General features: G+C 67.1%; 50 protein-coding genes (1 of these 50 running past the window's edge). 22 read left to right on the top strand and 28 right to left on the bottom strand.

What is annotated here, in order from left to right; genetic code table 11:
* Positions 1-6 precede the first annotated feature (6 nt).
* The 6 genes from GD627_RS15285 (at position 7) to GD627_RS15260 (ending at position 8671) form a co-directional block, all read left to right on the top strand.
* Positions 7-462, top strand: coding sequence for a 23S rRNA (pseudouridine(1915)-N(3))-methyltransferase RlmH (locus GD627_RS15285; protein ID WP_146364069.1), 456 nt, complete (start codon positions 7-9; stop codon positions 460-462).
* 129 nt (positions 463-591) lie between these two features.
* Entirely contained in the window at positions 592-1221 is a 630-nt protein-coding gene (locus GD627_RS15280) for a hypothetical protein (protein WP_152273247.1), read from the top strand.
* A gap of 69 nt (positions 1222-1290) precedes the next feature.
* Positions 1291-2028: a YcnI family copper-binding membrane protein gene (locus tag GD627_RS15275; RefSeq protein WP_152273246.1), complete on the top strand. Its 738-nt coding sequence runs from the start codon at positions 1291-1293 to the stop codon at positions 2026-2028.
* Positions 2029-2186: 158 nt separating this feature from the next.
* Positions 2187-2879, top strand: a complete 693-nt coding sequence (locus GD627_RS15270) for a DUF4232 domain-containing protein (RefSeq protein WP_194266077.1) — start codon at positions 2187-2189, stop codon at positions 2877-2879.
* Positions 2880-2948: 69 nt separating this feature from the next.
* Positions 2949-7850 (top strand): ATP-dependent helicase, encoded by a 4902-nt coding sequence (locus tag GD627_RS15265; protein ID WP_152273244.1) that lies wholly within the window; start codon positions 2949-2951, stop codon positions 7848-7850.
* A gap of 26 nt (positions 7851-7876) precedes the next feature.
* A complete protein-coding gene (locus GD627_RS15260) occupies positions 7877-8671 on the top strand; it encodes an Fpg/Nei family DNA glycosylase (protein ID WP_152273243.1) in 795 nt (264 codons plus the stop codon).
* Between the two features lie 34 nt (positions 8672-8705).
* Here GD627_RS15260 and GD627_RS15255 read toward each other — a convergent pair whose 3' ends face one another.
* Positions 8706-9572, bottom strand: a complete 867-nt coding sequence (locus GD627_RS15255; RefSeq protein ID WP_152273242.1) for a LysR family transcriptional regulator ArgP — start codon at positions 9570-9572, stop codon at positions 8706-8708.
* Positions 9573-9641: 69 nt separating this feature from the next.
* Here GD627_RS15255 and GD627_RS15250 point away from each other — a divergent pair, with 69 nt between their 5' ends.
* The gene (locus tag GD627_RS15250) at positions 9642-10238 is read left to right on the top strand and encodes a LysE/ArgO family amino acid transporter (RefSeq protein ID WP_246165556.1); all 597 of its coding nucleotides are present in this window, start codon (positions 9642-9644) and stop codon (positions 10236-10238) included.
* Between the two features lie 36 nt (positions 10239-10274).
* On the opposite strand, the gene GD627_RS16690 is transcribed toward GD627_RS15250, so the two are convergent.
* From GD627_RS16690 to GD627_RS15220, 5 genes are all read right to left on the bottom strand, one after another.
* A complete protein-coding gene (locus GD627_RS16690) occupies positions 10275-11711 on the bottom strand; it encodes a hypothetical protein (protein WP_210250520.1) in 1437 nt (478 codons plus the stop codon).
* Positions 11708-12658: an ABC transporter ATP-binding protein gene (locus tag GD627_RS15240; protein WP_210250519.1), complete on the bottom strand. Its 951-nt coding sequence runs from the start codon at positions 12656-12658 to the stop codon at positions 11708-11710. The genes GD627_RS16690 and GD627_RS15240 overlap by 4 nt, the downstream gene beginning before the upstream one ends.
* Positions 12655-13806 carry a FecCD family ABC transporter permease gene (locus tag GD627_RS15230; protein ID WP_246165555.1) on the bottom strand — a complete coding sequence of 384 codons (1152 nt, stop codon included), beginning with the start codon at positions 13804-13806 and terminating at the stop codon, positions 12655-12657. The genes GD627_RS15240 and GD627_RS15230 overlap by 4 nt, the downstream gene beginning before the upstream one ends.
* Positions 13781-14917 (bottom strand): ABC transporter substrate-binding protein, encoded by a 1137-nt coding sequence (locus GD627_RS15225; RefSeq protein ID WP_146364055.1) that lies wholly within the window; start codon positions 14915-14917, stop codon positions 13781-13783. The genes GD627_RS15230 and GD627_RS15225 overlap by 26 nt, the downstream gene beginning before the upstream one ends.
* A 190-nt stretch (positions 14918-15107) precedes the next feature.
* Positions 15108-16562: a SulP family inorganic anion transporter gene (locus tag GD627_RS15220; protein WP_246165569.1), complete on the bottom strand. Its 1455-nt coding sequence runs from the start codon at positions 16560-16562 to the stop codon at positions 15108-15110.
* 263 nt (positions 16563-16825) lie between these two features.
* On the opposite strand from GD627_RS15220, the gene GD627_RS15215 reads away from it, so the two are divergent.
* A complete protein-coding gene (locus tag GD627_RS15215; RefSeq protein ID WP_152273335.1) occupies positions 16826-17731 on the top strand; it encodes an RluA family pseudouridine synthase in 906 nt (301 codons plus the stop codon).
* A gap of 24 nt (positions 17732-17755) precedes the next feature.
* Here the strand turns inward: GD627_RS15215 and GD627_RS15210 are convergent, their stop codons facing one another.
* The 4 genes from GD627_RS15210 to GD627_RS15195 all read right to left on the bottom strand — a co-directional run bounded on the left by GD627_RS15210 (position 17756) and on the right by GD627_RS15195 (position 21307).
* Positions 17756-18061 carry a hypothetical protein gene (locus GD627_RS15210; protein ID WP_146364052.1) on the bottom strand — a complete coding sequence of 102 codons (306 nt, stop codon included), beginning with the start codon at positions 18059-18061 and terminating at the stop codon, positions 17756-17758.
* A gap of 125 nt (positions 18062-18186) precedes the next feature.
* Positions 18187-18636, bottom strand: coding sequence for a hypothetical protein (locus tag GD627_RS15205; RefSeq protein WP_152273240.1), 450 nt, complete (start codon positions 18634-18636; stop codon positions 18187-18189).
* 653 nt (positions 18637-19289) lie between these two features.
* Positions 19290-20531, bottom strand: a complete 1242-nt coding sequence (locus GD627_RS15200) for an acyl-CoA dehydrogenase family protein (protein WP_246165554.1) — start codon at positions 20529-20531, stop codon at positions 19290-19292.
* A gap of 2 nt (positions 20532-20533) precedes the next feature.
* Positions 20534-21307 (bottom strand): 3-hydroxyacyl-CoA dehydrogenase, encoded by a 774-nt coding sequence (locus tag GD627_RS15195; RefSeq protein ID WP_146364048.1) that lies wholly within the window; start codon positions 21305-21307, stop codon positions 20534-20536.
* Positions 21308-21425: 118 nt separating this feature from the next.
* On the opposite strand from GD627_RS15195, the gene GD627_RS15190 reads away from it, so the two are divergent.
* Positions 21426-22556, top strand: a complete 1131-nt coding sequence (locus tag GD627_RS15190) for a glycoside hydrolase family 76 protein (protein ID WP_152273239.1) — start codon at positions 21426-21428, stop codon at positions 22554-22556.
* Between the two features lie 11 nt (positions 22557-22567).
* Here the strand turns inward: GD627_RS15190 and GD627_RS15185 are convergent, their stop codons facing one another.
* Both GD627_RS15185 and GD627_RS15180 read right to left on the bottom strand, forming a co-directional pair.
* Positions 22568-23440: a class II glutamine amidotransferase gene (locus tag GD627_RS15185; RefSeq protein WP_152273238.1), complete on the bottom strand. Its 873-nt coding sequence runs from the start codon at positions 23438-23440 to the stop codon at positions 22568-22570.
* A gap of 60 nt (positions 23441-23500) precedes the next feature.
* Positions 23501-24160 carry a YdeI/OmpD-associated family protein gene (locus GD627_RS15180; RefSeq protein WP_152273237.1) on the bottom strand — a complete coding sequence of 220 codons (660 nt, stop codon included), beginning with the start codon at positions 24158-24160 and terminating at the stop codon, positions 23501-23503.
* A 136-nt stretch (positions 24161-24296) separates the two neighbouring features.
* Between GD627_RS15180 and GD627_RS15175 the strand changes: the two genes are divergently transcribed.
* Both GD627_RS15175 and GD627_RS15170 read left to right on the top strand, forming a co-directional pair.
* Positions 24297-24836 (top strand): NUDIX hydrolase family protein, encoded by a 540-nt coding sequence (locus GD627_RS15175; protein WP_152273236.1) that lies wholly within the window; start codon positions 24297-24299, stop codon positions 24834-24836.
* A 69-nt stretch (positions 24837-24905) separates the two neighbouring features.
* A complete protein-coding gene (locus GD627_RS15170) occupies positions 24906-25769 on the top strand; it encodes a DUF6707 family protein (RefSeq protein ID WP_146364037.1) in 864 nt (287 codons plus the stop codon).
* Here the strand turns inward: GD627_RS15170 and GD627_RS15165 are convergent.
* A complete protein-coding gene (locus tag GD627_RS15165; RefSeq protein WP_246165552.1) occupies positions 25766-26815 on the bottom strand; it encodes an FUSC family protein in 1050 nt (349 codons plus the stop codon). The genes GD627_RS15170 and GD627_RS15165 overlap by 4 nt on opposite strands.
* A gap of 208 nt (positions 26816-27023) precedes the next feature.
* On the opposite strand from GD627_RS15165, the gene tgt reads away from it, so the two are divergent.
* Positions 27024-28298: a tRNA guanosine(34) transglycosylase Tgt gene (gene tgt, locus GD627_RS15160; protein WP_152273235.1), complete on the top strand. Its 1275-nt coding sequence runs from the start codon at positions 27024-27026 to the stop codon at positions 28296-28298.
* A 28-nt stretch (positions 28299-28326) separates the two neighbouring features.
* Here the strand turns inward: tgt and GD627_RS16530 are convergent, their stop codons facing one another.
* Complete coding sequence (locus tag GD627_RS16530; protein WP_153297135.1) at positions 28327-28464, bottom strand: hypothetical protein; 138 nt, start codon at positions 28462-28464, stop codon at positions 28327-28329.
* Positions 28465-28512: 48 nt separating this feature from the next.
* Positions 28513-28716: a hypothetical protein gene (locus GD627_RS15155; RefSeq protein ID WP_152273234.1), complete on the bottom strand. Its 204-nt coding sequence runs from the start codon at positions 28714-28716 to the stop codon at positions 28513-28515.
* Between the two features lie 178 nt (positions 28717-28894).
* Here GD627_RS15155 and GD627_RS15150 point away from each other — a divergent pair, with 178 nt between their 5' ends.
* The gene (locus GD627_RS15150; protein WP_152273233.1) at positions 28895-29101 is read left to right on the top strand and encodes a hypothetical protein; all 207 of its coding nucleotides are present in this window, start codon (positions 28895-28897) and stop codon (positions 29099-29101) included.
* Between the two features lie 57 nt (positions 29102-29158).
* On the opposite strand, the gene GD627_RS15145 is transcribed toward GD627_RS15150, so the two are convergent.
* Positions 29159-29893, bottom strand: coding sequence for a queuosine precursor transporter (locus GD627_RS15145; protein ID WP_152273232.1), 735 nt, complete (start codon positions 29891-29893; stop codon positions 29159-29161).
* Positions 29894-30085: 192 nt separating this feature from the next.
* On the opposite strand from GD627_RS15145, the gene GD627_RS15140 reads away from it, so the two are divergent.
* From GD627_RS15140 to GD627_RS15130, 3 genes are all read left to right on the top strand, one after another.
* Complete coding sequence (locus GD627_RS15140; RefSeq protein ID WP_152273231.1) at positions 30086-30736, top strand: TetR/AcrR family transcriptional regulator; 651 nt, start codon at positions 30086-30088, stop codon at positions 30734-30736.
* Between the two features lie 117 nt (positions 30737-30853).
* On the top strand, positions 30854-31699 hold the full coding sequence (gene thiD / locus GD627_RS15135) for a bifunctional hydroxymethylpyrimidine kinase/phosphomethylpyrimidine kinase (protein ID WP_152273230.1): 846 nt from the start codon (positions 30854-30856) through the stop codon (positions 31697-31699).
* Positions 31700-32100: 401 nt separating this feature from the next.
* Positions 32101-35958 carry a S8 family peptidase gene (locus GD627_RS15130; RefSeq protein WP_194266076.1) on the top strand — a complete coding sequence of 1286 codons (3858 nt, stop codon included), beginning with the start codon at positions 32101-32103 and terminating at the stop codon, positions 35956-35958.
* 118 nt (positions 35959-36076) lie between these two features.
* Here the strand turns inward: GD627_RS15130 and GD627_RS15120 are convergent, their stop codons facing one another.
* Together GD627_RS15120 and GD627_RS15115 are read right to left on the bottom strand one after the other, a co-directional pair.
* The gene (locus tag GD627_RS15120) at positions 36077-36964 is read right to left on the bottom strand and encodes an Fpg/Nei family DNA glycosylase (RefSeq protein ID WP_152273229.1); all 888 of its coding nucleotides are present in this window, start codon (positions 36962-36964) and stop codon (positions 36077-36079) included.
* A gap of 31 nt (positions 36965-36995) precedes the next feature.
* Positions 36996-38444: a helix-turn-helix transcriptional regulator gene (locus tag GD627_RS15115; protein ID WP_246165568.1), complete on the bottom strand. Its 1449-nt coding sequence runs from the start codon at positions 38442-38444 to the stop codon at positions 36996-36998.
* 198 nt (positions 38445-38642) lie between these two features.
* Between GD627_RS15115 and aceA the strand changes: the two genes are divergently transcribed.
* The 3 genes from aceA to GD627_RS15100 all read left to right on the top strand — a co-directional run bounded on the left by aceA (position 38643) and on the right by GD627_RS15100 (position 42512).
* Entirely contained in the window at positions 38643-39941 is a 1299-nt protein-coding gene (gene aceA, locus GD627_RS15110; RefSeq protein WP_186764350.1) for an isocitrate lyase, read from the top strand.
* Between the two features lie 97 nt (positions 39942-40038).
* A complete protein-coding gene (aceB, locus tag GD627_RS15105; protein WP_152273226.1) occupies positions 40039-41670 on the top strand; it encodes a malate synthase A in 1632 nt (543 codons plus the stop codon).
* 125 nt (positions 41671-41795) lie between these two features.
* Complete coding sequence (locus GD627_RS15100; RefSeq protein ID WP_152273225.1) at positions 41796-42512, top strand: DsbA family oxidoreductase; 717 nt, start codon at positions 41796-41798, stop codon at positions 42510-42512.
* On the opposite strand, the gene GD627_RS15095 is transcribed toward GD627_RS15100, so the two are convergent.
* From GD627_RS15095 to GD627_RS15075, 6 genes are all read right to left on the bottom strand, one after another.
* Positions 42509-43909 carry a M1 family metallopeptidase gene (locus GD627_RS15095; protein ID WP_152273224.1) on the bottom strand — a complete coding sequence of 467 codons (1401 nt, stop codon included), beginning with the start codon at positions 43907-43909 and terminating at the stop codon, positions 42509-42511. The genes GD627_RS15100 and GD627_RS15095 overlap by 4 nt on opposite strands.
* Positions 43910-43972: 63 nt before the next feature.
* Positions 43973-44143, bottom strand: a complete 171-nt coding sequence (locus tag GD627_RS16525; RefSeq protein ID WP_153297134.1) for a hypothetical protein — start codon at positions 44141-44143, stop codon at positions 43973-43975.
* A 65-nt stretch (positions 44144-44208) separates the two neighbouring features.
* Positions 44209-45249: a hypothetical protein gene (locus GD627_RS15090; protein ID WP_152273223.1), complete on the bottom strand. Its 1041-nt coding sequence runs from the start codon at positions 45247-45249 to the stop codon at positions 44209-44211.
* A 56-nt stretch (positions 45250-45305) separates the two neighbouring features.
* Positions 45306-46661: a heparan-alpha-glucosaminide N-acetyltransferase domain-containing protein gene (locus GD627_RS15085; protein WP_152273222.1), complete on the bottom strand. Its 1356-nt coding sequence runs from the start codon at positions 46659-46661 to the stop codon at positions 45306-45308.
* Complete coding sequence (gene dapA, locus GD627_RS15080) at positions 46655-47674, bottom strand: 4-hydroxy-tetrahydrodipicolinate synthase (protein WP_246165551.1); 1020 nt, start codon at positions 47672-47674, stop codon at positions 46655-46657. Before dapA ends, GD627_RS15085 begins: the two co-directional genes overlap by 7 nt.
* Positions 47671-51768, bottom strand: a complete 4098-nt coding sequence (locus tag GD627_RS15075; protein ID WP_246165550.1) for a Pls/PosA family non-ribosomal peptide synthetase — start codon at positions 51766-51768, stop codon at positions 47671-47673. The genes dapA and GD627_RS15075 overlap by 4 nt, the downstream gene beginning before the upstream one ends.
* A 394-nt stretch (positions 51769-52162) precedes the next feature.
* Between GD627_RS15075 and GD627_RS15070 the strand changes: the two genes are divergently transcribed.
* Complete coding sequence (locus GD627_RS15070; RefSeq protein ID WP_194266075.1) at positions 52163-53338, top strand: heparan-alpha-glucosaminide N-acetyltransferase domain-containing protein; 1176 nt, start codon at positions 52163-52165, stop codon at positions 53336-53338.
* Positions 53339-53364: 26 nt separating this feature from the next.
* Here the strand turns inward: GD627_RS15070 and GD627_RS15065 are convergent, their stop codons facing one another.
* Genes GD627_RS15065 through GD627_RS15055 form a run of 3 tightly spaced genes read right to left on the bottom strand, consistent with a single transcriptional unit; the run spans position 53365 to position 55101 of the window.
* Positions 53365-54117 carry a 4'-phosphopantetheinyl transferase family protein gene (locus GD627_RS15065; RefSeq protein ID WP_152273220.1) on the bottom strand — a complete coding sequence of 251 codons (753 nt, stop codon included), beginning with the start codon at positions 54115-54117 and terminating at the stop codon, positions 53365-53367.
* 8 nt (positions 54118-54125) lie between these two features.
* On the bottom strand, positions 54126-54809 hold the full coding sequence (locus tag GD627_RS15060; protein ID WP_152273219.1) for a LytR C-terminal domain-containing protein: 684 nt from the start codon (positions 54807-54809) through the stop codon (positions 54126-54128).
* Positions 54802-55101 (bottom strand): type II toxin-antitoxin system VapB family antitoxin, encoded by a 300-nt coding sequence (locus tag GD627_RS15055; RefSeq protein ID WP_146363995.1) that lies wholly within the window; start codon positions 55099-55101, stop codon positions 54802-54804. The genes GD627_RS15060 and GD627_RS15055 overlap by 8 nt, the downstream gene beginning before the upstream one ends.
* A 138-nt stretch (positions 55102-55239) precedes the next feature.
* On the opposite strand from GD627_RS15055, the gene GD627_RS15050 reads away from it, so the two are divergent.
* On the top strand, positions 55240-56139 hold the full coding sequence (locus GD627_RS15050) for a Cof-type HAD-IIB family hydrolase (protein WP_425481935.1): 900 nt from the start codon (positions 55240-55242) through the stop codon (positions 56137-56139).
* A 24-nt stretch (positions 56140-56163) separates the two neighbouring features.
* Here the strand turns inward: GD627_RS15050 and GD627_RS15045 are convergent, their stop codons facing one another.
* Positions 56164-56664, bottom strand: a complete 501-nt coding sequence (locus tag GD627_RS15045) for a glutathione peroxidase (RefSeq protein WP_281350021.1) — start codon at positions 56662-56664, stop codon at positions 56164-56166.
* Positions 56665-56824: 160 nt separating this feature from the next.
* Here GD627_RS15045 and GD627_RS15040 point away from each other — a divergent pair, with 160 nt between their 5' ends.
* Positions 56825-57373 carry the 5' portion of an isopenicillin N synthase family dioxygenase gene (locus GD627_RS15040; protein ID WP_152273216.1) on the top strand. 483 nt of this gene lie beyond the right edge of the window, so only the first 549 of its 1032 coding nucleotides appear in the window; the start codon lies at positions 56825-56827; its stop codon lies beyond the right edge, outside the window.

Raw genomic sequence — 57373 nt, 5'->3', positions numbered from 1 at the left:
GGTTTTATGGCATTGAGAGTTTTGATGGTGGGCCGCAAGCACGAGGACTGGGTGGTTGACGGAATCCGCCGGTATGAGAAGCGGCTGAAGAAGCCCTTTGACCTGACCTGGGTGCCCATTCCGCACTCGGCACGCGAGGGGGACGCCGCCCGCAGGGAAGAGTCCGAGCGGCTGCTGGCCAAGGTCGGTTCCGACTATGTGATCCTGCTGGATGAGCGGGGCAAGGCCATCACGTCCCCGGCCCTGGCGCAGACCCTGCGGAAGCCGCTGGATTCCTCCCGCAATGTCACCCTGATCATCGGCGGGGCGTACGGCGTGGACTCGAGCGTGCATGACCGCGCGGATTTTGTCTGGTCCCTCTCCCCGCTGGTCTTCCCGCACCAGCTGGTCCGGCTGATCCTTGCCGAGCAGGTCTACCGGGCCCAGGAAATCGCGGGCGGACGCCCCTACCACCACGAATGACGGGGAGAACGACGGCGGCCTCCCGCGGATCCTGCCCCGCCCCTGGTGCTGGAGAGCCAAGGTAAAGTGGTAGCAGTTTTTCAGCAGTCGGCAGGCTCCTCCCCCGGCCGGCGGAACCGAAAGGGAACCATGCCCCAGCGCACCGATCCCTTCCGGCTGCTGCGCGCCGGCGCCGCAACCGCGGTGATCCTGGCCCTGGCCGTCGGTGCGCACACCGCAGGCGGCGGCACCCTTCCCGCACCCATCCTGCTGTTCGCCCTGGGCGTCTTCACGCTTGCCGGGGTCACGATCACCGCCGGCCGCCGGTTCCGTCCCGTCAGCCTCCTCGCAGTGCTTGGTGCCGCGCAGTTCGGCCTCCACGGAGCGTTCCGCGTTCTGGGCTCCGGCGTCCAGTGCCTGCCCGGCGCACCCGCGCATCACGGCATGACACTGGTCTGTCCGGAGCCGGGCCCGCTGTCCGGAGCGGCGTCGGCGCATCAGCTGTCCGGCCTCCACACACTGCCGCACGACGCCGGACCCGTCCTGTTCCTCGCACATCTGGCCGCGGTGGTGCTCTCGGCGCTGGCACTGGCCCGCGGCGAGGACGCGCTGCACGCCACGGCCGGCTGGCTGCGGCCGCTGTTCACCCCGCAGGCTCCGGTTCCGGTGCGGGCCGCGCGGGCAGCTGCCGTGATTTCCGGTCCCGCCGCGGGGACCCCCCGCACCCGCTACTGCTCCGCACGCCCGCTGCGCGGACCGCCGTCGTACGCCTTGGCCTGATCCCTTTTCCTCTTCCCCTGCCGCCCAGCGGCTCCGGCGCAGCCAACTGCGCCTTCGAAAGGCTCTTCCATGCGTACCACTTCCTCCGTCCTCCTCGCCGCCGGCGGCACCGCCGCCCTGATGGCCCTCGGCCTCGGCCCGGCCGCCGCCCACGTCCACGTCACCCCGGACACCACCGCGGCCGGCGAATCCGCACTGCTGGTCTTTGACCTCTCGCACGGCTGCGAAGGCTCCCCCACCACCTCCCTGACGTTCACCCTCCCGGACGAACTGGTGGACGCCACCCCCACGGCCCACCCCGGCTGGGAGATCAAGAAGGTCACCGAGGAACTGGCTGAACCGCGGACCCTGCCCAACGGCTCCCAGGTCAGCTCGCGGACCAGCCAGATTGTCTACACGGCCAAGGAACCACTGGCCGACGGCGTGCGGGACACGATCACCCTCGGCGTCACCCTGCCTGAGGCGGAGAACACCACCCTGGCATTCCCCGTCCTGCAGAGCTGCGAGAAGGGCGCCACGGACTGGTCCCAGATTCCCGCCGCCGGCCAGGACGGCCACGAGCTGGAATCCCCGGCGCCCGCAGTCACGGTCACCGAGGCGGACGACGACGATCATGATGACCACGACGGCGGGAACAGCTCCGGCAGCGGCCACGGCACCGCACCGGAAGCTGCCACCGTGCAGGACCGGGACGACGATGATGATGCCGGCGAGGTTGCCGGTTACGTGGGACTCGGCGCCGGGGTGCTGGGTCTTGCCGCCGGGGTCACCGCGCTGCTCCGCACCCGGGGCCGCAGCCGGGCCTAAGGCTGCGGTCTGCACTACGGGGTGCACTGGCCCGTGCGCTGGCGTGGGGCGGAATGCCGCCCTGCGCCCGCCCGTAACGGTTTCGCGTCAATCCGCCCCGTCCAGCGGGGCGGATTGACGGACCCCTGCCGGCGGGACAGGGTGAGAGCATGATCACCATGGCACGAGTCTCTGCGTCCCCCAAAACCCCTCTGTCCCGCAAGGCCCTTGCCCTTGCGGCGTTGCTGGCCCTCTCCGGATCAGCCCTCGCAGGATGCGGCTCGCGGGATACCGAAGACGCTGCGGCATCATCCTCGCCGGTGTCACCCTCGGCCTCCGCGGGCGAATCCTCTGCTGCGCCGGCCAGTGCCGCCCCGACCACCTCACCGGAAGCCTCTCCGGAAGCTGCCCCGGCGACGTCGCCTGCGGCCACGGACGGCGGCGCACCTGCTCCCGCTGCCTGCACTGCCGACATGCTCTCCGGTTCCGTGGAGACCGTTCCCGGTGGTGCTGCCGCCGACGGCATCTACCGCGCACTGGTGCTGACCAACACCTCCGCCGGCGTCTCCTGCACCGTGTCCGGCTACCCCGGGGTCTCCTACCTCGACGCCGCCGGGCAGCAGGTGGGCGCGCCGGCCGTCCGCACCGGGGGCGAGGCCCTCCCCGTGACCCTGGCTCCCGGCCAGTCCGCGGCTGCCGAGCTGCAGGAATCCGTGGCGCAGAAGTACGGCGACTGCCAGGTCCAGGCCACGGCCTCCCTGCTGGTGTACCCGCCGGAGGACACCGCTTCCCTGACCGTGGACCATCCCTCCACCGGCTGCGTAAACGCGGACATCGAACTGCTGGGCATCGGGGTCCTGCAGGCCCGCTGATTTTCGGCCTGCAGCCGAACCCCCGGGTGCAGCGGGGAAACCGTCACCGGGGTGGGGAACAATAGTGCCATGACATCGGCGTCTTCGGTGCTGGACAGGTTCACCCCCGCAACCCGTGAATGGTTCGAGGGTGCCTTCGCCGCGCCTACCCCGGCACAGGTGGGTGCCTGGGACGCCATCTCGGAAGGCGCCAACGCCCTGGTGGTGGCACCCACCGGGTCCGGCAAAACCCTGGCCGCGTTCCTCTGGGCCCTGGACAGCTTCATTGCCTCCGCGACCGCGGACCCTGCCGTTCCCGCCCAGCTTCCACTGCCGGAGGTGCCGGCACCCGCGGCAAAACCTGCCGGCCGGAAGCGGAACACCGAACCCAAACGCAAAACCAAGGTCCTCTACATTTCCCCGCTGAAGGCCCTCGGCGTCGACGTGGAACGCAACCTCCGGTCACCGCTGATCGGCATCACCCAGACCGCCAAACGCCTGGGCCTGCCGGCACCGTCCATCACCGTGGGCGTCCGGTCCGGAGACACCCCGCAGAACGAACGCCGGGCCCTGCTGACCCGGCCGCCGGACATCCTCATCACCACACCGGAATCCCTGTTCCTGATGCTCACGTCGCAGGCGCGGGAAACCCTGGCCGAAGTGGAAACCGTGATTGTGGACGAGGTCCACGCCGTGGCCGGCACCAAGCGCGGCGCCCATCTGGCCGTGACCCTGGCCCGCCTGGACGCCATGCTGGACAAACCCGTGCAGCGGATCGGCCTCTCCGCCACGGTGGAACCGCACGAAACCGTGGCCCGCTTCCTCGGCGGCAACGCGCCGGTGCGGATTGTGGCGCCCACGTCCCGCAAGAACTGGAACCTCACCGTCACCGTGCCGGTGGAGGACATGACCGATCTGGGCGGTGCACCCGCGGTCGAGGACACCGTGGAGGGCGGTTACGCACCGCAGGCAAGCATTTGGCCGCATGTGGAGGAGAAGATTGTTGACCTCATTGAGGCCAACCGCTCCACCATCGTCTTCGCCAACTCCCGCCGCCTGGCCGAGCGGCTGACGGCCCGGCTCAATGAGATCCATGCCTATCGGCTGGAAGCGGCCTCCGCAGCCACCGGAACCGACGGCGCTGCACCCCTCCCGCCGCTGTCCGCGGCATCCGGGACGTCGCGCCCGCCGGCCCAGATCATGGCGCAGGCCGGAGTGTCCGTGCTGCGCCGCGAGGACCTGGCGGTTGAGGACGAGGGTCCGCTGCTGGCCCGCGCCCACCACGGCTCCGTGTCCAAGGACCAGCGCGCCCTGATCGAGGATGACCTGAAATCCGGGCGGCTGCGCTGCGTGGTGGCCACCAGCTCCCTGGAACTGGGCATCGACATGGGTGCGGTGGACCTGGTGGTGCAGGTCGAATCCCCGCCCTCGGTCGCCAGCGGACTGCAGCGGGTGGGCCGCGCCGGGCACCAGGTGGGCGAGATATCCCAGGGCGTGATGTTCCCCAAACACCGCGGAGACCTGCTGAACTCGACCGTCGTGGCCGAACGGATGCTGGCCGGGCAGATCGAACCGCTGGCCATCCCGGCCAACCCGCTGGATATCCTCGCCCAGCAGACCGTGGCCGCCGCCGCCCTGGGGTCCATTGATGTGGAGGAATGGTTCGACGTCGTCCGCCGGTCCGCACCCTTTGCCGGCCTGCCGCGCTCGGCCTTCGACGCCACCCTGGACCTGCTCTCCGGGCGTTATCCCTCGGACGAGTTCGCCGAGCTGCGGCCGCGGATTGTCTGGGACCGCGCCGAAGGCACCATCACCGGCCGGCCCGGTGCGCAGCGCCTCGCCGTCACCTCGGGCGGCACCATCCCGGACCGCGGCCTCTTCGGCGTCTATCTGGTGGGCGATTCCGAGGGCAAGAACAGCCGCCGGGTTGGTGAACTCGACGAGGAAATGGTGTACGAATCCCGGGTCGGCGACATTTTCGCCCTGGGCGCCACCAGCTGGCGGATCGAGGACATCACCCATGACCGCGTGCTGGTCTCCCCCGCCTTCGGCCAGCCCGGGAAACTGCCGTTCTGGCGCGGGGATTCCCTGGGCCGGCCCGTGGAACTCGGCCGCGCCATGGGCGCCTTCGTCCGGGAAATGGCCGGCTCCGACGACGCCGCCGCGCGCGAACGGCTGGCCGCCGTCGGCCTGGACGAGTGGGCCGCCGGCAACCTGATCACCTATCTGCGGGACCAGCAGCAGGCCACCGATGTGGTGCCCAATGACAGGTCGCTGGTGGTGGAACGCTTCCACGACGAACTCGGCGACTGGCGGGTGGTCCTGCACAGCCCCTACGGCATGCCGGTCCACGCTCCCTGGGCCCTGGCCGTCGGGGCACGCCTGCATGCCCGGTACGGGCTGGACGGATCGGCGATGGCCTCCGATGACGGCATTGTGCTGCGGGTGCCGCTGATGGAGGACGAGCCGCCGGGCGCCGAATTGTTCCTCTTCGACCCCGAGGAACTGGATTCCATCGTCACCGCCGAGGTGGGCGGATCCGCACTGTTTGCCTCCCGCTTCCGGGAATGCGCGGCGCGTGCGCTGTTGCTGCCCCGGCAGAACCCGTCCAAACGCACCCCGCTCTGGCAGCAGCGGCAGCGGTCCGCGCAGCTGCTGGATGTCGCCAAAAAATACCCCACATTCCCCATCCTGCTGGAAACGGTCCGGGAATGCCTGCAGGACGTCTACGATCTGCCGGCCCTGAAAGACATTGCGTCCGGCATCGAGCGCCGCGAAATCCGGCTGGTGGAGACCACCACGCCGTCGCCGTCGCCGTTCGCCCGCTCCCTGCTGTTCGGTTACATGGGCGCCTTCCTGTACGAGGGGGACTCGCCGCTGGCGGAACGGAAAGCCGCCGCGCTGTCCCTGGACCCCACCCTGCTCAATGAGCTGCTGGGCCGCGCCGAACTGCGCGAGCTGCTGGACGCACGCATCATTGCCCGGATTGAGAGCGAGCTGCAGCGGCTTGCTCCGGACCGCCGCGCCCGCGGGCTGGAAGGCGTCGCGGACCTGCTGCGCCTGCTCGGCCCGCTGTCCGTCCCGGAGGTCGCCGCCCGGCTGCAGGCGGCAGAACCTGCCAACGACGACGACGACGACGGCGGGGGCGCGGCGAAGCAGGCCGCTGCCGACCCTGCCGACGCTGAAGAGCTGCTGGAGCAGCTGGTCCGGGCCAACCGGGCCCTGAAGATCGGAATGGCAGGCAACACCCGGTATGCGGCCATCGAAGACGCCGCGAGGCTGCGCGATGCCCTGGGTGTTCCCCTGCCGATGGGTGTGCCGCTGGCCTTCATCGAACCGGTGGCGGATCCGCTGGGTGACCTGGTGGGCCGGTATGCCCGCACGCACGGGCCCTTTACCGCGGCGGAGGCGGCCGCGCGCCTGGGCCTGGGCGTCGCCGTCGTCACCGGAACCCTGCAGCGCCTGGCCGGCGAGGGCCGGGTGGCCGAGGGCGAGTTCCGCCCGGCGGAAACCCTGCTGCTGGACGCGGCCGACGGCGTCGACCCTACTCCCCCGGCCACCGTCACGGTTCCCGCTGTTCCGGGCGGCACCGAGTGGTGCGACGTCGAGGTGCTGCGGCGGCTGAGGCGCAGCTCGCTGGCGGCGCTGCGCTCCGAGGTGGAGCCGGTGGATCCGGCCACCTACGGGCGGTTCCTGCCGGTCTGGCAGAATGTGGGGTCCTCGCTGCGCGGGCTCGACGGCGTGGCTACCGTGATTGACCAGTTGTCCGGTGTGCCCATCCCGGCATCGGCGTGGGAACCGCTGATCCTGGGTTCCCGGGTGCGCGACTATGCGCCGGCCATGCTGGATGAGCTCACCGCCACGGGCGAGGTGGTGTGGTCCGGCAGCGGCTCGCTGCCCGGCAATGACGGCTGGATTGCCCTGCATCTGGCGGAGAACGCGCCGCTGACGCTCAACCCCTCACCGGACTTCGAACCCGGCGGCCTGCACCAGCGGCTGCTGGAGCTGCTGGGCAACGGCGGCGCGTATTTCTTCCGTCAGCTCAGCGACGGCCTCGCAGCAACCGGTCCGGCCGAGACGGACGCGAACGTCATTTCCGCGCTCTGGGAACTCGTCTGGGCCGGACGCATCAGCAATGACACCTTCACCCCGGTCCGGTCCCTGCTCTCCGGCGGGAAAACCGCCCACAAGCAGCGGGCCGCCACCCCGCGCGCCCGCACCGCGCGGATGGGGCGTCTGGGCCGGGCGCCCGGAGCCTCGCTGACGGGAAGTTCCATGCGACTCGCGGCCGGTGGTGCAGCGTCTCCTGCGCTGCGCAACGCTCCTGCGCTGGTGGCAGGGCGGTGGAGCCTGCTGCCGGAGGTGGAAACCGACACCACCCTGCATGCCCACGCCACGGCCGAGCTGATGCTGGACCGCTACGGCGTGGTCACCCGCGGCTCCGTGGCCAGCGAAGGAACTCCGGGCGGATTCGCCCTGCTCTACCGGGTGCTGGCGCGGCTGGAGGAAATGGGCCGGTGCCGGCGCGGCTACTTCATTGAACAGCTAGGGGCGGCCCAGTTCGCGGTGCCCGCCACGGTGGACCGGCTGCGTTCCTTCTCCGAAGACGCACAGCTGAAGCAGCCCGAACCCGCCGCCGTCGCGCTGGCCGCCACCGATCCGGCGAATCCCTACGGTGCCGCGCTGCCCTGGCCCACGCTGGAGGGCGGGCACCGTCCCGGCCGCAAGGCAGGTGCGCTGGTGGTGCTGGTGGACGGGGATCTGGCCCTGTACGCCGAGCGCGGCGGCAAAACGCTGCTGACCTTCACCGAGGACCCTGCCCTCCTGGAACTGTCGGCGGCCGCGCTGGTGCGGATCATCCGTCGCGGCGCGGCGGAGAAAATGGCCATCGAGAAGGTCAACGGTGCGGATATCCTCGACACCGATGCGGCGCGGGCGCTGACCGCCGCCGGTTTCTACACCACGCCGAAGGGGCTGCGCTACCGTGTTTGAGACTCGTGATCCGGGGCGGAGGAACCGTGCCTGAGGGCGATACCGTTTGGCGGGCGGCCAGGGACCTCAATGCTGCGCTGGCCGGCAAAGAGCTCACCCGGTGCGATATCCGTGTCCCCAAATTCGCCACCGTGGATTTCACCGGCGCCCCGGTGCAGGACGTGGTGTCCCGCGGCAAACACCTGCTCATCCGCGGCGGAGATCCGGTGGACGGCTGGATTCTCCACTCCCACCTGAAAATGGAAGGGCTCTGGCACGTCTACGCCCGCGGTGAGAAGTGGCGGCGTCCGGCGTTCAAGGCCCGCTGCATCCTCGAAACGGACACCCACCAGGCGGTCGGGTTTGAGCTGGGCTTCCTGCGGGTGCTGGCCCGGAAGGACGAGGACGACGCCGTAGGTTATCTCGGGCCGGATCTGCTGGGGCCGGACTGGGATGCAGGGGAAGCGCTGCGCCGGCTGCGCGCCGAACCCGACCGGCCCATCGGCCTGGCGCTGCTGGACCAGCGGATCATGGCCGGGCTGGGCAACGTATACCGGTGCGAGCTGTGTTTCCTCGCCGGCATCCATCCGAGAACTCCGGTCTCGGACGTCCCGGACCTGCCGCGGCTGGTGGACCTGTCCAAGCGGCTGCTGGAAGCCAACAAGGCCCGCTCCCGCCGGATCACCACCGGCGCCATGGGCAGGGACCAGCTCTGGGTCTATCGCCGGGAACGGCGGGGCTGCCTGCGCTGCGGCACCAAGGTGGCCCATGAGCTGCTCGGTGACACCGAGCTGGAGCTGCGGGACCTGTACTACTGCCCGCACTGCCAGCCGTTTCCCTAACCCCCCCGCTGTTCTCTGACCCGGACGGGCGCCCCTACCTCAGCTGCCGCCCGGCCCGCCGGACCGCGTCGCCGATGCGGTGCAGCCGCTCCGAGTCCAGCTTCCAGGCCTGCCAGTACAGCACGACGTCGCGGTAGGCCCCGGCGTCGAGCAGCACCAAGGTCCCGTCGTCGAGGTCCGTGCCCAGCTGCAGTTCCGGGAGCATGCCCCAGCCGAGGCCCGCGCGGACCGCGGCAAGGAACGCCTCCGAGGATGGAACGGTGTGCCGGGGCGGAAGGCCGTCAGCGCCGCGCGCCTGCAGGAACCGGCGCTGCAGATCGTCCTTGGCATTGAACTGCACCACCGGCATGGCGGCCCAGTCGACGCCGTCGTCCTTTGTGAAGCGCCGGTGCAGGCCGGGCGCCGCCACCGGGAGGTAGCGCATGGCGCCCAACGCCTCGACCCTGCAGCCGTTGACCGGTGCCGGATCGGCGGTGACCGCGCCGATGACGTCCCCTTGGCGCAGCAGCCGGGCACTGTGGTCCTGGTCCTCCACGTGCAGGTTTAGGGTGCTGTCCGGCCACCCGGCTGCGTCGGAAAGGACCGGCACGAACCACGTGGCGAGGGAATCCGCGTTGACGGCCACCGGCGTCGTCGTCCGCAGTGAAGTGTCACCGGAGAGCGCAAAGCGGGCTTCCCCTTCCAGCAGCTCCACCTGCCGGGCCATGCGCAGCAGTATCGTGCCCGCGTCCGTCGGCGTGCAGGGCACCGCGCGGCGGACGACGACCTGGCCCACGGAACGTTCCAGCGCCTTGATGCGCTGGCTGACGGCCGACGGGCTGATGTGCAGCCGGTCCGCCGCCGCTTCAAATGTTCCCTCGTCGACGACGGCGGACAGTGCACGGAGATGCTCGAAGTTCATGAAGCAAACCTAATGCATCCTTCAAATCTATCGTTTGTCTGAATTGCCGGTGGTGGTTACCGTCGAGGCATGTGGAGTATTTGGGCAACCGGCATGGTCACCGGACTGGGATTGATTGTCGCCATCGGGGCGCAGAATGCGTTTGTGCTGAGGCAGGGCCTGCGGCGGGAACACATCGGCGTGGTGGTTGCCCTGTGCATCATCAGCGATGCCCTGTTGATCTTCGGCGGCACCGCCGGGATCGGGGCATTAGTGTCCCGGTTCCCGGCGGTACTGGAGATCCTCCGCTGGGGCGGCGCCGCTTATCTCACCTGGTGGGGTATCCGGTCATTGATCTCCGCGCTGAAGCCTTCGGTGCTGGAGGCGCAGGCACCGCGGGCCAAGGGCACCGTCATCCTGACCACGCTCGCCCTGACCTTCCTGAACCCGCATGTCTATCTGGATACCGTGGTGCTCTTGGGCAGCATCGCGAACCAGTACGGGCCGGACACCCGCTGGATATTCGCGGCCGGAGCCGCCGTCGGCAGCCTGATCTGGTTCACGGCACTGGGCTACGGGGCACGTGCACTGTCGGGGGTGCTGAACCGGCCGCGCACCTGGCAGATTGTGGATCTGCTGATCGGTGTGGTCATGCTGGTCCTCGCCGTCCGGCTGCTGTTGGGCTGACCGGACGACGGCGGTGTTGGACTTCTGCGCCTGCTGCTAGGCCCGCGGTGCATGCGTGGCGGTGACCCAGCGCAGCAGCGAGTACAGCAGCTGCGAAGCGCCGGGCATAAAGCCGGAACCGTGGTGGTAGACCGGGTCCATGGTGGTCACCAGCAGGCGGGCCGGCTGGTTCACCTCATCCACGTACAGCAGTGAGCCGGACTCGGCGCCGTCCTCCTCCATGACCACCAGGGACCGGGCGCCGGGGCGCGGATGCAGCAGTCCATGGTGGTGCCAGGACACGGACCACGGGGTGAAGAACTCCCACAGCGGATCCTCGGGCAGCCGGAGCCGGGTGCCGTTGTCCTCGCCGGTGCGCCACATCCAGAACACCGTGGGGCGGAAGCTGTACCCCACGCCGGGCAGCCACTGCTCCACCTTGTTTTCGCCCAGCACGATGACGGTTTTCCCGGGGCCCTGCAGCGCGGCCAGGATCGCCGGGACAAAGCGGGCGAGCTGGCCCTGATGCAGCCGGTCGCCGACAATCAGCACGTCCAGATCCGCGAGCTGGGCCGGGTCGGCCTCCGGCAGGTAAACCGGTTCGATCCGGTACGGCGCCACGGCCGGATCGGCCAGGGTCCGCAGCGGCTGGAAGGCGCCGCAGTGCAGCAGCCCGATCCGCGGGGCGGCACCGGGTCGGCGGGGCTCACGGCCGGCGGCAGGTCGGCGGGGCTGACGGCCGGCGGCAGGCCGGCGGGTTCCAGTACCGGCCCCCGGGCCGGCAGCGTCGGTGGAGTTGTCGAGCGCAGCAGAGGACGCGGCCGCCCGGCCTGCACCGTCGTGCGCACTCCCGTGCCCCCCGTTCAGCCAGGCAACCAGGTTCGGCCCGAGCACGCGGCTGGGATACCCGTCGTCGCTGAAGCTCTCGAGGTCATTGCCGCCGTGCACCAGCACTTCACCCGCCCCGATCCGGTAGCTGTAGTCCAGCGGCAGCCGGTATGGACCGATGCCTGTCACCACCGAGGCGCCCTCGGGCAGGTCCAGGTGGTAGCCCCGGCCGTAGAATCCGGCGACGCCGATCTCCTCCAGCCGCTCATAGCTGTGGATTCCGGGCACGCCGGTGCGGTAATGCAGGTCCCGGTAATCAATGCCCGCCCAGACCGGATGCGGCTGGACCTGATGCGGCCGGACGTCCTGCGGACCGCGGAATTCCAGTTTCCGCCAGACGGCCAGCCCGTCGATGAAGGGCTTGACTACCTGGCCGTTGACCAGCACCCGGCCGCCGGCGCGGACAAACGCGGTCAGTTCCCCGCGGTAGCGCCCCAGCAGCAGGTGGTCCACGCCGCCGCCGATCACCAATCCGTCGGCTGCGAGGATCCGGGCCCGGGCGGCGTCGTCGTTGAGGTCGTAGGCATCGACGTCGGTGAGGGCGCCGCGCCAGGAGGGGTCGGTCTGGCCGCGCATCGGCGTACCGGCGATCAGGCGGATAATCACAGGTGTTCCTTTCGGGAGGAGATGTGCAGGGGCAGCTCGGCAAGCGGGGCCCCCACGGCTTCAGGCACCGGGCAGGCGCGGCAGGACGGACCGAAGTCCGGCACCGCGATCACTCGTTCACCGGAGAGAGTGCCGACGGTCGGGGTGCAGATGGGCAGGCCATAGACCTCGGAAAGGGCCGGGCCGGTGAGCAGCTCGTCGGTGGGCCCCCAGCGGACATCGTGGCTGCCCACAAACAGCAGGGCATTCCGGGACACATGCAGGGCGTGGTCCGGATGGTGGGTGGTCATGATGATGCCCATTCCGTCCGCAGCCAGTCCGGAAAGCACGCCCAGCACGCGGGACTGGTTGTTCAGGTCCAGCGCCGAGGCAGGTTCATCGAGGATCAGGAGCTCGCAGCCGGAAGCCACGGCCCGGGCAATCAGCACCAGCTGCCGCTGCCCGCCGGACAGCTGCGAGTAGTCACGTGCGGCCCAGCCGGCAACCCCCACCCGTTCCATCGCTGCGTCGGCGGCGTCGTGGTCCTCGCGGCGCGGGGTCTGATACGCCCGCAGGTGCCGGGTACGGCCCATCAGGACCATGTCGGCGACGGAAAAGGACGGGCCCGCACCGTGGTCCTGCGGTACGTAGCCGATGCCGTTGGCGCCGTGCACCTGCCCTTCCCGCGGAGCCAGCAGCCCGGACAGGCACTTGAGCAGCGTGGTCTTGCCGCGCGCGTTGGGGCCGAGGATGGAGAGGATTTCCCCGCGCTCCAGGGAAAAACCGAGGTTCCGGAAAAGCCACGGGCGCAGCCGGGAATAGCGGAACCCCAGATCGGTGGCCTGCATCAGGGGTGCGACACCGGCCGGGTTGCCGTCGGGGTTGCCGTCGGGGTTGCCGTCGGGGTTGCCTTCGGGGTTGCCTTCGGGGTTGCCGGGAACGGAACGGGGCCGGGAAATGACGGTCATGAGAGGGCGGCTTTCTTCTGCGAACGGGCCAGCAGCACGACAAACACCGGGGCGCCGATAATGGCCGTCAGGATGCCCAGCGGCAGTTCGCTGCTGGTGATGGAGCGGCTGAGGGTGTCGATGAGCATTAGGTAGGTGCCGCCCAGCAGCAGCGATGCCGGCAGCAGGATCCGGTGGTCCGGACCCACCCAGAGCCGGGCCAGGTGCGGAACCACCAGTCCCACCCAGCCGACGGCGCCGGCCACGGCCACGGTGCCGGCAGTCATCAGGGCCACCGCGCACAGGAGCAGCACCCGGGAACGGTGCGGATTCACGCCCAGGGCCGCGGCGTCGTCGTCGCCCAGCGAGAGCACGTTCAGCCGCCAGCGCAGGGCCAGCACCACCAGGGCGCCGATAGCCACCGGCACCAGGGCGGTCAGCACCTTGTCATAGCTGGCCGCGGCAATGGAGCCCAGCAGCCAGTGCACAATCGACGGCAGTTCGGAGTACGGGTCCGCGAGGTAGGTCATGAAGGAGACCAGCGCGTTGAAGAACGCGGCCACCACAATTCCGCCCAGCACAATCATCAGCATGGCGTTGTCCCGCCCGCCCAGCCTGCCGAGGAGCAGCACCCCGGCCAGCGCGGCGAGACCGAAGCCGAACGCACCGCCCACCATCCAGCCGCCGGACAGCCCGAGGGTCAGGACCAGCACCCCGCCGAAGGACGCACCGGCCGTGACGCCGATGATGTCCGGGCTGACCAGCGGGTTGCGGAACAGCGCCTGCAGGCAGGCACCGCCGAGCGAGAGGGCGGCACCCACCAGGAAGGCCAGGAGCACGCGGGGCAGCCGGACATCCAGGACAACGGTGGCTTCCTGCTCGGTCCAGGTCCGGCGGACCAGGCCGTCGCCGCCGAAGAGGGCGGAAACCTCGTTGAACAGGATGCGCAGGATCTCGTTGGGCGGCACCCAGTACCGGCCGGCCGCCATGGAAATCAGGGCCACCGCGCACAGGATCAGGACACACAGCGGAAGGATGAACCGGCGGCGGCGGGACGACGACGACGCGGCGTCGGGTTCACCGTTCGTACCGGTCCCGTCGGACCCTGCAGACGTACCGGATCCGTCGGACCCGGTGCGTCGCTTAGCGGCGGAAGACGTCGTAGCCACTGCTGGCTCCGTTCAGGTCCAGCCGCAGGGCGGCATCAATCTGGGCTTCCGAGACCTCGTATCCGTAGAGGTACGCAATCTTTTCCTTCATGGCCGCACGCAGGTTCCGGGTGGTCCGGCCCGGGTGGAAGACCTCGGCCGCCCACTGCCACATCAGCGGTGATTCGGCGCATGGAACCTCCCAGCGGTAGCCTCCCAGCGGAGCCTTGTAGACCCGGCGGTTGCGGACGGCGGACAGGGAGGCCAGGGCCGGATCGGCGTACACCTCTGCGGGGCTGCGCTGATCAAACCCGCCCAGGGTGATGACTTCCGGATCCCACTCAATCAGCTGTTCGGCGCTGACCACGTTTTCGGCCGAGAGGTTCTCCGCCGCCATGTTCCGTCCGCCGGCCAGCTCCATCCAGTAGTGCATGTAGGAGGACTTGTTCGAGGCTGAATAGCCGTCACCGGACTGGCCCAGATGGACTGCGCGCACCGGTGTGGAAACTCCGGACAGCTCGTCCCGCAGCCGGCTGATTTCGGCGTGCATCCAGTCCACGATTTCTGTGCCGCGCTCGGGTTTTCCGAGGATGGTGGAAAACAGGGACACCCAGGTTTCCAGGTACTCCTGTGTGCCGTAGAGCAGGCACACGGTCTTGAAACCCGCGTTTTCCAGCGGTTCCACCAGCCCGTCGCCCTGGTCCGCCCACTGGAACACCACATCCGGGTTGAGCTTGGTGAGGGTTTCGATGTTGGGGGTGAAGCTCGACGGCGAAATGGTGGTGGTGGTTTTCGACTCGGGGAACATCTCCCCGAACAGGCCCTGCTGGTTGGCCTGCAGCGTGGATTCGTTAATGCCGACAATCCGGCCGTAGCCACTGTCCACCGCGGTCAGCATGGACGGGGAGGGAATCACCGTCGTGGCAATCCGCTGCACCGGAGCGTCAAAGGACACCTGCACGCCGCGCATATCGGTCACCGTAAAACCACCGGATCCTGCCGCACCGGCAGCGCCCGCGGTCCCGACAGTGTCACGGGAGGAGCAGGCTCCGAGGGCAAGCGCGGCCAGGCCGAGGCCCCCGCCGAGCAGGGCGCGGCGTGACGGAAATGCAGGAATGGTGGACCGGGACAACGGTGTTCCTATCGCTCAGGTAAGCCCCGCCTTGGCGAGGGATGACCTAAACATCAGAGCACACCGAAACGGATTACAGCATATTTTTATGCCCTAATTATCGAGTGGGATATCTCACGCGCTCCAGGGGCGCCACCCTGTTCTGTGCCGGAGTTATGATCACGCCCGCGCAGTGAGAAAGCAGTGTCAGCTACGGCAGTTTCCCCGCCATGCGCTGCCGCATCTGCACGCTTGCGTCGTTCAGCCCGGTGATGCGCACTTCCGTTCCGCGCCGCCGGTATTTCGCCGTGACGGCGTCGAGAGCGGCCACGGTGGAGGCATCCCAGACATGGGAGCCGCTCAGGTCAATAACCACGTGCGCCGGATCCAGGACGTACTCGAACTGCGAGTACAGATCATTCGAAGAAGCGAAAAACAGCTCGCCGTTCACCGTGTAGACGGCGGTGGCCCCGGCGTCGTTCCCGGTGACTGTGCGGTCCACGGTGACGAAGTGCGCCACCCGGCGGGCGAACAGCACCATCGCCACGAGCACGCCGACGCCGACGCCTGCGGCCAGGTTGTGGGTCCAGACGGTCACCACCACGGTGGCCAGCATGACGGCGGTTTCGCTCTTGGGCATCATCTTCAGGGTGGAGGGACGGATGCTGTGCCAGTCAAAGCTGGTTACGGCCACGAAGATCATGACGGCCACCAGCGCCGCCATGGGAATCAGCGCCACCACATCTCCGAAAACCACCACCAGGAGGAGCAGGAAAACGCCGGCAAAGAAGGTGGAAATCCGGGTCCGCGCGCCGGAGCCCTTCACATTGATCATGGTCTGGCCGATCATCGCGCAGCCGCCCATCCCGCCGAAGAACCCGGTGATGATGTTGGCGGCGCCCTGACCCCAGGCTTCGCGGGTCTTGTTGGAGCGGGTATCGGTGACGTCGTCGACAAGTTTGGCTGTCATGAGTGATTCCAGCAGTCCCACAAACGCGACGGCCAGCGCGTACGGGAAAATCACCTGCAAGGTGTCCAGGTTGAAGGGAACGTCCGGCAGCAGCAGGGACGGCAGACTGTCCGGCAGATCACCCTTATTCCCCACGGTGGGGACGGTGACCGAGGCGGCCACCGTGATGGCCGTGATGACGACGATGGCCACCAGCGACGCAGGCACCGCCGTCGTCAGCCGCGGCAGTCCGAAGACGATGAGCAGCCCCAGGGCCGTGAGCGGATACACCAGCCAGGGCACGCCCAGCAGCTCGGGCACCTGCGCGATGAAGATGAGGATGGACAGCGCGTTGACGAAGCCCACCATGACCTGGCGCGGAATGAAGCGCATCAGCTTGGCCACTCCGAGCAGCGCGAGCAGCACCTGGAAAACCCCGGCCAGCAGCACCGCGGCAACCATGTACTCCACGCCGTGGGACGCCACCAGCGGGGCAATAACGAGGGCGACGGCGCCGGTGGCGGCGGAAATCATGGCCGGACGGCCACCCAGGAAGGAGATGGTGACCGCCATGGTGAAGGCCGAAAAAAGGCCGATCCTCGGGTCCACCCCGGCGATGACGGAGAAGGCCAGCGCCTCGGGAATCAGCGCCAGGGCCACTACCAGTCCGGCCAGTACTTCGGTCCTGAGCAGCTTCGGTGACCGCAGGGTGCGCAGGACGGACTGGCGCTGCTCGGGCGTGAGGGCTGCCGCAGTTTCCGGCGTCGGTCCCGTCGGCCGTGCCGGTTCCTTCGGCTGCGTCGGTTTCTTCGGCTGTGCCGGTTCAGAAGGCGGGAGAACTCGTTTGGGTGCCACCTGGCTCCGTTTCGGATGTGGGTTTTTCAGCCGGATCCGCTTGGATCCCGGGCAGGGGCCGGCCTGGCTCCGCAGGAACAGCCCAGCCTAATTTAAGCCCGCACGCGCGATATCCTGAAACGGTGATGCAGTCCCCGCTTCCCGTGCGCAACGGAGTCAACGCCACCCGCCTGCGCCTTCCCGGCGATGGACCATGGGACACCGCTCTGGACTATGTCCTGGAACGCTTCGGCCATGTGGACCCGGACGGCATTGTGGACCGTTTCGAGCGCGGTGAAGTGGTCGGCCTGGGCGGCGTTCCGCTGACACCGGCCACGCCTCTGACGGCGCACACCTTCATTTGGTATTACCGGGAGCTCCCCCCGGAGGAGCGGATACCGGTGGAGATCGGCATCCTGCATCAGGACGAAGACCTGCTGGTGGTGGATAAGCCCCATTTCCTGCCAACGACGCCGGGCGGCATGTATGTGGCCGAGTCCGCGCTGGTGCGCCTGCGGGTCCAGCTGGGCATTCCGGACCTGATTCCCATGCACCGGCTGGACCGCATGACCGCCGGAGTGCTCCTGTTCTCCACCAACCCCGAAACCCGCGGCAAGTACCAGACCCTCTTCGAAAAGCGGCGGATCAGCAAGGAATACGAGGCCGTTGCTCCCGTCCGGGAGGACCTCGAACTGCCCCGCGTGGTCCGCAGCCGGATGATCAAGTCGCGGACCTACCTGCTGGCCCAGGAAATCGAGGGCGAACCCAACGCGGAGACCCGGATCGAGCTGATGGAAAGCAGCGCCGGGCTGGGCCGGTACCGGTTGCTGCCGCATACCGGCAAGACCCACCAGCTGCGGGTGCACATGGCGTCCCAGGGCATCGGGATCCTGAATGATTCGTTCTACCCGGAGCTGCTGCCCCAGGCGCCGGACAACTATGCCAAGCCGCTGCAGCTGCTGGCGCGGTCCGTGCAGTTCACCGATCCCCTGACGCGGGAGCCGGTGGAATACCGCAGCCGGTTGTCGCTGGACGCGTTCTCCGCGGCCTAGGTCCTCTTCTCCAGCAGCGGTTTTCTACAACACCGTCCAGCGGCCGCGTATGCGGCGGAGCACCCGCAGGTCCTGTCCCTTGGCCACTTCTTCAACGGCCGCCCGCATGTTGATGGCGGCGCGGCGTGCCCGGGAATTTTCCACGGACCATTCATCGTCCGGGACCGTGAAACGCAGCGTGATCCGCGGAACTCCGGAGACGATATCCAGCTGGTTTGCCTCCACATGGTGTGCGGCCGCCAGTGCCTGGACGGCCGTTTCCATCACTGCCTCCGGCGGGTTGCCCGGCAACAATCCGAGGATGTTCAACTGGACGCGGAAAGAAGGCATGCAATCAGCCTAGTGCCGTTCGATGCGCGTCCTGCTGGCGCCAGTGTGCCGCGGAAACAGGCAGGGGCCCGGCTACAGTTGCTGAACTGTGGCCGGGCCCCTGCCAAACTGGTTTCGCTGCCGGACTAGAGGTCCTCCGGGTTGAAATCGGCAAGTGGGTCCCCGCCGCGGTTCGCGGGGTCGTCGCTGGCATCTTCATCGTCGCCCACCGCAGGGTCGCCGAAGTCGACGTCGTTGGCAGCCTCGCCGATGGTCGGCTCCTCCGGGGGAATCTGCGTGTCGCCGGTCAGGAAGCGCTCTTCGGCGGTTTCGTCGCGCAGCACCTGGTCGGACAGCTCGCCGGGTTCATTCAGCGGAGCCTCTTCCCGAATCAGCGGGTCATCCTGCCAGTTGTCGGGGTTGTCTTCAGCTGCGCCGGGGTACGACAGGTCTTCCGCGTCCACCAGTTCGTCCTGTTCCAGCAGCTCATCTTCGGAGACCACCGTCAGTTCATCAGGGGTGGCAACGGCGGCGACGTCGTCGGCCAGAACCGGATCGTCGCCCAGCTCGGGATCGGGAATGCTCTGCTCGGTCATAAACCATGCCTTTCACGTCCGGTAAACCAGGCCACGGTCGGCGCGGCCCATTTAGTAAGCCTACTGATCCTCGCGTCGCCGTGCCACCCGGGACGAGAGGAGGCGACCATGCCGGTCTGCACGCCAGCCTTTGAGTCGGCATGCCTTTCCGCCCGCACGCCCCCCGGTCCAGTGCGTCCTCGGGCATGCCGCCCCTGCGTGTCTCTCGGTCCAGCATGTCCTCGGGCAGCTTTTCGCTCCTGCGTGTCTCCGGGGCTTGGGAAATTCGACCGGTTTGCGGAAACTCGTCCGGTTTGGGAATCTGCTGCCGGTTTGCCGCGGCCGAATTTCACCAAACCGGTCGATTTTTCACAAAGCGGGGCAAAACACGCCAAACCCGGGCCTACGGAATCAGGAAGCCGCGCCATCCTGTGCCCGGTGCAGGAACCCGACGAAGCCTGTTGGGATTCCCACGCTGTGGGACGCCTGTCACCCAGTGGGGTCCCTTTTGCATCACCAGTCACAGAGTGTGGGAACTCCGGTGCAGGCATGCGGCTGGAATACTTCCGCTGGCTCTGCGAGCGCGGAGTTTCGTTGCCGCCGTTCCGGGCCCCGCAGGCGCGTGCCCGCAGGCGCTCACCCGCCGGCCCGGAACACGCACCCGCGGGATGCCGCTAACGCAGCGCGGAAACCCCGGTAATGTCCCGCCCGACGATCAGCGTGTTGATCTCGTAGGTGCCCTCGTACGTGTAGATGGCTTCGGCGTCGGCAAAGATCTTGGCCATCCGATAGTCGGTGACAATCCCGTTGCCACCCAGGATGCTGCGGCCCAGCGCCACGGATTCGCGCATCCTGGCACTGGCATAGGACTTCGCCAGCGCAGCCCGGGCCATCTCCCCGCGGGCAGCGCCGCCGTCGGCCGGGCTTGCCCCGGGGCTGCCGTCCGCGGAAAGGACGGGATATCCGCCGTGCTCCAGCTCGGTGACCCGCGCCAGCATGCCGGTGCTCGCGACCGCATTGCCCAGAATCTGCACCAGCTGCTGCTGGATCAGCTGGAACGCGGCCAGCGGGCGGCCGAACTGCAAGCGGTCGACGGCGTAGGCCCGGGCGACGTCGAACGTGGCCAGCTGCGTGCCCACGGCCTGCCAGCCGACCATGATCCGGGAGCCGCGCAGCAGCTCTTTGGTGTCATCGAAGCTTTCCACCCCGGCGAGCAGGTCCGCCGCGGACACCCGGACATCGGTGAGCACAATGTCCGCGTTCTGCACGGTGCGCAGCGCGGTTTTGTTCTCGATCCGGGTCCGGGTGACACCGGGCAGCGTCGCGTCGAGCAGGAACCCGCGGGTGCGCCCGGTTTCCGGCTCCCGCGCCCACAGCACCATGTAATCGCAGAAGGTGCCGTTGCCGATCCAGCGTTTGGCACCGTTCAGCACCCACTCGTCGCCGTCCCGCACCGCGGTGGTGGCCATCCCGCCGGCCACGTCCGAGCCGTGCTCCGGTTCGGTCAGTGCAAAGGCCCCGGTGATCCGCAGCGCCCGGGCGTCATCGAGCAGCCGCTCCTTCTGCTCGTCCGAGCCGAAGGCATGCAGGGCTTCCACAAACAGGTCATGGTGGACCATAAAGAACGTGGCCAGCGAGGTATCCGCCCGCGTCATCTCCGCGATCACCAGACCGGCAAAAAGCGGGGAGTACCCCTGCTGGACCGGTGTGGAGAGTTCCAGGGCGGCCAGCTTCGGCAGCAGCTCCGAAGGGAACCGCGCTTCATTCCACCAGTGGACGGCGTGGGGAAGGACTTCCGCGGCGAGGAAGTTCCGCAGCTCGGTGAGTTTGTTCTTTTCGGTGTCGCTGAGCAGATCCTCGAAGCCGTAGAAATCGGCGTCCGGCAGCGTAGCCAATGGTGCGGGGCGGTTCGTCAAGATCAGCGCGGTCCCATCCGGATAGCGCCGTCGAGGCGGATGGTTTCACCGTTGAGCATCTGGTTTTCGATGATGTGGGCGGCCAGCGACGCGTACTCGGTGGCGCGGCCCAGGCGCGAGGGGTGCGGGACCTGTGCGGCGAGGGAATCCTGGGCGGCCTGCGGAAGACCGGCCATCATGGGCGTCTCGAAGATTCCGGGGGCGATGGTGACCACCCGGATCAGATGGCGCGCCAGTTCGCGGGCCAGCGGCAGGGTCATGGCTGCCACCCCGCCCTTGGAGGCGGAGTAGGCAGGCTGGCCGATCTGGCCGTCGAAGGCGGCCACGGAGGCGGTGTTGATGATGATGCCGCGTTCCTCGGTGCCGTTCGCCGTCACCGGATCCGTTTCGGCCATGGCCGCGGCAGCCAGCCGGCTGACATTGAACGTGCCGATCAGGTTCACGCTGACCACGCGGGCGAAGTCCTCCAGCGGCAGGACCCCGTCCCTCCCCAGTACCTTGCCGGGCGTCGCAATGCCGGCACAGTTCACGGCCACCCGGAGCGGCCCGGCCGCCATGGCTGCCTCGACGGCGGCCTGCATCTGGTCCGGGCTGGTCACGTCCCCCGGCACGAACCGCGCGTTGTCCCCCAGTTCGGCTGCGTACGCCAGCCCTTCGGACTGCGGCAGGTCAACCAGCACTACGGAAGCCCCGGCGTCATAGAGCCTCCGCGCCGTTGCCCGTCCCAGACCGGACGCTCCCCCTGTGACTATGGCTGATGCACCTGCGATGTCCATGCTTTCCTCCTGGCAGATTTACTGTGCCGGCAGTGTCGTCCATGTCACACCGGCAGTCTCTGAGCCTACTGTGCCGCGGCTGGTGCCGCATCTTCGGGCACTGGCATAGGGTTGGCGCATGCTCAACGAGGATTCGCCACTGGACGCCGACCACCGTGCCGGGACGGCAGCCCGCGCGGTGAGCAGCGCGTTTGGCCGCCAGCTGGCCGGGCTGCCCGGAACACACCTGGCTGCCACCAGCCGGCCGGCGTCCCGGCTGCAGCAGCTTCGCCAGCCCTGGCATTACTGGTGGCAGGCGCATTACCTCGATGCCCTGATCGACGCCGGCCTGCGTGAACGCCGCACGGGCCTCCCCTTCCGCGGGCCGGAGCACCCCGCCGCGGCGGAGCTGGCCCCGGCATTGGTCCGCACCATCGGACTGCGCAACCGGATGCGCTACACCAACCGCTTCTATGACGACATGGCGTGGCTCGCCCTCGCCGTCGGCCGCCTGAACGCAGTGTCGGGATCCCGGGACCGGCAGCGGCCCTACCGGAAAATACTCCAGAGCCTCAGCGCCGCACTGGAATCCGCCCACACTCCGGAGCTGGGCGGGGGCATCTACTGGAACCGGGACCGCAGCTTCAAGAACACTCCCGCCACCGCTCCGGCCGCCCTGCATTTTGTCCGCACCGGGTCACGGGACCGTGCACAGGAGCTGGTGGACTGGCTCAACGCCACCCTGCTGGATCCGCAAACGGGGCTCTACATGGACGGGATCAAGGTGGTCCGGGGCCGGCCGGAGCTGGAAAAGCGGATCTTCACCTACAACCAGGGGCCGGTCCTCGGTGCCCTGCTGGAACTCGGCGGCACCGCCAACCTCACGCGCGCAGCGGATCTGATCCGCGCCGTTGATACGCATTTGACGGACGACGACGGCGGCACCCGGGTCCTGCGCACCCACGGCACCGGCGACGCCGGGCTTTTCACCGGGATACTGGGCCGATACCTGGCGCAGGCCGCCGTGTCCCCCGCCTTGCCGGAGCCCGCCCGCCGGACCGCCGCCGCCCTGGTGGAATCCACCGCACGGGCCCTGTGGGAGGGACGGAGCAAACGGGCGGACTGGATCCTCTTTTCCGCCCGGCCGCTGCAGCCGGCGGCGGTTTCCTATCCCGGCGGCACCGCCGTCGGACTTTCCACCCAGCTGCAGGCCTGGATCCTTCTGGAGGCGTCTGCACGGGTACAGCGGGCACGCGCGGAATCGAGCTGAAAGACCCGTAGTCAGCCCGTCTTCAGCGGATGCTGGGACGCTGCGGCAGCCGGGTCCAGATCGGCCAGCGTCAGCAGATGCTCCGGATGCTGCGGGAGCGGGAAGTGGCGCTGGGCATTGAGATTGCCGTCCACGTGCAGCAGCTCACCGGAATCCAGCAGCCGCCAGTTGGGGTTGCTGTCCATCTTTTCGGTGGCCACCAGCACGGCCGGACGCTTTCCTGCACGCACCTCGTCGCTATGGACGCTGATCCGGTCGGTGCGCTTCTCCTGCGGAGGGTCCTGCGGGTTCTCCTGCAGCACGTACAGCGGATGGGTGTCCGGGTAGCGGACCGCCCACAGCTCGGTGGCGGTGGTAAGAATGATGTTCACGGCGTAGAGACGCAGGTTGGAAGCAATCCAGGTGAGGGTCGAAGCGATCGCCGCGGTCACGTCACCGCCGTTGACCCTGGCGGCGGCGGTAATGAGGGCAAACACCCGCTCACTGTCCGTATCGCCTTGAACCAGATGGTAGACCTCCAGCTGCCGCAGCCGGTCGTTCAGCTTCTCCAGGTCCTCCACCACCCCGTTATGCGCAAACAGTCTGTTGTCCTGTTCAAACGGATGGGTGTTCTCGGGCGTGTTCCCGCCCGTGCTGGCGTACCGGACGTGCGCCACAAACGTGGTGCTCTCCAGCTCCCGCGCATCCCGCGCATATTCGAGGTCCTCGTAGGCGGCGACGGGGGCCTTGTCGATTTCCGGAGTTCCGTCCGGCGCGAAGGTTCCGATCCCAAAGCCGTCCGCTTCCCTGCGGCTCTGCTTGGCGAGGCTGTCCGGCGCCGTGAGGAGCCAGAACGTTGCCCGGACCGGGGGTTTGCCGGCATGCATACCAAAGAGCCTGCACATGTGGACCTCCTGGAGGATTTCTGGATGGGCGCCAGACTTGGGGGGACCGGTCTCCAGCCGCTATCCGGCCGGCGGATTATCGACGGCGGGACCCGGCGCGGCCGGCGGAGTATCGACGGCGGCGTCCGGCGACGGCCTGCGTTTCTGCGGATAGGGGGACCGGTGTTCGCTGAGCATCTGCACATAGTCGGCGATCCGGCGGTCGCGGGCAGCCTGCGTCTTGAGCCCCCGGAGCCGGAAGTACATGGCATAGCGGTTCTGGGAGGTCAGCACATCGAACATGTCCTGGGCGGCGGGAACAGCGGCGATGGCGGTCTGCAGATCGTCCGGGATTTCCGCCGCGGCCGGCCCCGCATAGGCGGCGTCCCACCGTCCGTCCACCTTCGCGCTGAGCACGGCATCCCGGCCCGCCGGATGCATCCTGCCTTCCGCCTCCAGCCTGCTGATGTGTCCGACGTTGCGCAGAGACCAGATGCTGCGCGGACCCCGCGGCTGGAACCTCTGGAGGTAGCTTTGCTCGTCCCGCTTGTCCGCCTGCGCATCGATCCAGCCGAAGCAGAGCGCTTCATCGAGGGCGGTGCGGTACGTCAGCTGCGTGACATTTCCGCCCTTCTTCCCCAGTACCAGGCGAACACCGTGGGACAACCCGTAATTGCGCTCCAGCCACTCCCGCCATGCCCCGGCATCCGGCAGGAGAAGCTCCGGGAGCTCTCGTGTCATGGCCCAAGTCTAGGGACGGGGATGCCGGGCTGAAAGGGTCCGGAGCGGCCGGCACCGGTTTCCGCCGGGTTCAGCCAAGGGCCGAAGCGCAGCGCGCCGTGTGACGCACACGGGTCCTTTGGGGTAGAACACTGCTATGAACGTTCGCACTCCTGACCCGTATCCCGGCTGGCTTTCCGAGGAAGATCTGTACGAAGCCCGGCAGCGCCTGCCCATGGTGTACGTCGAAGCCGTACCCGTCCGGTGCGACCCGCTGGGCTACGTCACCGAAGTCGGACTGCTGCTGCAGGCCACCCCGGAGGGCCAGATGGTACGTTCCTTCGTGTCGGGGCGGGTGATGTACCGCGAGACCATCCGCGCAGCCCTGCTGCGCAACCTGGAGAAGGATCTGGGGCCCATGGCCCTGCCGCAGCTGCCGCCCACGCTGGTGCCGTTCGCCGTCGCCGAGTATTTCCCCTCCCCCTCCCAGAGCGGCCTGACGGATGAGCGCCAGCACGCCGTGGCCCTGGCCTACCTGATTCCCGTGACCGGTGAATGCGATCCCCGCCAGGATGCACTGGAACTGTCCTGGCTCACCCCCGATGAAGCCCTCAGCCCGGCCATTTATGCCGAGTTCTCCGGCGGCCGGGGAGACCTGCTGCGCCAGGCACTGGCGTCCGCCGGCTGGGGACGCTGAAAAAGCTCCTCGGCAAGCTTTATATACTGATGGTTCTGGGGAGCCGAGGTCCGATCACGAAGGAATTTAATGTCTGAGAGCCAGCCGGAAACGTACGTGTTCCGGGTCAACGCGGAACTGCTTGCACCAGGACAGAAACTTGTCCCGGGTGAGGGTGCTGCAGAGCCACTGGCTCCGGTAGCCGGAACCAGCGTGGAGGCCGATGATTTCGGCGTGCCCGCACTGGTGATTGCCAAGCTTGATGACGGAACCTCGCTTCGGCTGGCCTACGGGTCCGCCGTCCGCGTGCAGGCTCCGGCACCCGAGGGTGCGCCGTCGGACGCCGTCCGCCAGGTGCCCTTGGAGGAGAACCCGGCGGAGATCATCGCCGGCGCCGCGGCGACCCATCCGAACAACCGCGCGGTGCAGGAGATTGCGGCGCGGCTTGAGCGCGGCCTGAACGTGAAATCCGGCAGCCACCTGCAGGATGTGCGCGACCTCGCCCACATTCTCTATATCGATCTTGGCGACGCCGAGAACGCCCTGAAGGTCTGCAACGTCATCGCGGGACTGCCGTTTGACGGGAACCTCGGCCGGTGGAACTGGATCCAGAACGTCCTGGCCCTCGCGGCGCACATCACCCACCAGTCCGGCGATCTCGAGAGCTCGGCCGTGTACAGCCATGCGGTGCGTGCTGCGGACAGTTACGAGACGGATCCCCTGAAGGCGAAGCTGGCCGCGGCGCTGCTGCAGCGCCAGCTGAACGAACCCAACCTGTATGACCGGGAAATCCACCGCGCTTCGGAGGCCGGAAATGACAGGAGCGAACGTGAATGGCGCGTCCTGCGGCTGAACGCGCTGCTGTACCTGCGCTCCCACGGCGGTTCCCAGACGCTCTCCGACGCGGAGCTGGACCGGCGTATCCGCACTGAGCTGATCGCCGTCCGCGGCTAGCCCTGCTGCGCCTGCTTCCGGAGCAGGTGCTTCTGCCGGAGATGTTTCTGCCGCAGATGTGCGGCCACTACGACGGCCATGCCGACGACGGCGCCGATCAGGGTTTCGATGCCGCGGTCCCGCAGCAGGTGCATCGGGTTGCTGGGATGGGCCAGTTCCGTGCTGACCAGGGCCAGCGGCGTCACCACCACCTGGGCCAGGGCGTACTGCCGGGCAATGAACATTTCCGCGCCGAACTGGCAGGCGGCAATCACCAGGACCATCTGCCAGGGCTCCAGTCCGGGCAAAAGGATCAGCGCCGTCAGCAGGAGTCCGCCGAAGGTTCCCAGGATGCGCTGCAGGCCCCGGTGGACCCGGTGGCGCACGGTCGCCCCGATCAGCGGAACGGTGGCGGCCACCATCGCCCAGTAGTTGTGGCCGATTCCCAGCAGCGTGGCGATGGAGCCGGCAAGAACGGCCGCCACGGCGTACTGCAGCCCGTCGCTGAAGATAAGGCGGCGCTGCGCGGCGGAGAACCGCGGGCGTTCGGGCCGGGTCCATTCGGTGCGGTACCGCCGCACCAGCATTCCGGACAGGCCCAGCAGGATGGAGAAGGCCACCGTCAGCACGGCTGCGAGCATGCCCTGCCAGAGCGGGGGCTGGTCCGGGACCGACGAGATCGCGGCGAAGGCAAAGATGTGGAAGAGCGAGCCGACAGGGCGCAGCCGCCAGAACCCGGTGACCACCGTTCCCAGCCCGGCAACCGCCGTCGTGCCCACTACGGTTCCCCAGGCATCGAGGTCCAGGCGGGCGCTGAGTGCTGCCGCCAGGATGACGGCAAGCATCAACACGCCCGCACGCCCCTGATGGCCCAGCCGCTGGCCGTGCGGTTCATTCCGGCCGTAGATTCCGGTGAAGGCACCGAACGTTGCAAAAATCGCCAGGTCGATCCGGCCCAGGAAGAGCACCAGGAAAAGCGGCATCCCGATGCCGACGGCACACCGGATGGCTGCGTGATGGTCATTGTGTGCCGGAGCGATCCTGAACATCTCTTGCAGGTGCGTCAAAGGGAAGGTCTCTGCCTTTCGTACCGCCGGCACTTTCGTTCCAGTGGAAATGGGAGGGTGCGGGATCATTTTCGCCGGGGTTCTTCACCGGGGCAGTTTTCCGCCCATCCAACCTACTCCCGGAAAAGCACACTGCTGAATAAATGTGGTGCACCTCCCAGCCACGGCCCCGGCGGGAAGTCGGCTCCGGGTAGGGCAAAATGGAGGGGTGTCTTCCTCAGCCTTCTCCTTCACCCTCGGTAAGCGCCTGCGCGAAACCGCCCCGGCAGCAGCCGAAGCCCATGTAGAGGCGAACGGAGGCGGTTTCCAGGGCCGCACCGGCACCATCTCCACACCTCACGGTGACATCAAGACTCCTGCCTTCATTGCCGTGGGCACCAAGGCCACGGTCAAGGCCGTGCTGCCCGAGTCCGTGGCGGAACTGGGCGCCCAGGCGGTGCTGGCCAACGCCTACCACCTGTACCTGCAGCCCGGCCCGGACATCCTGGACGAGGCCGGCGGCCTGGGGAAGTTCATGAACTGGTCCGGCCCCACCTTCACCGATTCCGGCGGGTTCCAGGTCATGAGCCTGGGCGCGGGGTTCAAGAAGGTCATCAACATGAACGCCGACGGCAGCACCCACGCCACGGGAGCGGACGACGACGTCGCGCCCGGCAAGGAGCGTCTGGCGCACATTGATGACGACGGCGTCTGGTTCAAGTCACACCTGAACGGAGACAAGCACCGCTTCAGCCCGGAGATTTCGATGCAGGTCCAGCACAAGATCGGTGCGGACATCATGTTCGCCTTTGACGAGCTGACCACGCTGATGAACTCCCGCGGCTACCAGGAAATGTCCCTGGAGCGGACCCGGCTCTGGGCACTGCGCTGCCTGGCCGAACATCAGCGGCTGACGGAAGAACGCGTCGGCAAGCCCTATCAGGCCCTGTTCGGCGTGCTGCAGGGCGCGCAGTACGAGGACCTGCGGCGCAAGGCGGCCCGGGATCTGGGCGCCATGGATTTTGACGGCTTCGGCCTGGGCGGCGCCTTTGAAAAGGAAAACCTCGGGACCATTGTCCGGTGGTGCACGGAGGAGCTTCCGGAGAACAAGCCCCGCCACCTGCTGGGCATTTCAGAGCCCGATGACATCTTTACGGCCATCGAGAACGGGGCCGACACGTTCGACTGCGTGTCCCCCACCCGCGTGGCCCGCAACTCGGCGTTCTACACCCCGTACGGGCGTAAGAACCTGTCCAACGCGAAGTTCAAGAAGGACTTCGGCCCGCTGGTGGACGGCTGCGACTGCTACACCTGCAGCAACTACACGCGGGCGTATATCCAGCATCTGTTCAAGTCCAATGAGATGGTCAGCCACACGCTGATTTCCATCCACAACGAGCGGTTTACCGTGAAGCTGGTTGACGACGCACGCCTGTCCATCGAGGACGGGACGTTCTTCGATTTCAAGGCGGAGGTGCTGGGCAAGTACTACAGCGGTAAGTAGCTGCAGTACCGGGTGCTGGCCCCGGGGACTACCCGGTGGGTGAGCCGTCTGCGTGCCCGGCCTGCTGCTGTCCGCCCTCTTCGTTGCCCGGTTCCGGCGGATCTACAATCTGCAGCTGTTCTTCGGCCTTGGTTTCATTCTGTTCGAAATCTTTGTCCTCGGGCACAACGTCCTCCTGTTGTGTATCGAGTGGATTCTGCAGAGAGCCAAGCTGTTAGGAATTGTCCGGCTTTGCCTGGGTCGATTCATCCTCTTCCAAGGCAGGCTGGGCATCCCGTTCCTCGTCTCCGGGACTCGAATCCTTCTCCTGGGCGCCTTCGATCATCGCCTTGGTGACTTCGTCGTTGAATTCCTCCGCGGTTCCGGCAAGATTTTCATCTACTGCCTTGGCACCGGGGTTCGGGACTGGATTGCTCATGTTTGTCTCCTGCCGTACTGGGGAAGTGAAATGCTGGCGTTCCCCCACCCTTGCACATCCGGGCAGGGATTTCGCCCGCTGACCCGACAGGCGTTTCTCAGCGAGGAGGAGCGGATTGCCGCTAGGCTCGGGAGCGGAGGCCTGGCGGTCTTGCAACAGCTATCCGAAGGGGGTCAGCATGACGGAAAAGCGGGGGAATCATATTCTGCGGCGGGGTCGCGGCACTGTTGGATGGACCATCCAGATCCTCGTTATGCTCTCCCTGCTGCTGGCGTTGGTGGTGGTGGCGGTATGGAAGCCACCTTCCCAAGGGATCATCACCGTCATCATTTCCCTAGTACTGGCGCCGCTTCTGATGTTCATGGGGACCCGGCGGAGCAGCTGACGCCGCGACGAATAACGCGATGGGGAGGCGTGAAGCCGGGTGTCGCGGCCTGTGGCCCTACACCGCTGCCGGCTCCAGGACGGGCTCTGCATAGGTGGGCTCACGCCTCTTGATGAACTTGATGACCATGGTGGTGACAGGCACGAACAGGAACTCGATCAGCGTTTTGTAGAGGAAACCGAACACCAGATAGTTCAGGAACCCGCCGGCGTCGCTGATTCCGATGACCGGTGCCGCAATGGCGCAGAAAATCAGGGTGTCAACAAACTCCCCCACCCCGGTGGAGGCCATCAGCCGCCCGGCCAGTGCCTTCTCCCGGAACCGGTCCTTCATCCGGGTCAGCACCAGGGAGTTCAGCAGCTGGCCGGCCAGGAAACCGAGCAGGCTGGCCAGCACTATCTGCCAAACCGGTCCCAGGGCCACCTCCAGGGCAGCCTGCTTCTCCTGGCCGTAGGCGTCATCAAAGCCCGGCAGGGCAATGATGACGGCGAAGCTGACCACGGCAAGAAGGGCCATGCCGAAGCCGGCAAGGATGGCACGCCGGGCTGCCTTGAATCCGTAGACCTCGCTGACCACGTCGCCGAGGATGTAGGCGAGCGGGAAGAGGAAGAAGCCGCCGTCGGTGACAATCTCGAAGCCGCCGGGGAGGTCAAAATGGACGCCCTTGCTGGCGCCGATATTGGAAATAACAATCACCACGCACATCAGCGTGAGGATCAAATCGTATTGGGAGCTCCCGCGGGAGGCGTACGCTGCAGCGCTTTTCGCAGCTGCCCGTGGCTGTGCATCCATGGCATTTTCCGTCCGGTAAGTGGTTCGCCTGGCTTCCGCCGGCTGTATTAGCACTGTGCCCGCTGCCCCGGGCAGCCCCGCAGGGCCGCCATCCATTCTGCCACGGTCCGCCGGACCGCGGCGCCGCATCATTTTTGAACACGTTCAAAATTGTGGTTCACTGAACGCTGAAATACTGCACAAGGGAGCATCATGGCCGTCACCGCCAAGAGCGAACAGACGCGCCGGCTCCTCATCGATACGGCACTGCGCCTCTTTGCCTCACAGGGCTACGAAAAAACCACCATGCGCGCCATCGCAGCGGAGGCAGACGTCTCGGTGGGCAACGCCTACTACTATTTCCGTTCCAAGGATGACCTCCTCCACGAGCTCTACCGCTCCCTGCAGGATGAGCACCGTTCCCTCGCACTGCCGCAGATCCGCGAAGGCCACAACTTGGGCGAGAACCTGCTGGCCGTCCTTACTGCGGGCCTGAAAACCATGGCGCCCTACCACGGCCTCGGCGTCCATTTCCTGCGTGACGCCATCGCACCGCACCGCAGCGGTGCCGCCGCCGTCGGCCGCGGAAAGTCCATCGCCATGTTCCGCCTGGCCGTGGCGAGCGCCCGGCCGCAGCCGCCCTTGGCCCTGCGCAGCGACCTGCCCGAGCTGCTCTGGCTGGTGCACATGGGATTTACCTTCTTCTGGGTGTATGACCGTTCCCCCGGGCAGCGCCGGTCCCATCGCCTGGCCGCCAATCTGGCACCGCTGATGGCCAAACTCGTGATCCTGTCCCGGCTGCCCGTGGTCCGCAACCTCCTGGAGGACGTGATCCGGCTGCTCCGCAGCGCCCGCAGGGACTGAGAACCCGCCGCCGGTCACGGCACGACGGCGGCACGCCCACGGCACGCCGGCGGCACGCCGTAACAGCGCGTCTTGCAGTGGTGGCCTGTTTCTCCGGTTTGGGTGGAAGATAGACCCATGTCTGCAAACACACACACTTCTGCGCCCTCTGCTCCGGCCGTCACACTGACCATCGCCGGCTCGGAAGCCACCGGCGGCGCCGGTGCCCAGGCCGATCTGAAGACCTTCCAGGAACTGGGCGTCTACGGCATCACTGCACTGACCTGCATCGTGTCCTTTGACCCCAATGACTCGTGGAACCACCGTTTCGTCCCCGTAGATCCGCAGGTCATCAGCGACCAGCTCGAAGCGATCACCACTGCCTACGATCTGGACACGGTGAAGATCGGCATGCTGGGCACGCCGGCGACCATCGACGTCGTCGCCAAGGCGCTGCAGGCCCAGGACTGGAAGAACCTCGTGCTGGACCCGGTGCTCATCTGCAAGGGCCAGGAGCCCGGTGCCGCACTGGACACCGATAAAGCACTCAAGGCACAGATTCTTCCCCTGGCCACCTTCGTCACCCCGAACCACTTCGAATCGATGTCCCTGTCCGGCATGGACTCCATTGAGACGGTGGAAGACCTGAAGGAAGCAGCCCGCCGCATCCATGAGGCCAGCGGAGCGGTGGTCCTGGCCAAGGGCGGCGTCCGGCTGGAAGGAGAGGACGCCGTCGACGTCTTCTACGACGGCGAAACCATGGAGGTGCTGCGTGCACCCAAGGTGGGCGAGGTAGCCGTCAGCGGCGCCGGCTGCACCCTGGCCGCGGCCATTACCGCCGAACTGGGCAAGGGTGCCACCCCGCTGGAGGCAGCCAGGACCGCCAAGGCGTTCGTCACCGAAGGCATCCGCAACCGGGTGTCCTCCAATGCACCGTTCGATGCACTCTGGCAGGGCAACGCGGGACAGGGTCCCGCGCTGTAATTCCGACCCGGCCGTAATCCCGGCCGGCACGGATACGGAAAGGAATCTCCCGGCTGGGAGGTTCCTTTCCGCGTTAAGCCGGCCGTCACGGTCCCTGCCTACCTTCCGGATGATCTCGTTGCGGTCAGAATGCTCTAAAAAGGGGGCAACCTACCGTGCTGTCCCGCGAATAACAAGGCCTAGGCAGCGAATCCGTTGTTTGAATTACCATCCTTTGCACCACACAAAAGCTCCTCTATGGTGTGCCCTACGGCTGCAGCTTTGGGGGCCGTTACGTGCACGCTGACACTCCTCAACGGGGGTTGGAGGCACAACGGAAAACCTGCCGCAGTGTGTCAGCAGCCGATGCAAAGTCCCATGGACGTGCCCGGTAGCGCTCGGCGGAACGTTCAAGGAGCGCAATGAGATTGTCCATCCATCACAAACCCGGCGCGGTACTCACTGCCGCCCTCGCCGGGATCGCACTCACCGCCGCACTGGGCCTTCCGGCCCAGGCCATCGGGAACACAGCCAACGGCGAAGGACTGGTTGAAGGCATCCCGGCCGAACAGCTGCAGGCCCAAAAAGTTTCCCCCAGCCTGCGGGACGCCTCGGGTCAGGTCTCCGTCTACGTCCAGTTCACCGGCGAGGGCGCCTTTGAGCAGACGCAGCCGGAGGAGGTCAAGGACGGCAAGGCGGACCCGGTGGTCAACAAGCCGCTGGTCGAAGAGATCCGCAGCACCATCACCGAGCAGGCCGAGTCCGTTGCCGAGGAAGCCGCCGCCAGCACCCTGTACACCACTACCAACACCCTTCCCGGTACGGCGATCGTCGGCGATGCCGAAGCCATCCGCGCCCTGGCCGGCCGCGCCGACGTCCAGCGCATCACCAGGATCGTCCCGAAGTCCGTGGACAACAAGGGCACAGACATCGACACCCGTGCCCTGAACACCTGGGTGGAACGCCGGCAGACCGGCGAAGGCGTCACCATTGCCGTCCTGGACACCGGCATCGACTACACGCACAGTGACTTCGGCGGCCCCGGCACCCTCGAGGCGTACGCAGCCGCACAGGCCTCCCCCACCATTCCCGCTGCGGACAGCGGCCTGATTGATTCCGCCAAGTTCATTGGCGGGTATGACCTGGTGGGCGACGACTACGACGCCGATTCCGATTCCCCCACCTACCAGCCGATTCCCCGGCCGGACCTCAACCCGCTGGACTGCGGAGGGCACGGCAGCCACGTAGCCGGAACCGCCGCCGGCTACGGCACCAACAATGACGGCACCACGTTCCGCGGCGACTACTCCACCCTTTCGGCGGAGCAGGTCAACTCGATGCGGATCGGCCCCGGCTCCGCCCCCAAGGCATCCCTGGTGGGCATCCGCGTCTTCGGCTGCTCCGGCTCCTCCGAGGTAGTGGGACAGGCCCTGGACTACGTGCTCGACCCCAACGGCGACGGCGACTTCTCCGACCGCGCCCAGGTGGTGAACATGTCGCTGGGCTCGGACTACGCCCCCGCGGATGACCCCGAGAACGACATCGTCAACAAGCTCACCGAGCAGGGCATCCTCTCAGTGGTCGCCTCCGGCAATGCCGGAGATGTGTACGACGTCGGCGGGTCCCCGGGCAACGCCAAGTCGGCGCTGACGGTGGCCAGCACCATCGGCTCCCAGATCGCCCTGGACCGCGCCGATGTCCTCGCCCCGGCCGAACTGGCGGGGACCGCCGCCGGACAGTACTCCTCCAACTTCAACTACTCCAACCCGGACCTCACGGAAGCCCAGCTCACCGGTACCGTGGTCACCGCCCCGGCGGACAATGCCTTTGGCTGCGACCCGTTCCCGGCCGGTTCGCTGACCGGTAAATGGGTCTGGCTGCAGTGGGAAGAGAACGGTGCCTTCCCCTGCGGATCCGCAGTCCGGTTCAACAATGCCCAGGCTGCCGGTGCCACCGGTGTTGTCCTGGATTCCCCGCGTTCGGTTTTTGACGCCGGGATCGGCGGCAACGCCACCATCCCCGGCATCCAGCTGAACGCTGCGTCCTCGGACCGGCTGCGCCCGGCCGCGGTCGCCGGCACCCTGACGCTGCGTTTGTCCCCGGCGTACAAGGGCACCACGTCCGGTCCTTCCGGCGTGGGTGACACCATCAGCTCCTTCTCCTCGCGCGGGCTGCACGGCTCCAACGGCGTGGTGAAGCCCGACGTCGCCGCTCCCGGCTCGTCCATCGGCTCCGTCGCGTCGGGCTCGGGTAACGGTGCCGCCGTCAACAGCGGCACATCCATGGCGACCCCGCATGTGGCCGGCATCGCTGCCCTGGTCTATGCCGCCACGGACCTGAATCCGTACCAGGTCAAGACCGCCATCATGAACACCGCCACCCATGACGTGCTGACCGCGGACGGAGCCGTCCAGGCTCCCAACCGGGTCGGCTCGGGCCGGGTGGATGCCCTCGACGCGGTGAGCACCAAGGTGCTGGCTTACGCCACGGAGGATCCGGCGCTGACCAGCGTGAACTTCGGTGTGCTGGAGCTCGGCAAGGAAGCATTGGTGCTGACCAAGCAGGTCACCGTGGAGAACAGGTCCGACCGTCCCCTTTCCTACAACGTCAGCTACCTGCAGGCATCGGCCATGCCCGGCGTCGTTATCAGCACCACCCCCTCGGTGAACGTCCCGGCCAACGGCAAGGCGACCGTGGACGTCACACTGAGCATTTCCGATCCCGCCGCACTGGCCAAGACCATGGACCCGGCAGCGGAGTCCGAACAGCTGGGCATGGCCCGGCAGTTCCTGGCGGATGTGTCGGGGCGGGTGCAGTTCGCCTCCAACGGCGTACCCACCCTGCGGGTTCCGGTCTACTCCGCGCCGAAACCGACGTCGGATATGAGCGCGGGCAAGGACATCCCCTTCGCCGATTTCGATGCGCTCAAGACCACGGTCACCTTGCAGGGCCGTGACCTCAACCAGGGTACGGGCGCCTCACGCTACCTGTCCCTGGTTTCGCCCCTGGTCCTCGGCGCGCAGAGCCCGCGGCTGGAATCCGTGAAGCTAGATTCCATGTACGCCCTGGACCTGCAGGCCGTGGGTGCTTCCTCCACCGTTCCCACCGCAAAAGCGGCCGGAGCAGACACGGCAGCTTCGCTGGTCAACTTCGGTGTCAGCACCTGGGACAACTGGCCCGTTATGGGCGGTGTCAACGAGATTGACGTGGAAATCGACACCAACGGTGACTCCACGCCCGACTTCGTGACGTTCGCCGGCCGTGCCGCCGACGTGGACCTGGTCATCGTTTCCACCTACCGGTTGAACGCCGACGGTACCGGGGTTTTGGTGGACACGACCGCAGCCAACGGTGTCCAGGGCACCACGGACACCAACACCTTCGACACCAACACGGTGACGCTGCCGGTGCGGGCCGCGGCCCTGGGCCTGGACGTCAATGCCGCATCCGCGCCGTTCCAGTACCGGGTCAATACCTGGAACCCGTACAACGTGGATGACCAGGGCAGGAGCGTCCCGGTGGACGCTACGGAGTACATTCCGTTCGACGCCGCCAACCCGGCGCTGACGTTTGCCGGTGCCGGAGCCACGCCGAACGCTGCCCTGTTTGCCGACGTCGACGGCGGCAGGATCGATGTGACCCGCAGCGCCGGCACCACCGACGCCAAGGCACTGTTCCTGCACCTGCACAACACCACCGGTGACCTCAGCGGCACCAACGGCGACGGCGGACGCGCGGAGGTTCTGCCGATCAAGGTTCCTGCCAAGGTGGTTCCCACGCCCAAGCCGACGCCCACCCAGACGGCCACGCCCACGCCGAAGCCGACGCCCACCCAGACGGCCACACCCACACCGAAGCCGACGCCCACCCAGACGGCCACGCCCAAGCCGACGCCGTCCCAGACGGCCACGCCGAAGCCGACGCCTAACCCGGTCCGTGCCGTCACCAAGTGCTCGGGTTCGGGTGTCCAGATTGCCGTCACGGTAAAGAACACCGGAACCAAGACTGCGAACGTAGTGGTGAAGTCCAACTACGGCACCGTTACGGTCAAGAACCTGGCACCGGGTAAGAGCAAGTCCGTAGTCATCAAGACCAAGCAGTCCTCCATCAAGGGCGGCGAGGTCACGGCGAGCTACACCTCTACCGGCAAGGGCAAGGTGGAGAAATCCAGCTACAAGGCCAAGTACGATGCCCAGAAGTGCAAGGGTAATCACGGCCACGATCACGGCCACGGTCACGGTCATGGCCACGGTGGTGGTCACGGCGGCGGCCGCGGCTAAACCGTAACCCCGGCCCGGGCGTAACGCCCCGACGCCGGGTCGATCGGCAGCACACAACAGCGGGCCTCCGCGGAGAAATCCGCGGGGGCCCGCTGTTGTGGTGTTCCGGGCCGTGTACCTACTTCAGCAGCCGGGACATTCGCCTGTCGGCGAGCAGCTTGCCGCCGGTCTGGCAGGTGGGGCAGTACTGCAGCGAGGAGTCCGCGAAGGCAACCTCGCGGACCGTGTCCCCGCAGACCGGGCAGGGCTCCCCCGTCCGCGCATGTACCCGCATGGCCCGCCGCTTGGAGTCCTTCAGCTCCGCTGCCGGACGTCCAGCGGCGTTCTCGATCGCGGAGTCCAGGACAGCACCCATCGCATCGAACAGCCGCTGGACCTCATCCGGCCGGAGCTTGGCGCCAAGGGCAAACGGAGACAGGTGCGCTGCATGGAGGATCTCGTCGCTGTAGGCGTTACCGATCCCCGCAATGACCGACTGGTCCCGCAGAAGCCCCTTGATCTGGCCGCGGTGGGAGGTGACGAGCTCGGCGAAAGCGCCGAATCCGACGTCGAGCGCTTCCGGACCCAGCCGGGCAATGCCCGGCACATCCGCCAGGTCCCGGACAACGTAGACCGCCAGCGACTTCCTGGTCCCGGCTTCGGTGAGGTCAAAGCCGGGCTCGGCCGCCGCGTCGCCGGAGGCAGCAAAGCGCACCCGCAGGGCCATCGACCCCCGGCCCGGCCGCAGGCGCCCCGGTTTCAGTGCGTCGGACCAGCGCATCCAGCCGGCCTTGGCCAGGTGCATCACCAGGTGAACGCCGCCGGCGGTGAGAATGAGGAACTTTCCCCTGCGTTCGACGCCGGTCACCGGAGCCGCGGACAGCTCCTGCAGCGGTACGGCCGCGGTTTTCAGCACGGGAACGGACAGCACCTCGACGTCGGACACCGTGGCCGCAGGCGCCCCGGGCGGGAGCAGCTTGGACCGCAGGAAATCGACCAGTCCCTGCACTTCGGGCATCTCAGGCATGGCTACACCCTAACCGCCGGTCCGTGGCGCGTCACTGGTCCGAATGGGCCTGCAGGAACGAGTACACCTCGGTCTCGTCCACGCCCGGGAACGCGCCCGGCGGCAGCGCCGCCAGCAGGTGCGAATGGGCCCGGGCGCTGGGCCAGGCGAAGCCGGACCATTCCGCGGAGAGTTCACCGGGCGGCGTGCGGCAGCAGTCCGGATCCGGGCAGCGGGACTTGGAGCGCTCCTGCGTGTCCCGGCCGCGGAACCACTTCACGTGGGCGTACGGCAGGCCGATGCTCACGGAGAACTTGCCGGCCGAGCCCCGCTCCACCCGGGCCGTGCACCAGTACGTGCCGGCGGGTGTGTCGGTGTACTGGTTGAACGCGCTGAACTGGTCCGGCACGGAAAAGACCTCCCGCGAGGTCCAGTACCGGCAAATCGGCTGTCCCTCAATGGCACCGGTGTGGTCGGCAGGGAACGTCACGCCGTCGTTCTCGTAGGCCTTGTAGACAATCCCGCTTTCATGCACCTTCTGGAAGTGGGTGGGGATGCCCAGATGCTCCGTGGCGAGGTTCGTGAAGCGGTGCGCCGCCGTCTCGTAGGACACCGCAAACGCATCACGGATGTCCTCCACGGCAATTTCCTTGGCCGCCTTGGCGCGCTGCAGGAACTCCACGGTGGCCTTCTCCGGCAGCAGCAGTGCGGCGGCAAAGTAATTCGTCGCCACCCGCTGGCCCAGGAACTCGCCGTAGCTGCTCGGGGTCTGATGCTGCAGCACAAAATGGCCCAGCGCCTGCAGCAGCACCGAACGCGGATCATGGTCCGAGCGCTGGGACTGGGTCAGGTAGATCCGCCGGTTCTTCAGATCCGTAACGGACCGGGTGGAGTGCGGCAGATCGTTGACGTGGTGCAGGCTGAAGCCCAGATATGCGGCAATGTCCGCAATCACATGCTGGGACAGGGGCCCGGAGGTGTGCCCCACGGAGGCCAGCACCTTCTGCGCCTCGGCCTCGTACTCCGGGAAGTAGTTGTTCCGCTCACGCATCATGGCCCGCAGCTCGCCGTTGGCACGGCGCGCCTCCTCGGGCGTGGCCACCTGTTCATTGAGCCGGCGCTCCAGCTCCGCCTGCAGCCCCACCAGGGATTCGAGCACATCGATCGGCAGCCGGGAGCCGATCCGCACCTTCGGCAGGCCGAGGGAGGAATACAGCGGTCCGCGCTGGGCCCGCTCCAGTTCGATTTCCAGTGCGGCACGCCGGCTCGGCGGCTCGGAACCCAGCAGCGAGTCGATGCTGACGTCCAGGGCGGCGGCGAGGGCCTGCATCATGCCCAGCTTGGGTTCGCGCTTGCCGTTCTCGATCAGGGACAGCTGGGACGCCACCGTGCCGACGGCGGCACCCAGGTCATCCAGCGTCATGCCCTTGGCCTTGCGTAGGTGCCGGACGCGGCGGCCCAGGCTGATGACGTCCAGGGTGCGCTCGGCGTCGGGCCCCAATCCGCCCTTGCGGGAGTCCGGAGCGGGCCGGTTCCATGTTGTACTCGTCACGTTTTTCACAATACGCGAAGAAACGCGTTTCTTTCCATAGAAAAACCCTAGAAGAGGGGTTGTTATTGGCGCAGGCTGAGTTCACAGCAGGAAATTCCGGTTTGAAGCGGACCGGAATGAATGAGGAACATTCAAGGAGAATCAGTAATGAGCCAGGACCAGCACACCGCCCCGACGGCAGAACAGCTCACCCAGGAATGGGCCACCGATCCCCGGTGGGAAGGCATCACCCGTGACTACACGGCAGACGACGTCGTCAAGCTGCGCGGCCGGGTCTCCGAAGAGCACACCCTGGCCCGCCGCGGTGCGGAGAAGCTCTGGGACCAGCTGCGCAACGCCGGTGACGAAGGCTACACCAACGCTTTGGGCGCCCTCACCGGCAACCAGGCCGTGCAGCAGGTCAAGGCTGGCCTGAAGGCCATTTACCTCTCCGGCTGGCAGGTCGCCGCAGACGCCAACAACTCCGGCCACACCTACCCGGACCAGTCCCTGTACCCGGCCAACTCGGTGCCCACCGTTGTCCGCCGCATCAACAACGCCCTGCTGCGCGCAGACCAGATCGAGTTCGCCGAAGGCATCCAGAGCGTGGATGACTACCTGGTGCCGATCGTGGCCGACGCCGAGGCCGGCTTCGGCGGCCCGCTGAACGCCTACGAGCTGATGAAGGCCATGATCACCTCCGGCGCCTCGGGCGTGCACTGGGAAGACCAGCTCGCCTCGGAGAAGAAGTGCGGCCACCTCGGCGGCAAGGTCCTGATCCCCACCGGCCAGCACATCCGCACCCTGAACGCCGCCCGCCTCGCGGCCGACGTCGCCGGCACGCCCACCGTGGTCATTGCCCGTACCGACGCCGAGGCTGCCACCCTGATCACCTCCGACGTCGACGAGCGGGACGCCGAGTTCATCACCGGCGAGCGCACCGCCGAAGGCTTCTACAAGGTCCGCAACGGCATTGAGCCCTGCATCGCCCGGGCCAAGGCCTACGCACCGTACTCGGACCTGATCTGGATGGAAACCGGCACACCGGACCTGGAACTGGCCCGCAAGTTCGCCGAGGCTGTCCGCTCCGAATTCCCGGACCAGATGCTGGCGTACAACTGCTCGCCGTCCTTCAACTGGAAGAAGCACCTGGACGATGACACCATCGCCAAGTTCCAGCGCGAACTCGGTGCCATGGGCTTCAAGTTCCAGTTCATCACCCTGGCCGGCTTCCACGCCCTGAACTACTCCATGTTCGATCTGGCCCACGGTTACGCCCGCTCCGGCATGAGCGCCTACGTGGAACTGCAGGAAAAGGAGTTCGCCTCCGAGTCCCGCGGCTACACCGCCACCAAGCACCAGCGCGAAGTCGGCACCGGTTACTTCGATGCCATCGCCACCGCCCTGAACCCCGAGGGCAGCACCCTGGCTCTGGCCGGCTCCACCGAGTCCTCCCAGTTCCACTAAAACCCGTACTGCACCATCCGATGCTGCGGGGGCGCCGCCCTGGACGCGGCGCTCCCGCAGCATCACCCCAGTCTTGAAGGATCCCAAGGAGAACGCCATGAATGACCCGATCACCCTGAACGGCATTTCCCTCACCGCCCCCGCAGTGCGGCGGCAGGAGGAAATCCTCACCCCGCAGGCGTTGGACTTCGTCAAGGCGCTGCACCGGGCCACGGCCAGCCGCCGGCAGGAACTCCTGCAGCAGCGCCAGACCCGCCGGACGCAGATCTCCAACGGCGCGGACCCGACGTTCCTGGCCGAAACCCGGCACATCCGCGAAGACGATTCCTGGCGCGTGGCCCCCACTGCTCCCGGCCTCGAGGACCGCCGTGTGGAGATCACCGGCCCGGTGGACCGCAAAATGACCATCAACGCCCTGAACTCCGGAGCCAAGGTCTGGCTCGCCGACATGGAGGACTCCTCCACGCCGTCGTGGGCCAACGTGATCAACGGTCAGCTGAACCTGCGCGACGCCCTCGACCGCCGCATCGACTTCACCTCCCCGGAGGGCAAGGAATACCGCGTGCAGGGCGCAACGCTGACCGACCTTCCCACCATCGTGGTGCGCCCCCGCGGCTGGCACCTGCCGGAAAAGCACATGCTGATCGACAACACCCCGATCGCCGGCGGCCTGGTGGACTTCGGACTGTACTTCTTCCACAACGCGCAGCGGCTCATCTCCCAGGGCCGCGGACCCTACTTCTACCTGCCGAAGATTGAAAACCACCTCGAAGCCCGCCTGTGGAATGACATCTTCGTCCTGGCGCAGGACCTGCTGGGCATCCCGCAGGGCACCATCCGGGCCACGGTCCTGATCGAAACCATCACCGCGGCGTTCGAGATGGAGGAAATCCTCTATGAACTGCGGGACCACGCCGCGGGCCTGAACGCCGGCCGCTGGGACTACATCTTCTCCGTGATCAAGAACTTCCGCACCCGCGGCCCCCGGTTCGTACTGCCGGACCGCAACATGGTGACCATGACCGCCCCGTTCATGCGCTCCTACACCGAGCAGCTGGTGCGTGCCTGCCACCGCCGCGGCGCCCACGCCATCGGCGGCATGGCTGCCTTCATCCCGAACCGCAAGGATGCGGCGGCCAACGACGTCGCCATGGAGAAGGTGCGCGCCGACAAGACGCGCGAAGCCGGTGACGGTTTTGACGGCTCGTGGGTAGCGCACCCGGACCTGGTGCCGGTGGCCATGGAGGTGTTCGACGGCGTCCTGGGCGAGCGGCCGAACCAGCTGGAGAAGACCCGCGACGACGTGGTGCCCAATGACAAGGCACTGCTGGACATCGCCTCCACCCCGGGCGTGATCACGGAAGCCGGGATCCGCAGCAACATCGAGGTGGGCATCCGGTACATCGAGTCCTGGCTGCGCGGCAACGGTGCGGCGGCGATCAACAACCTGATGGAGGACGCGGCAACCGCGGAAATCTCCCGCTCACAGATCTGGCAGTGGATCCACTCCTCGGCCGTCACCGACGAGGGCGAGATTGTGACGCATCACTGGGTGGAGGAACTGCTTGACGAAGAGTTCACCAATCTGCAGCGCTTTGACGGTGACCGCTTCGAAGACGCGCGCGAACTCTTTGAGGAAGTGGCGTGCGGGGAACACTTCCCCACCTTCCTCACCGTGCCTGCCTACGCCCGCTTCCTGCACGAAGCGCAGGAGCTGGCGGCGGCATAACCCTGGAGGCAGGGGCGGCGCGGATATCGCTTCAGTATCCGCGCCGCTAAAGGCCGGGAGTCCTTTCGGCACTGTTCTCGGACAGTGCGGGAATGGCTCCCGGCCCTTTCCGCGTTGCACGGGATATGAAGATTGATATCTGGTCCGACATTGCCTGCCCCTGGTGCTACATCGGCAAGCGCCGTTTCGAGACCGCCCTGGCCCGTTTTCCGCACCGCGACGACGTAGAGGTCCGTTGGCACAGTTTCCAGCTGGATCCGTCCCTTCCCGAGCATTATGACGGCACCGAGGTCCAGTACCTCAGCGAACGCAAGGGCATAGATCCCGGACAGCTCGCCGGCATGCTGGAACAGGTGACCGTCCAGGCGGCCGGCGAGGGGCTGGCCTATGACTATGACTCCTTGGTGGTCGCCAACAGCTTCTCCGCCCACCGGCTGATCCACCTGGCCGCGGCCGAAGCCGGGCTGGCCGGCGCCGACGCCGCCAAGGAAGCACTCTTGTCAGCCCACTTCGAGAAGGGCCTGGACATCGGTTCCGCGGACACCCTCGCGGACATCGGTGCCGGCGTGGGGCTGCCGGCGGACCGGGTGCGGCGCATGCTCGCCACGGACGAATACGCCGACGCCGTTCGCGCGGACATTGCCTCTGCCCGGTCGCTGGGGATCAGCGGTGTTCCGTTCTTTGTCCTTGATGACAAATACGGCATTTCCGGCGCACAGCCGGCGGACGTGTTCTCCTCCGCCCTGGAGCAGGCCTGGCAGGAAGCGCATCCGCTGGTTAACCTGACACCCGCTGCAGGCTCCGCCGACGGTCCCGCCTGCGGACCGGACGGCTGCAGCTAGGGTTCGAACCGGGCAGCCGGGAGCCCGGGTGCGTAGAGCCAGGGCCTCAGCAGCTGCGAAGCGCTGACGCCGGCGGTGCTGTACACATCATCGGCAAGGTCCAGAAAGTCGGCGGTACCGGCGCAGCCGTGCCGGTACCGCTGCGTCCAGCGCCTCAGCATGCCGAAAAACTCTTCGTCGGAGGCACTGCGCCTCAGCACATGCAGGGCCAGGGCGCCCCGCCGGTAGACCCGCTCATCAAACATGGCTGCCGGTCCCGGGTCCGCCAGCAACAGTTCCTGGTTGCGGCCCCGCAGCCACGCGAGTTCGCGGTGTGCCCGCAGGTCCGTGCCCGCGCCGTCGGCGGCTTCAGCCCACAGCCACTCCGCATAGGTGGCGAAGCCCTCGTGCAGCCAAATGTCCCGCCAGCCGCGTGCGGTCACGGAATTCCCGAACCACTGGTGCGCCAGTTCATGCGCCACCAGCGCTTCCTGCGCCGAACCGGGACCCAGATGGTTGCGTCCGAAAACGGATACTGACTGCGCTTCCACCGGCATCTCCAACCGGTCATCTGCCACCACCACTGTGTAGCTGTTGAACGGATAGGGACCGAAACGTGCCGTGAACAGGTTCATCATGGCGTCCTGCCGGCTCAGTGTGGTTCGCGCCTGTCCCGCCAGGGACGGCGGCACCAACGCATACTGCGGCACGCGGCCGGGCAGGTCCAGTTGGCGGTACCGGCCTATCTGCACCGTGGCCAGATACGCAGACATCGGTTCGGATTCCTCGAAGACCCAGGTTTCCCGCCCGTCTCCGGCCGCCCTCGACGCCGGGCGGCCGTTGCTGGCCACCCGGTACCCGGCCTCCACGCTCACGCTGATGCGGTACCGCGCCTTTTCCGCGGGCAGGTCATTGCAGGGAAACCACGACGACGCCCCCGTGGGCTGCCCGGCCACCAGCGCCCCGTCAGTCAGTTCCTCCCAGCCAATATCACCCCACTGCCCGGCGGTGGGCCGCGGCCTGCCGCGGTAACGGACGGACAGGCGGAACTCTTCCCCGTCAAGCAGCGGCCGTTCCGGCCATACCTCCAGCTTTCCCCGGCGATGCCGGAAGGAACGCACAGCCATGGCGGTGCCGGTGCGGACCCAAAGCAGCACTTCGTCCACCCGCAGCGGGCGGTCCAGGTCCAGGCTGATCCGCTCCAGGGTATTGGTGTCCGGGGTGTTGGTGTTCGGGGGAACCCGCACGGTCCCGGTCAGGAGGGCTATGGCCTTCAACCGGTTGGACCGGACGCTGTAGTCCAGCCTCAGGTCATAGCCGCTGATGTGCACCTCTGCAGTGCCGTGTCCGGGGATGTACGCGTCAGGGGCGGCGTGGGCGGGGACGGACGCGTCCTGCTGCTCTCGGGCCTGCTGCATAGCGGAGAGCCTGCCATGGTGCTGCCCCGTGCGGGCGCGTAGTCCGGGGACTATTCGTCCGGGTTAGTCCGTTCCGCTGCCGGCTTCGAGTTCCAAGGCAGTCCGGATCCAGCGGTGCCGGTCCTCTTCCGAAAGGTCCTCCCAGTCCGGTGCCTCCGGCATCCAGAGCCCGGGCAGGAAAGCCATCCGTTCCTCGTACAGGGTCCGGCCGGCCTCCATGGCGTCGGCGTCCATTCAGACTGTTCCAGCGGCGGCAGGTGTGTGGCTCACACTGTCAGTCTAGAGGAGCAGCCGCAGTATCAACGGCTCAGGTTGTCGGAAGGGTGGTGGGCCTGAGGATGATCGGGCGGGCCTTCCTCCATGTGCGGTTCCTCTATGTGGGGTTCCTCTATATGGGGCTGCTCTATATGGGGCTCCTCGGCCCCAGCCGGGAGTGCCTCCGTCCCCGACGGGACGGGCGGGCCCTGCGGTGCCGGCGGCACGGCTGGAGCTTTGGGTTCCATCCCGCGGAAGGCCAGCCGCACCAGGAAGGCACCCACTGCGAGCGCCGCCAAGGTCATGGCACCGGTGGTCAGGGCATCGGTCCGCTCCTGCGCTGCTTCGGCCTTCTCCTCTGCCCGCGCTGCAGCCGAAGCGGCGGCATCGGACGCCGCGGTGGATGCGGTAAAGACGTCATCCACGGTTCCCATAACCATGCGGTCTCCGGGGACCGCGGTCTTCAGCAGGCGCACCACCGTAGACAGGTCGGTGGAAATACACCCCCAGGTGGGCGCATAGCCGGCGTGGAAAAAGATGGCGAAGGAGGCACCTTGCCGCGTGGGCATATCCGGCGGACGGTTCCAATTGATGACCGCAGCCTGCTCGTATAACCCCTGTCCCATATACCGCCAGAGATCCTCATCCGCGGGCCCGCCCTTGCCCTCGAAGTACTGGTTGTAGGTGGGCCCGTGTTCCCCGCCCCACCGCGAGCCCCGTGTCACTGTGTGGTAAGTCAGCCCGGTTCCGGGGTCGCTGCGCCCCAGGGCTTCCGTGAGGGTGAAGGAGCCGGTGGGTGAGTACAGGGTGTTTTCCCACATGCTGCCCGGCGGCGCAAACCCGTTGCGGCCGCTAAACCCCCAGGACTCCCACTCCAGCTCGTAGCCGTCGCCCCGCCGCACGCATCCGGTGATTCGGGTTTTCGTGGCTCCGTATTTCTCAGCCGTTGTGAAAGTGACCCGCTGGGCGCCTGCCACGTCATACCTCACCTCTCCCGCGCTCAGCCGTGCACAGGGGTCCGACTCCTGCGGTGCGGCCGCCGCCGGCGCTGCCAGCAGGAGGGATCCCGTGGCAACGGCCGCCAATGCCCGGACGGTTCGGCCTGCGTGAGAACCTGATCGGAACAGGACAGGCAACAGCATCAGCGGTGCTGACGGTTTCTACTGCGCCGGCTACGGCCTTCCGCCTCCAAAGCCTGCCGCCGTCCGCCAATGGATGGCGGTGTGGCGGGAGGAGGCGGTGGACCGGAAGTTCCGGTCCGGCGTGCGGCCGGTTGGCCTTGCACACGGTTCGTAGGTGTTTCGCTTACCGCCGGCGTCTCCGCGTGTTCCAAATATCTGCTGCGGACCCACTTTGACGCATCAGATACGGTCCGCTCCAGCGGTCCCTGCGAGGTGAACTGCTGCCACGTATAGGCAAAGGCAGCCACCATAATCAACTGGACAACCAGGCACAGCACCGGCTGGTCCTCGAGCATGCCCGTCGCCAGGAGCAGCAGGTGCAGTGAGTACAACGTCAGGGTCATCTTTCCCAGGACGGCCAGTGGCCGGAGTATGCCTGCCTGGCTGAGCAGCAGGACAATCCCGAGGGCGGCCACGGCCGTGCCGATGGTATGAAGCAGGACCAACGGCGTGCTGGAGTACGGCGCCAGGGTGGTCAGCCACCACCAGGAGTCGGTGGGAAGTGTGGGGTCCGGCCCCCAGATGAGGATGTCGCTCACGGCCTCCTCCGGGTTGCTGGACCAGACAGAGGCAGCAGTCTCCAACTGCTCACGCCCGCCGAACGGTCCCAGGAGAAGCGTGGACAGGACCGCTGTGACCACGGCAAGCCCTGCACCGGCCAGGACCAGCCGGATCTGCACCGCCCTCTCGGCAAGGTTCAGCCTTCCAACGGCCAGGCCTGCACAGACAAAGGCCATCCAGGGCAACGCCGGATAGGTACCGGAGAGCAGCACCTGGCCCAGCACGTCCCCGGGCGCCTGCGCCAGCGTGGAAAAGTTTGGTTCCACCCCGCCCATGTCCGCCAGTGAATCCCTCGTTGCCTGCATCAGCACGGGAGCCGTCAGGGCTATACCCGCGGAAAGGGCCAGCAGCGTCCGAACCCGCAGCCGAAGCAGCGGCAGGGCCAGCAGGAACATTACGCCGTAATAGACGAGGATGACCTGCGCATAAACCACCAGGTACCCCAGCAGCAGTCCAATGACCGTGACCAAAACGGCACGGACGGCAAGTCCCAGCCTGGCCGCCGTCATCCGGGTTCCCCGAGCGGGGTACTGCCCGCCGGACATAAAGGCAAGGGACACCCCGGCGAGGAGGGCAAACAGGGCCGCGCCCCGGCCGGCGAAAACCAGCCAGGAAAAGGTCGGTTCGAAGTCGTCGTTCCAACCGGGCAGGATATGGATCGCCATCATGGCCACCAGCGCCAGCCCCCTGGCCGCATCAACGCCTTCGATGCGTTGCTTGGTCATGTTCCCCTGGGCAACGTTGTTCACTACCATCCCCCCGTCTCCCCCGTCCTCCCGGCGCGCGCTCCGTGCGTGCCAGCTAAAGCATTGGGTGCCGTTAGCCCGGGCGCAAGCGTGGTGGACAGGCCCGCGTCGGCCAGGTCAGCCAGCAGGAGGGACGTTTCCTCGTCATCCAGGTCCACCAGGGGCCCGCGGACGGGTCCGGCCGGCAGGCCTAGTTTCCGCAGCGCCGCTTTGGTGGAGGCGGCCCCCGGGCAGCGGAACATTCCCGCGTAGACCGGCAGCAGCTCCCGGTGGATACGGAGCGCTTCATCCACCCGGCCCTGGGCGAAGGCTGCAGTCAGCGCGCGGAGCCGGTGGGCTGCCACATGCCCGACCACGGAAACCACTCCGACGGCGCCGATGGACAACAGGGGCAGATTCAGTGCGTCGTCTCCCGAGTAATAGACCAGGGAACTGTGCTTCATGACCCACGATGAGGAAGCCAGGTCGCCTTTGGCATCCTTCACCGCCACGATATTGGGATGGCGGCCCGCTGCCACCAGCGTTTCCGGCGCAATGGCCACGCCGGTCCGGGCCGGAATGTCATACAGCATGATTGGGAGATCGGTGCTGTCCGCGATGGCTTCAAAATGGCGCAGCAGCCCTTTCTGGGACGGACGTGAATAGTACGGGGCCACCACCAGCAGGCCGTCCGCCTGCTGGTCGGCAGCTGCACGGGCCAGCGCGATGCTGTGCCGGGTATCCGTGGAACCGACACCGGCAATGACCCGCTGCCCGGTTCCGGTGGTCACCCGCTTGGCCGAGTGGATCATGGATGCCTTTTCCCAGTCGGATGTCGCGAAGGATTCGCCGGTGGTTCCGTTCACCACCACCCCGTCGTTCCAGCCGTCCTGCAGCAGAAAGCGCGTAAGCTCCTCCGCCCCGTTCTGGTCCAGTTGGCCGCGCTCATCCAAGGGCGTGACCATGGCGGTGAGAATGCGGCCGAACCGGCGGCAGACACTTTCGGCCGGGGTCTCCCCGGCGCTGCCCATGGACGTACTCATATCCTTGCTCCCGCCGGCTGGTATTGGTTCATCTTGCGGTGGCGTGCGCGCCGCTGGGTGGGACGGCTTTGGTCCCAGTGGGCCAAAGGATTTCCGCACCAGGCGCTGTTGACGGGAACGCTCTCCCCGCGCATCAGCAGTGAACATCCGCCCACCGTGCCGCCTTCTTCGATGGCGCTGCCCGGCAGGACAATGCTGTTGGGGCCAAGGGTGGAACCCTTCTCCAGCCGGACCTCGTCCAGCCGCATGATGCGGTCATGGAAGAGGTGGGTCTGCAGGACGGTTCCGCGGTTGATGCTGGCCCCGTCTCCCACTTCAATCAGATCGAACTCCGGCAGCCACCAGGTTTCGCACCAGACGCTGCGCCCGATCCGTGCCCCCATCCAGCGCAGCCAGGCGTTGAGCATGGGAGTGCCCAGGCTCATCCGGACCAGCCCGGGTACGGCCAGCGATTCGGAAAACACGTCGGCCAGTTCGTTGCGCCACACAAACGAGCTCCACAGGGGATGCTCGGTCGCCTCGAAACGGCCCACTAGAAGCCACTTGGCGGCCACGGCAATCAGGGCAGCAACAATGCCGCTGGCCAGCAGCACGGGTCCGGACCAGAACACGGCGGTGAGGAACCCGAAGTTGTCATACAGTCCGGCCAGGGCCCATACCGTGGCCAGGGCCAGCCAGGCGGTGATGACCGCCGGAAGGATCCGGCAGGCTTCAACCGCACTGCGGGCCAGAAGCAGGCGCCGGGGAGGATCGTAGGTGCGGGAGCTGTCGCCTACCTGCACCGGACGGGGAAGCTCCACGGACGGACGGCCAAACCAGGAGGTGCCCGGCGGCATCTGCTTCGGCGCGGAAGACAACACGGCGATGAGGGCGTTCTCGGGCACCTGGATGTCCGGACCCACAATGGCGGAATTTCCCACAAAGGATTTTTCGCCAACACTGGTTGGTCCCAGATGGAGCCATCCGCTGCGGATCCGGCGCGTGGAAAGCATGGAATGGTCCGCCAGGAACGTGCGGTCGCCCAGCTCGGTCAGGTGCGGCACCGTTTCCATGGTGGAGATTTCCACGTGCCGGCCCACTTTCGCGCCAAGCAGCCGCAGCCAGGCAGGTGTCAGCACACTGGCATACAAGGGGTACATGGTGATGAGGGAACCGCTGAGCAGCACGGTACTCAGCCAGGAGGCCCATCCGGCAACACCGTTAGCCGGGTGCAGGCCGGCGGGCATCAACCGGGCCACGGCCCGGACCACGCCGGCTATCAAAGCGAGATACGTTGCCATGGAGCACACCACGAACAGCGGTGACCACAAAGCCAGTATCCACAGGGCTGCTGTGAAGGACTCCACCCCGTTCAGCAGCCACAGCATCAGAGCAGAGCCGGGAGCAAGAGCTACCAGATTCAGCAGGGTCAATCCGGCCAGTGACGCCGGGTAGAGATGCCGGATTCCGGGGGCCTCGGCGGCGGACGCCGGTTCTCCGGGCCAGCCTTCTCCCGCCGTGCCGACCCTGCGCATCTGCGACCCGGCCCACAGCTCGCCGGCCGGAACCTCGCCGGAGACGAGGGTTCCGGGTTCCGTTTCAGCCCCGCGTCCCACCTTCGCCCCGCCCATCAGGGTGGACCGGGTGCCTATCCGTGCGTCCTCGGCCACATGCACTGCGCCAATGTGAAGCTGTCCGCCCTCGATCCAGTGCCCTGCGAGGTCCACTTCATATTCAATGGAGGCACGGTCACCGATCGAGGCGAAGCCGGTGACGGGCGGCATTGCGTCCAGGTGTACTTCCTCGCCGATGCGGCAGCCCAGCGCGCGGGCATACCAGGTGCCGAGGGGGGTGCCCATGATGGGCTCGAGCTTGCAGAACGTCACAATCCGTTCCGCGGCCCACAGCCGCAGGTGCGTGCTGCCGCCGCGGGGGTAGATTCCCGGGCCGATGCCCACCAGCAGCAAGCGGCAGGATGCCACCGCACCCAGCGTCCGGGCGGGCAGGCTGTACAGGGCCAGCCAGGCCGCCAGGGTGGGAACCACGGGCGGGTCCGGCGTCCACGGGCTGCCCACCACGTGGAACATCACCATGCAGACCAAGGCGATGCCGACGACATACCGCAGGCCGGAAATCCCGTAAAGCGCGATAATCAGCGGAGCCTGCGCGAGGCCCAGCCACCAGGGCGACTCCGGCGTGGGCCGGACATCGAGCTCGGAATCCCGCAGGGACGCCAGGTGCTCGGACATGGCCAGGAGGCTCGGGTGCTCGTAAATATCAGCCACGGAAACCTTGGGATGCCGTTCGCGCAGCGCCGAGACCAGCTGGGCGGCGGCAAGGCTGGCACCGCCCAGGGCGAAGAAATCGCTTTCCTCGGTGAGCGGCAGCGGTCCCAGCTGGTCCACCCACCGCTGCCCCAGCCAGCGCAGGTCGGCATTGAGTTCCACCTTTACATCGGCGGACGTGTCAGCCAGGGGAAGCGGCCAGGGCAGCGACTTCCGGTCGACCTTGCCGGACGCCTTCAGCGGCAGCTCGTCCACTATGCCCAGCGAAGGCACAATGGCAGCGGGCAGCTTCTTCGCCAGCTGCGCCCGGGCTGCGGCCAAATCCAGCACCACGCCGGCCGCCGGAAGCAGATACCCCACAAGGACCTTGTTGCCGGACTTTGTCGCATGGACCGCAACGGCAGCCGCGGCAACCCCGGGCAGGCGGCTAAGGGCGTCATCCAGCTCGCCCAGCTCCACCCGCCGGCCGCCGATTTTGATCTGCTCATCAACCCGGCCCACAAAGACCAGGCCCTCCCGCTCTGCCCGGACGTGGTCGCCGCTGAAATAGGCACGCTCCCAACCCAGGGCGGGAAGCGGGGTGAACTTTTCCGCGTCCTTCTGCGGGTCCAGATAGCGGGATACTCCGACGCCGGAAATCACCAGCTCTCCCACCTCGCCCCACTGCACCGGCTGCCGGTCCTCGCCCACGACGGCGAGGTCCCACCCGGCGAGCGGCAGGCCGATCCGGACCGGCGGGTGCCCCTCGAGGAGGGCCCCGCACGCGATCACCGTGGTTTCCGTGGGGCCATAGGTGTTCCAGACTTCCCGTCCGGGGCCCAGCAGCCGGCGGACCAGGTCTTCGGGGCAGGCCTCGCCTCCGAAAATCAGCAACCGTACCCGCTCGAGGGTGTCGGTGGACCAGTGTGCCGCGAGGCTGGGCACCGTGGAGACCGCGGTGATCCTGCGCTCCACCAGCCAGGGACCCAGATCCGCACCGGAGCGGACAACGGACCGCGGTGCCGGGACCAGGCAGGCACCGTGCGCCCAGGCCAGCCACATCTCCTCGCAGGAGGCGTCAAAACTCACGGATAGTCCCGCCAGCACCCGGTCTCCGGGACAAAGCGGCGCGTCCACGCAGTAGAGAGAGGATTCCGCGTCCACCAGCGCTGCCGCGGAGCGGTGGGTGACGGCAACACCCTTGGGTTTCCCCGTGGACCCGGAGGTGAAGATAATCCACGCGTCGTCCTCGGGATGGGGCTGGGGACTGTGTCCGCCCGCGGGCACACCCTGGAGCAGGTTCAGGTTCAACCCGGCTTCGATGACGGCGCACACCCCGCCCTCGGTCCACACGATGTCCGCCCGGCCGGCCGGTTCGTCAGAATCAACCGGTACATAGGCGGCCCCGGCATAAAGCACTCCGAGGATGGCCACGTAGAGGTCTGCCGAGCCTGACGGTACGTAGATTCCTACCCGATCCCCGGCTCCGATGCCGGTCGCCCACAGCCTGCGGGCCAGTGTCTGGACCTCCACTTCAAGCTCGGCGTAGCTCAGTGAGACCGTTCCGTCGTCAATTGCCGGAGCGCCCGGGTACGCGGAAACCGTCTCGGCAAGGATGTCCACCAGTGTGCGCTGGACGGGGCTGGGGCCTCCGTAAAAGACCGCCGAGTCAGCGGAGGCCCGCGGCGGATCGATAATCACTCCGGTGGCCGTGGCAGTTGTGGCGGAACCGCCTGTGCCGGATCCGGTCGCTGTCTTCGCCGTGATGGGGTGGAACGGCGAATCGCTGCTGCGACCGGCGAAGCGGATGGCCTCGGCCTGCAGTCGCTGAGGGTTTTCGGGCATATTCATGTAACGCAGTTCTCCCTGCTGATGCAGTTCATATCCGGGGCCGGACGGGCCACGCGGTGACGTCCCGGCGAATCGGGACCGACCTGAAACGATAGGAAATCTGTTCCTCGGGTGCACGAGTAACCCAGCCGCGGAAACCGCTCCCGGTACGCCGTAACCACTTCCCCGGTGTTCGGGACTACTCACCGCGCTACTCGGCTTCAAAATTCCCTCTGCGTAAGTTCCGTGCGGGTCGGGGACCACAACGGGCAGGTAGTCGATAGCCTGCTTCCGTTCACAGGTTCGTCTCAGGTTTCCGAAAGGTTACAAACAGATGGCATTGATTGCCTGTGTCTTCCCGGTGCTCTGCGCACGGCCAGCATGGGCGCCGGAAACGGACGAGGGGATCCTGCATATGTCACCATCAACAACCCGGCTTTCCGGAGTGGATGCCGCCCGCGGCCTGGCGCTCTTCGGAATGATGGCCATCCATGTGCTTCCCGAGGCCGGAGATGACTCCCAGCCGTCCCTGGTCTGGCTGCTGTTCGCCGGGAAGGCCGCTGCGCTTTTCGCCCTGCTGGCCGGTATCTCCCTGGCCTTCATCACCAGGACGGCGCGGGCAGAGCAGGGCCGTTCTCTGGCGGCTGCCCGCTGGGCCGTGGCGGCGCGTGCGGGGCTGATTGCCGCGCTGGGCCTGGCCATCGCCTACGTGGATATGCCCGCCTTCATCATCCTCGCCTACTACGGCGCCATGTTCCTGCTGGCGGTACCGTTCCTGGGCGTATCGACCAGAACCCTGTTGGTTGCCGCAGCGGCCTTCGCGGTATTGGGCCCGGTCCTGATGCAGGTCCTCCGCGACTCGCTGCCCGAGCCGGGCTATGACCCCACCTTCGCCACGGTCCTGACCGAACCAGGTGTTTTTGTAAGCCAGCTCCTGCTGACCGGCACCTACCCTGCCATCCCCTGGATGGCGTACGTGTGTGTGGGCCTGGCCATCGGACGGCTGCCGCTGGTCCGGACCGCCGTCCAGCTGAAACTCCTGGGTGCCGGCGCGGTGCTGGCGGCGGCGGCCTGGCTTGGCTCCGTCCTGCTCCTGGACGGTCCGGGGCAAGGCTTCGACCGGCTGGTGCTTACGGATCCCGACCTGGTGGCCAGCGAGATCAGGGATGTCATGGTGTGGGGTCCTGAAGGGTACCTGCCCACCTCATCATGGTGGTGGCTGGCCATTGTTGCCCCGCACACCACCACTCCGCTGGATCTGCTGCACACCATCGGTGTGGCTGCCGCGGTGGTGGGGGCGATGTTGCTGCTGGCCCGTTTTGCAGGCAAGGTGCTGATTGTCCTCTCCGCACCGGGCCGGATGACGCTGACACTGTACTGTGCGCATCTGCTGTTCCTCGGCACGGGTGCATTGGCGGACCGGCCGTATCTCTCGTTCTGGCTGCAGACTGGCGTCTTCATTGTTTTTGCCGTGATCTGGCAGCGTGCGGGGCGTCAGGGGCCGTTGGAGAAGTTCGTCACGCGCGGTTCGAATGCAGTCAAGGAGGCGGCACTTCGCCGTCACCCGGATCCCCAGCCCGAACGGCGCTGACCGGGCGCTGCCGACCGGGCGCTGCCTCAGAGGTTGCTGCGCCCGGCCGGAAGCACGGCCGGCAGAACCGCGGGCAGCACAACCGTCCGGTGGTGCGGTGCGCCCACCGCGTAGGAAAGGACAAAGTCCGCCGGAAGCCCCATCCGTTCCGGGCCGACGTCGTACGCCCGCAATGCCGGCTCCCCGCCGGTGGTGCGCATCGTGTCGACGCTGCGCGGATCCACGCGCAGCCCGGAACCGGACGCTTTGAGCAGCGCTTCCTTGCGTACCCACAACTGCGCCCGCAGGCGAGGGCGGTCGGTCGCCGGGAGGGCGGCAATGGCTGCCTTTTCCCTGACTGTGGCCATCACGTCCTCGAGACCGGAGCCGGAGAACGCCTTAGCCGAGGCATCTTCCAGGTCCACACCCACCTGGACAGGTGCGGCGGCTGCCGCCAGCCAGCCGCCGCTGCGGCTGAAACTCACCCGCACGGGCACCGGCACGCCGTCAACGAAATAGTGCGGTTCCCCGTGCGAACCGTCGTTGCCGTGCACGCAGTTCCGGCAGTGCGAGACGGCGGAGACGGCGTCTTCGGGCACGTGGAGCAGTCCGGCAACCAGCGTCCGGGCGGCCAGCCTGCCGGCCAGGAACCTCTGCCGGTCCAGGGGCCGGTGCATCGCCCGGGCCCGTTCCCGCACCGATGCTGCCAGGCTTTCGGCGGCGCCGAGGTCCATGCTGTCCAGCCACCGCAGGGCAAGCTGCACGGTCACGCCTTCGGCCCCGTTGTCCGCCACCGTCATGCAGGTTACTAACGCCCGGCCGGCGGGGTGGTGGACGTTGCATGGCAGGTCAGGTCCCCCGGACCGGCCGCCGCCGCCTGTTCCGCCGGCTGCAGTTCCGTGAAAGCGGACCCGATGACCACGTCCACGGACGCGTCCGTGCGGTCATCGCGGACAAACTCCGTACCCGGCATCTGCTGCTGCAGCGTGTAGGCGGAGGCAAAACCCGAGGGACCGGCCACTATCAGGGCGCCCATGCCCACCCGGTTGACGCTGCTGTTGCCCACGTCCGCTACCCGGAATCCCCGCGCGTCCAGCTCGCTTCCGACCGTGCCGGCCAACCCCGGCGACGCCGTCGAATTGTAGACATTCACGGTGATGGTGCCGGGGTCCAGATACGGAAAAGGCCCGGCCGGACAATCGTCCACCGGACCTGCGGGGGTACGCGGCACAGCTGCTTCGGGCAGCCGCACCCACCCCATACTCAGTCCCTGCGCCAGCACCGCCGCCAGCACCACAAGGACGGCGAGGAACGCCACCACGGAGTTGTGCAGCCGTCTGCGCCGTCGGGCGCGCCGCACAAGCTCCTGTTGGTCGGTGGGTGCGAACACCTTTCCCAGGTCTACGCCGGTAATGATCCGGTGCCCATGCCATTCCCGCGGGTCGTCCTTCCCGGGGTTGCCGCGGCGTCCCCCGGGGGGCTCCTCAGTCATCGAGGACCAGCACGCGTGCGTGCAGTATGGTCCGCTGGTGCAATGCCGTCCTTACGGCCCGGTGCAGCCCGTCTTCGAGGTACATAGTGCCCTTCCATAGGACGACGTGCGGAAACAGGTCTCCGAAAAAGGTGGAATCCTCGGCCAGCAGTGCGCCGAGGTCCAGCGTGGCCTTCGTAGTCACCAGTTCATCCAGGCGAACCTGCCGGGGAGGTACTGCTGCCCAGTCCTTCGGCGTTACGTATCCATGGTCAGGGTAGGGGCGTACATCGCCAACAGCTTTGAAGATCACTAGTACAGAGTAGATAACATCCGCATCCAAAGAAACAGCGGTATCGGCGTGCCCGGCCTGTGAAACCTCCGATTAGGCCGCTGCTCGAGTCCGGGACACGAAAATGCGGTTCAACGCTGGACACGGGATACTGGGGTGGTGAACACCTCCGCTCCCCGTATCGGCCTCCTGCTCGACGTCGACGGCCCCGTAGCCAGCCCCGTGTCCCGCAGTGTGCGCCCCTCCATCATCCGCGACCTCGTCACTCTGGCCACCGCGGGCTGGCCCGTCATATTCAACACCGGCCGGTCCGATGCCTTTATCCGCGAGCAGGTCATGCAGCCGATGATGGCTGCCGGACTGCCCGAGGGTGTGCGGCTGCACGCCATCTGCGAAAAAGGCGCCGTCTGGTTTACCTTCGACGGAGCAGGTCCGGAGCAGGCGCAGGTGGATCCCGAGCTGAAGGTCCCCGGCGACTACGCCGAAGCCATCCGCGATCTGGTGTCCGCCAAGTACTCGGACACCATGTTCTTCGATGAAACGAAGCTGGCCATGGTTTCGGTGGAGCAGCATGTGGAGGTGGACAACGCCGAGTACCTCACGGACCAGCGCCGCTTCGATGCGGACGCGCTGGAGCAGATGTCCCTCGCCGGGATGGGCGGCCGGCGGCTGGAGCACGCCATTCCGGATGCCGCCGGAGCCGTAACATTCCGGATTGATCCGACCATCATCTCCACGGACATCGAGGCCGTGGGGGTGGGCAAGGATCTGGGCGCCCGCCGCGCGCTGTCCCTGCTGGAGGCGGACGGGACACCGGTTCCGCGGATCTGGCGGACGGTCGGCGATTCCCGCACCGATTACGCCATGGCTGATGAACTGCACACGCTGGGGTACGACGTCGCGCATGTGGACGTGCGGCCGGCCGACGGCGTCCCGGCCACGCCCTATCCGGTGCTGACCGCCGGTTCCCTGATCCACGACGACGCCGGGGCCGCCTACTTTGAGCGCTGGGTGGCCATCGCTGCCGGAGACGCCGCGGACGACGCCGGCGTCGTCTAGGTTTTCCCTTCCCGGCTGCCCGGACTATTCCAGGCGCAGGACAGCTTCCACGGATTCCTGCATCTGCGGCGCTCCAGGGGCGACGGCGGACGCGAAGCGGCCGACAATCTCGCCGCTGTCCGTGATCAGGAACTTCTCGAAGTTCCAGCCAATGTCATCACCCAGGTCCCCGTCATGGAACCGGGTCAGCAGGGCGTAGAGCGGGTGCCGGTTGGGCCCGTTGACGTCCGTCTTGGCCGTCAGCGGGAAGGTCACGCCGAAATTGCGCGAACAGAACTCGGCGATTTCCTCGTTTGTGCCCGGCTCCTGTCCGGCAAAGGAGTTGCTGGGCACCCCGAGGATGCTGAAGTTCCGCGCCTCGTAGGTTTCATACAGGGCCTGCAGGCCCTCGTACTGGGAAGTGAAGCCGCAGCGGGAGGCCACATTGACCACCAGCACCGCCTTGCCGCGGAACAGCTCACCGAAGGTCGTTTCGGTGCCGTCCAGCATGGTGAGGGGAATGTCGTACAAGTTGTCGTTCTCCACGGAGTGTCCCTTTCGATAGACCTGCCTCCATTGCATCCCATCCGCGTCGGAACGCAAATTTGCCCAGCCGACGTCCGGCGGACAGTAACCCTTCGACCCGGTTCATAGCACTTCGTAACATTTGGTTTCGACTTGACAGCGCCGGTGATAGCTTGCCGGAATGAACGCTATTCCAGAGTCAATACCCGTCCTGGACCTTAGTACGGCGCGTGCCGCCGACGGCTCCTTCACCCCCGAATTCATCAGCCAGCTGCGCGATGCCACGCACCGCATTGGGTTCTTCCAGCTGATCGGCTACGGCGCCGCCCAGGCCAGGGTGGAGGAACTGTTCGACGTCACCAAGCGGTTCTTCAACCTGCCGCTCGAGGACAGGCTGGCTTTGGATAACCGGAATTCCCCGCACTTCCGCGGCTACACCCGGCTCGGCACCGAAATCACCAAGGGCCGCCCCGACGCCCGGGAACAGGTGGACTTCGGCCCCGAACGCTCCCCCGCGGCCGACTACCCGGCGGACCAGCCGTACTGGCTGGTGCAGGGGCCAAACCAGTTCCCGGACCAGGTCCTCCCCGAACTGCGGGCCACGGCCATGGACTGGGCCGAGGCCATGAGCTGGGTGGGAGCGGAACTGCTCAGCGCCATCGCCGTGTCCCTGGAACTGCCCGAGGACCACTTCGCCGAACCCTTCGAGGACAGCCCCGCCTGGATGGCC

This window comes from Arthrobacter yangruifuii, assembly GCF_009192775.1.
Lineage (GTDB): Bacteria > Actinomycetota > Actinomycetes > Actinomycetales > Micrococcaceae > Arthrobacter_B > Arthrobacter_B yangruifuii.
This window is presented reverse-complemented; position numbering and strand designations above follow the sequence as displayed.

Excerpts from the sequence above, each read along its gene's own strand:
- GD627_RS15285 (WP_146364069.1), top strand. The coding sequence starts at position 7 with ATGGCATTGAGAGTTTTGATGGTGGGCCGCAAGCACGAGGACTGGGTG.
- GD627_RS15280 (WP_152273247.1), top strand. The coding sequence starts at position 592 with ATGCCCCAGCGCACCGATCCCTTCCGGCTGCTGCGCGCCGGCGCCGCA.
- GD627_RS15275 (WP_152273246.1), top strand. The coding sequence starts at position 1,291 with ATGCGTACCACTTCCTCCGTCCTCCTCGCCGCCGGCGGCACCGCCGCC.
- GD627_RS15270 (WP_194266077.1), top strand. The coding sequence starts at position 2,187 with ATGGCACGAGTCTCTGCGTCCCCCAAAACCCCTCTGTCCCGCAAGGCC.
- GD627_RS15265 (WP_152273244.1), top strand. The coding sequence starts at position 2,949 with ATGACATCGGCGTCTTCGGTGCTGGACAGGTTCACCCCCGCAACCCGT.
- GD627_RS15255 (WP_152273242.1), bottom strand. The coding sequence starts at position 9,572 with ATGAACTTCGAGCATCTCCGTGCACTGTCCGCCGTCGTCGACGAGGGA.
- GD627_RS15250 (WP_246165556.1), top strand. The coding sequence starts at position 9,642 with ATGTGGAGTATTTGGGCAACCGGCATGGTCACCGGACTGGGATTGATT.
- GD627_RS15240 (WP_210250519.1), bottom strand. The coding sequence starts at position 12,658 with ATGACCGTCATTTCCCGGCCCCGTTCCGTTCCCGGCAACCCCGAAGGC.
- GD627_RS15215 (WP_152273335.1), top strand. The coding sequence starts at position 16,826 with ATGCAGTCCCCGCTTCCCGTGCGCAACGGAGTCAACGCCACCCGCCTG.
- GD627_RS15210 (WP_146364052.1), bottom strand. The coding sequence starts at position 18,061 with ATGCCTTCTTTCCGCGTCCAGTTGAACATCCTCGGATTGTTGCCGGGC.
- GD627_RS15205 (WP_152273240.1), bottom strand. The coding sequence starts at position 18,636 with ATGACCGAGCAGAGCATTCCCGATCCCGAGCTGGGCGACGATCCGGTT.
- GD627_RS15195 (WP_146364048.1), bottom strand. The coding sequence starts at position 21,307 with ATGGACATCGCAGGTGCATCAGCCATAGTCACAGGGGGAGCGTCCGGT.
- GD627_RS15190 (WP_152273239.1), top strand. The coding sequence starts at position 21,426 with ATGCTCAACGAGGATTCGCCACTGGACGCCGACCACCGTGCCGGGACG.
- GD627_RS15185 (WP_152273238.1), bottom strand. The coding sequence starts at position 23,440 with ATGTGCAGGCTCTTTGGTATGCATGCCGGCAAACCCCCGGTCCGGGCA.
- GD627_RS15180 (WP_152273237.1), bottom strand. The coding sequence starts at position 24,160 with ATGACACGAGAGCTCCCGGAGCTTCTCCTGCCGGATGCCGGGGCATGG.
- GD627_RS15175 (WP_152273236.1), top strand. The coding sequence starts at position 24,297 with ATGAACGTTCGCACTCCTGACCCGTATCCCGGCTGGCTTTCCGAGGAA.
- GD627_RS15170 (WP_146364037.1), top strand. The coding sequence starts at position 24,906 with ATGTCTGAGAGCCAGCCGGAAACGTACGTGTTCCGGGTCAACGCGGAA.
- GD627_RS15155 (WP_152273234.1), bottom strand. The coding sequence starts at position 28,716 with ATGAGCAATCCAGTCCCGAACCCCGGTGCCAAGGCAGTAGATGAAAAT.
- GD627_RS15150 (WP_152273233.1), top strand. The coding sequence starts at position 28,895 with ATGACGGAAAAGCGGGGGAATCATATTCTGCGGCGGGGTCGCGGCACT.
- GD627_RS15145 (WP_152273232.1), bottom strand. The coding sequence starts at position 29,893 with ATGGATGCACAGCCACGGGCAGCTGCGAAAAGCGCTGCAGCGTACGCC.
- GD627_RS15140 (WP_152273231.1), top strand. The coding sequence starts at position 30,086 with ATGGCCGTCACCGCCAAGAGCGAACAGACGCGCCGGCTCCTCATCGAT.
- thiD (WP_152273230.1), top strand. The coding sequence starts at position 30,854 with ATGTCTGCAAACACACACACTTCTGCGCCCTCTGCTCCGGCCGTCACA.
- GD627_RS15130 (WP_194266076.1), top strand. The coding sequence starts at position 32,101 with ATGAGATTGTCCATCCATCACAAACCCGGCGCGGTACTCACTGCCGCC.
- GD627_RS15120 (WP_152273229.1), bottom strand. The coding sequence starts at position 36,964 with ATGCCTGAGATGCCCGAAGTGCAGGGACTGGTCGATTTCCTGCGGTCC.
- aceA (WP_186764350.1), top strand. The coding sequence starts at position 38,643 with ATGAGCCAGGACCAGCACACCGCCCCGACGGCAGAACAGCTCACCCAG.
- aceB (WP_152273226.1), top strand. The coding sequence starts at position 40,039 with ATGAATGACCCGATCACCCTGAACGGCATTTCCCTCACCGCCCCCGCA.
- GD627_RS15100 (WP_152273225.1), top strand. The coding sequence starts at position 41,796 with ATGAAGATTGATATCTGGTCCGACATTGCCTGCCCCTGGTGCTACATC.
- GD627_RS15095 (WP_152273224.1), bottom strand. The coding sequence starts at position 43,909 with ATGCAGCAGGCCCGAGAGCAGCAGGACGCGTCCGTCCCCGCCCACGCC.
- GD627_RS16525 (WP_153297134.1), bottom strand. The coding sequence starts at position 44,143 with ATGGACGCCGACGCCATGGAGGCCGGCCGGACCCTGTACGAGGAACGG.
- GD627_RS15085 (WP_152273222.1), bottom strand. The coding sequence starts at position 46,661 with ATGGTAGTGAACAACGTTGCCCAGGGGAACATGACCAAGCAACGCATC.
- dapA (WP_246165551.1), bottom strand. The coding sequence starts at position 47,674 with ATGAGTACGTCCATGGGCAGCGCCGGGGAGACCCCGGCCGAAAGTGTC.
- GD627_RS15075 (WP_246165550.1), bottom strand. The coding sequence starts at position 51,768 with ATGAATATGCCCGAAAACCCTCAGCGACTGCAGGCCGAGGCCATCCGC.
- GD627_RS15070 (WP_194266075.1), top strand. The coding sequence starts at position 52,163 with ATGTCACCATCAACAACCCGGCTTTCCGGAGTGGATGCCGCCCGCGGC.
- GD627_RS15065 (WP_152273220.1), bottom strand. The coding sequence starts at position 54,117 with ATGACGGTGGCGGACAACGGGGCCGAAGGCGTGACCGTGCAGCTTGCC.
- GD627_RS15060 (WP_152273219.1), bottom strand. The coding sequence starts at position 54,809 with ATGACTGAGGAGCCCCCCGGGGGACGCCGCGGCAACCCCGGGAAGGAC.